The 46,047-nt window shown below is 69.0% G+C and carries 42 protein-coding genes and 5 tRNA genes (1 of these 47 cut by a window edge); 39 read left to right on the top strand and 8 right to left on the bottom strand.

The annotated features are described in order from the left end of the window. The 6 genes from rplT to ABDW61_RS13670 form a co-directional block, all read left to right on the top strand. Window positions 1-83, top strand: partial view of a 50S ribosomal protein L20 gene (rplT, locus tag ABDW61_RS13645; protein WP_058934277.1) — the 3' portion only. 274 nt of this gene lie to the left of the window's left edge; only the last 83 of its 357 coding nucleotides appear in the window; the start codon falls outside the window, past its left edge; the stop codon is at window positions 81-83. A 177-nt stretch (window positions 84-260) separates the two neighbouring features. Then, window positions 261-1,298, top strand: coding sequence for a phenylalanine--tRNA ligase subunit alpha (locus ABDW61_RS13650; RefSeq protein ID WP_343639361.1), 1,038 nt, complete (start codon window positions 261-263; stop codon window positions 1,296-1,298). A 39-nt stretch (window positions 1,299-1,337) separates the two neighbouring features. Then, a complete protein-coding gene (pheT, locus tag ABDW61_RS13655; RefSeq protein ID WP_343639362.1) occupies window positions 1,338-3,761 on the top strand; it encodes a phenylalanine--tRNA ligase subunit beta in 2,424 nt (807 codons plus the stop codon). A gap of 20 nt (window positions 3,762-3,781) precedes the next feature. Beyond that, window positions 3,782-4,147 carry an integration host factor subunit alpha gene (locus ABDW61_RS13660; protein ID WP_343639363.1) on the top strand — a complete coding sequence of 122 codons (366 nt, stop codon included), beginning with the start codon at window positions 3,782-3,784 and terminating at the stop codon, window positions 4,145-4,147. 40 nt (window positions 4,148-4,187) lie between these two features. Further along, entirely contained in the window at window positions 4,188-4,655 is a 468-nt protein-coding gene (locus ABDW61_RS13665; RefSeq protein ID WP_343639365.1) for a MerR family transcriptional regulator, read from the top strand. A gap of 34 nt (window positions 4,656-4,689) precedes the next feature. Continuing rightward, window positions 4,690-4,766, top strand: a tRNA-Pro gene (locus ABDW61_RS13670). A gap of 1 nt (window position 4,767) precedes the next feature. On the opposite strand, the gene ABDW61_RS13675 is transcribed toward ABDW61_RS13670, so the two are convergent. Continuing rightward, window positions 4,768-6,021 (bottom strand): acyltransferase family protein, encoded by a 1,254-nt coding sequence (locus ABDW61_RS13675; protein ID WP_343639366.1) that lies wholly within the window; start codon window positions 6,019-6,021, stop codon window positions 4,768-4,770. Between the two features lie 116 nt (window positions 6,022-6,137). Here ABDW61_RS13675 and ABDW61_RS13680 point away from each other — a divergent pair, with 116 nt between their 5' ends. From ABDW61_RS13680 to ABDW61_RS13700, 5 genes are all read left to right on the top strand, one after another. Beyond that, entirely contained in the window at window positions 6,138-7,076 is a 939-nt protein-coding gene (locus tag ABDW61_RS13680; protein WP_343639368.1) for a LytTR family DNA-binding domain-containing protein, read from the top strand. Between the two features lie 63 nt (window positions 7,077-7,139). Continuing rightward, window positions 7,140-8,297, top strand: a complete 1,158-nt coding sequence (locus ABDW61_RS13685) for an ABC transporter permease (RefSeq protein WP_343639369.1) — start codon at window positions 7,140-7,142, stop codon at window positions 8,295-8,297. Next, window positions 8,294-9,160 (top strand): ATP-binding cassette domain-containing protein, encoded by an 867-nt coding sequence (locus tag ABDW61_RS13690; RefSeq protein WP_343639370.1) that lies wholly within the window; start codon window positions 8,294-8,296, stop codon window positions 9,158-9,160. The genes ABDW61_RS13685 and ABDW61_RS13690 overlap by 4 nt, the downstream gene beginning before the upstream one ends. Window positions 9,161-9,220: 60 nt before the next feature. Next, window positions 9,221-10,183 (top strand): MlaD family protein, encoded by a 963-nt coding sequence (locus tag ABDW61_RS13695; protein WP_343639371.1) that lies wholly within the window; start codon window positions 9,221-9,223, stop codon window positions 10,181-10,183. Next, on the top strand, window positions 10,180-10,830 hold the full coding sequence (locus tag ABDW61_RS13700) for an ABC-type transport auxiliary lipoprotein family protein (RefSeq protein WP_343639372.1): 651 nt from the start codon (window positions 10,180-10,182) through the stop codon (window positions 10,828-10,830). Before ABDW61_RS13695 ends, ABDW61_RS13700 begins: the two co-directional genes overlap by 4 nt. 3 nt (window positions 10,831-10,833) lie before the next feature. On the opposite strand, the gene ABDW61_RS13705 is transcribed toward ABDW61_RS13700, so the two are convergent. Next, window positions 10,834-12,438 (bottom strand): helicase HerA-like C-terminal domain-containing protein, encoded by a 1,605-nt coding sequence (locus tag ABDW61_RS13705; protein WP_343639373.1) that lies wholly within the window; start codon window positions 12,436-12,438, stop codon window positions 10,834-10,836. Between the two features lie 103 nt (window positions 12,439-12,541). Here ABDW61_RS13705 and ABDW61_RS13710 point away from each other — a divergent pair, with 103 nt between their 5' ends. The 8 genes from ABDW61_RS13710 (at window position 12,542) to rng (ending at window position 19,795) form a co-directional block, all read left to right on the top strand. Then, window positions 12,542-13,267, top strand: coding sequence for a YebC/PmpR family DNA-binding transcriptional regulator (locus ABDW61_RS13710; RefSeq protein ID WP_343639375.1), 726 nt, complete (start codon window positions 12,542-12,544; stop codon window positions 13,265-13,267). Next, window positions 13,264-14,544 (top strand): phosphoribosylamine--glycine ligase, encoded by a 1,281-nt coding sequence (gene purD / locus ABDW61_RS13715; protein WP_343639376.1) that lies wholly within the window; start codon window positions 13,264-13,266, stop codon window positions 14,542-14,544. The genes ABDW61_RS13710 and purD overlap by 4 nt, the downstream gene beginning before the upstream one ends. Window positions 14,545-14,666: 122 nt before the next feature. Beyond that, on the top strand, window positions 14,667-15,602 hold the full coding sequence (gene hemF / locus ABDW61_RS13720) for an oxygen-dependent coproporphyrinogen oxidase (protein ID WP_343639378.1): 936 nt from the start codon (window positions 14,667-14,669) through the stop codon (window positions 15,600-15,602). Window positions 15,603-15,612: 10 nt separating this feature from the next. Next, the gene (gene nadD, locus ABDW61_RS13725) at window positions 15,613-16,239 is read left to right on the top strand and encodes a nicotinate-nucleotide adenylyltransferase (RefSeq protein ID WP_343639380.1); all 627 of its coding nucleotides are present in this window, start codon (window positions 15,613-15,615) and stop codon (window positions 16,237-16,239) included. Then, complete coding sequence (gene rsfS, locus ABDW61_RS13730) at window positions 16,240-17,100, top strand: ribosome silencing factor (protein ID WP_343639382.1); 861 nt, start codon at window positions 16,240-16,242, stop codon at window positions 17,098-17,100. A 4-nt stretch (window positions 17,101-17,104) separates the two neighbouring features. Then, on the top strand, window positions 17,105-17,575 hold the full coding sequence (gene rlmH, locus ABDW61_RS13735) for a 23S rRNA (pseudouridine(1915)-N(3))-methyltransferase RlmH (protein WP_343639384.1): 471 nt from the start codon (window positions 17,105-17,107) through the stop codon (window positions 17,573-17,575). A 7-nt stretch (window positions 17,576-17,582) separates the two neighbouring features. Continuing rightward, the gene (locus ABDW61_RS13740) at window positions 17,583-18,206 is read left to right on the top strand and encodes a nucleoside triphosphate pyrophosphatase (RefSeq protein WP_343639386.1); all 624 of its coding nucleotides are present in this window, start codon (window positions 17,583-17,585) and stop codon (window positions 18,204-18,206) included. A 95-nt stretch (window positions 18,207-18,301) separates the two neighbouring features. Continuing rightward, window positions 18,302-19,795 (top strand): ribonuclease G, encoded by a 1,494-nt coding sequence (gene rng, locus ABDW61_RS13745; RefSeq protein ID WP_343639388.1) that lies wholly within the window; start codon window positions 18,302-18,304, stop codon window positions 19,793-19,795. A gap of 41 nt (window positions 19,796-19,836) precedes the next feature. Here rng and ABDW61_RS13750 read toward each other — a convergent pair whose 3' ends face one another. Further along, on the bottom strand, window positions 19,837-20,433 hold the full coding sequence (locus ABDW61_RS13750) for a hypothetical protein (protein ID WP_343639390.1): 597 nt from the start codon (window positions 20,431-20,433) through the stop codon (window positions 19,837-19,839). After that, window positions 20,430-21,224 (bottom strand): tripartite tricarboxylate transporter substrate-binding protein, encoded by a 795-nt coding sequence (locus ABDW61_RS13755; RefSeq protein WP_343639392.1) that lies wholly within the window; start codon window positions 21,222-21,224, stop codon window positions 20,430-20,432. The genes ABDW61_RS13750 and ABDW61_RS13755 overlap by 4 nt, the downstream gene beginning before the upstream one ends. Before the next feature lie 243 nt (window positions 21,225-21,467). On the opposite strand from ABDW61_RS13755, the gene tolB reads away from it, so the two are divergent. The 7 genes from tolB (at window position 21,468) to ABDW61_RS13790 (ending at window position 25,796) form a co-directional block, all read left to right on the top strand. Next, the gene (tolB, locus tag ABDW61_RS13760; protein ID WP_343639394.1) at window positions 21,468-22,793 is read left to right on the top strand and encodes a Tol-Pal system beta propeller repeat protein TolB; all 1,326 of its coding nucleotides are present in this window, start codon (window positions 21,468-21,470) and stop codon (window positions 22,791-22,793) included. Window positions 22,794-23,058: 265 nt separating this feature from the next. Continuing rightward, on the top strand, window positions 23,059-23,589 hold the full coding sequence (gene pal / locus ABDW61_RS13765) for a peptidoglycan-associated lipoprotein Pal (RefSeq protein ID WP_343639396.1): 531 nt from the start codon (window positions 23,059-23,061) through the stop codon (window positions 23,587-23,589). Between the two features lie 9 nt (window positions 23,590-23,598). Then, window positions 23,599-24,408 (top strand): tol-pal system protein YbgF, encoded by an 810-nt coding sequence (ybgF, locus tag ABDW61_RS13770; protein WP_343639398.1) that lies wholly within the window; start codon window positions 23,599-23,601, stop codon window positions 24,406-24,408. 56 nt (window positions 24,409-24,464) lie between these two features. After that, window positions 24,465-25,277: a tRNA threonylcarbamoyladenosine dehydratase gene (locus ABDW61_RS13775; protein WP_343639399.1), complete on the top strand. Its 813-nt coding sequence runs from the start codon at window positions 24,465-24,467 to the stop codon at window positions 25,275-25,277. Between the two features lie 88 nt (window positions 25,278-25,365). Then, window positions 25,366-25,441 (top strand) — tRNA-Lys (locus ABDW61_RS13780). Between the two features lie 24 nt (window positions 25,442-25,465). After that, window positions 25,466-25,541 (top strand) — tRNA-Lys (locus ABDW61_RS13785). Between the two features lie 179 nt (window positions 25,542-25,720). After that, a tRNA-Lys gene (locus ABDW61_RS13790) sits at window positions 25,721-25,796 on the top strand. A 118-nt stretch (window positions 25,797-25,914) separates the two neighbouring features. On the opposite strand, the gene ABDW61_RS13795 is transcribed toward ABDW61_RS13790, so the two are convergent. Then, on the bottom strand, window positions 25,915-26,871 hold the full coding sequence (locus tag ABDW61_RS13795) for a capsular polysaccharide synthesis protein (RefSeq protein ID WP_343639401.1): 957 nt from the start codon (window positions 26,869-26,871) through the stop codon (window positions 25,915-25,917). A 275-nt stretch (window positions 26,872-27,146) separates the two neighbouring features. On the opposite strand from ABDW61_RS13795, the gene apbC reads away from it, so the two are divergent. The 12 genes from apbC to ABDW61_RS13855 all read left to right on the top strand — a co-directional run bounded on the left by apbC (window position 27,147) and on the right by ABDW61_RS13855 (window position 42,024). Beyond that, window positions 27,147-28,241, top strand: a complete 1,095-nt coding sequence (apbC, locus tag ABDW61_RS13800; RefSeq protein WP_343639430.1) for an iron-sulfur cluster carrier protein ApbC — start codon at window positions 27,147-27,149, stop codon at window positions 28,239-28,241. 308 nt (window positions 28,242-28,549) lie between these two features. Continuing rightward, a complete protein-coding gene (fdnG, locus tag ABDW61_RS13805) occupies window positions 28,550-31,618 on the top strand; it encodes a formate dehydrogenase-N subunit alpha (RefSeq protein WP_343639402.1) in 3,069 nt (1,022 codons plus the stop codon). Between the two features lie 93 nt (window positions 31,619-31,711). Beyond that, on the top strand, window positions 31,712-32,668 hold the full coding sequence (gene fdxH, locus ABDW61_RS13810; protein ID WP_343639403.1) for a formate dehydrogenase subunit beta: 957 nt from the start codon (window positions 31,712-31,714) through the stop codon (window positions 32,666-32,668). Window positions 32,669-32,686: 18 nt separating this feature from the next. Continuing rightward, window positions 32,687-33,307, top strand: a complete 621-nt coding sequence (locus tag ABDW61_RS13815) for a formate dehydrogenase subunit gamma (protein WP_343639404.1) — start codon at window positions 32,687-32,689, stop codon at window positions 33,305-33,307. Beyond that, window positions 33,304-34,392, top strand: a complete 1,089-nt coding sequence (fdhE, locus tag ABDW61_RS13820) for a formate dehydrogenase accessory protein FdhE (RefSeq protein ID WP_343639406.1) — start codon at window positions 33,304-33,306, stop codon at window positions 34,390-34,392. The genes ABDW61_RS13815 and fdhE overlap by 4 nt, the downstream gene beginning before the upstream one ends. Window positions 34,393-34,412: 20 nt before the next feature. Then, the gene (gene selA, locus ABDW61_RS13825) at window positions 34,413-35,873 is read left to right on the top strand and encodes an L-seryl-tRNA(Sec) selenium transferase (RefSeq protein ID WP_343639432.1); all 1,461 of its coding nucleotides are present in this window, start codon (window positions 34,413-34,415) and stop codon (window positions 35,871-35,873) included. Beyond that, window positions 35,870-37,927: a selenocysteine-specific translation elongation factor gene (gene selB / locus ABDW61_RS13830; protein ID WP_343639408.1), complete on the top strand. Its 2,058-nt coding sequence runs from the start codon at window positions 35,870-35,872 to the stop codon at window positions 37,925-37,927. Before selA ends, selB begins: the two co-directional genes overlap by 4 nt. A gap of 16 nt (window positions 37,928-37,943) precedes the next feature. After that, a tRNA-Sec gene (locus tag ABDW61_RS13835) sits at window positions 37,944-38,036 on the top strand. Window positions 38,037-38,063: 27 nt separating this feature from the next. Continuing rightward, window positions 38,064-38,954, top strand: a complete 891-nt coding sequence (locus tag ABDW61_RS13840) for a putative selenate ABC transporter substrate-binding protein (RefSeq protein ID WP_343639410.1) — start codon at window positions 38,064-38,066, stop codon at window positions 38,952-38,954. 15 nt (window positions 38,955-38,969) lie between these two features. Beyond that, window positions 38,970-39,785 carry an ATP-binding cassette domain-containing protein gene (locus ABDW61_RS13845; RefSeq protein WP_343639412.1) on the top strand — a complete coding sequence of 272 codons (816 nt, stop codon included), beginning with the start codon at window positions 38,970-38,972 and terminating at the stop codon, window positions 39,783-39,785. Continuing rightward, window positions 39,782-41,416 carry a phosphonate ABC transporter, permease protein PhnE gene (gene phnE, locus ABDW61_RS13850; protein WP_343639414.1) on the top strand — a complete coding sequence of 545 codons (1,635 nt, stop codon included), beginning with the start codon at window positions 39,782-39,784 and terminating at the stop codon, window positions 41,414-41,416. Before ABDW61_RS13845 ends, phnE begins: the two co-directional genes overlap by 4 nt. Before the next feature lie 11 nt (window positions 41,417-41,427). Beyond that, complete coding sequence (locus tag ABDW61_RS13855; protein ID WP_343639415.1) at window positions 41,428-42,024, top strand: nitroreductase; 597 nt, start codon at window positions 41,428-41,430, stop codon at window positions 42,022-42,024. On the opposite strand, the gene ABDW61_RS13860 is transcribed toward ABDW61_RS13855, so the two are convergent. Both ABDW61_RS13860 and ABDW61_RS13865 read right to left on the bottom strand, forming a co-directional pair. Continuing rightward, complete coding sequence (locus ABDW61_RS13860; RefSeq protein ID WP_343639416.1) at window positions 42,015-42,443, bottom strand: CBS domain-containing protein; 429 nt, start codon at window positions 42,441-42,443, stop codon at window positions 42,015-42,017. The genes ABDW61_RS13855 and ABDW61_RS13860 overlap by 10 nt on opposite strands. A 121-nt stretch (window positions 42,444-42,564) precedes the next feature. After that, window positions 42,565-43,095, bottom strand: coding sequence for an Mpo1-like protein (locus ABDW61_RS13865; RefSeq protein ID WP_343639418.1), 531 nt, complete (start codon window positions 43,093-43,095; stop codon window positions 42,565-42,567). A gap of 104 nt (window positions 43,096-43,199) precedes the next feature. Between ABDW61_RS13865 and ABDW61_RS13870 the strand changes: the two genes are divergently transcribed. Continuing rightward, entirely contained in the window at window positions 43,200-44,051 is an 852-nt protein-coding gene (locus ABDW61_RS13870; RefSeq protein WP_343639420.1) for a YceI family protein, read from the top strand. A 66-nt stretch (window positions 44,052-44,117) separates the two neighbouring features. Here ABDW61_RS13870 and ABDW61_RS13875 read toward each other — a convergent pair whose 3' ends face one another. Beyond that, window positions 44,118-45,722: a methyl-accepting chemotaxis protein gene (locus ABDW61_RS13875; RefSeq protein ID WP_343639421.1), complete on the bottom strand. Its 1,605-nt coding sequence runs from the start codon at window positions 45,720-45,722 to the stop codon at window positions 44,118-44,120. Window positions 45,723-46,047 lie beyond the last annotated feature (325 nt).

The raw sequence follows: 46,047 nt of genomic DNA on the forward strand, positions 1-46,047 counted from the left end.
GCAAGGTCCTGGCCGATCTCGCCGTCAACGATCCTGCTGGTTTTGCCAGCATCTTCGCCAAGGTGAAGGCCGCTCTGGCTTAATGCCATCGTCCGCTCGCGGGTGCTCGCCCGCGGTGGACCGGCCGCTTCGGCTTGCCGAGGCGGCCCTCTTTGAAGGCCGGCACCTGGGTGTCCGGCCTTTTTTCATTCCGGAGCGGTGGTGCGATGTTCGCCATTCGCCACCATTTCTGCCCGCCAACGACTCCCAGTCGCCCCGCGATGAACGACCTCGATCAACTGCTGCAACAGGCCACCGGCGATTTCGCCGCCGCCACGACTCCCGCTGACCTGGAGAACGCCAAGGCCCGCTTCCTGGGCAAGACCGGCCGGGTCACCGAGCTGATGAAGGGCATGGCCGCGCTGTCCGTCGAGGAGAAGAAGACCCGCGGCGCGCAGATCAACCAGCTCAAGCAGGGCATCGAAGCGGCGCTGACCGCGCGCCGGCAGGCGCTGGCCGATGCGGAACTCGAGAAGCAACTCAAGGCCGAGGCCCTGGACGTGACGCTGCCTGGCCGCCAGCGCGGCACCGGCGGCCTGCATCCGATCACGCGCGCGATGGAGCGTATCGAGGCCATCTTCGGCTCGATGGGCTTCGACGTGGCCGATGGTCCGGAGATCGAGAACGACTGGTTCAACTTCACCGCGCTGAACACGCCGGAAGATCATCCGGCGCGCTCGATGCATGACACCTTCTACATCGAAGGGGGTCACGTCTTGCGCACGCACACCAGCCCGATGCAGATCCGCTACGCGGTGCAGCACGTCAAGAAGCATCGCGCGCTGATCGACGCTGGCCAGCCGATGCCCGAGATCCGCGTGATCGCGCCGGGCCGCACCTACCGTGTGGACAGCGACGCGACGCATTCGCCGATGTTCCACCAGGTCGAGGGCCTGTGGGTCGGCGAGAACATCAGCTTCAAGGACCTCAAGTCCGTCTACGTGAACTTCATGCAGCAGTTCTTCGAGACGACGGACATGGAGATCCGTTTCCGCCCCAGCTATTTCCCGTTCACCGAGCCCAGCGCCGAGATCGACATGATGTTCGGCTCCGGCCCCCTGAAGGGCCGTTGGCTGGAGGTGTCGGGCTCGGGCCAGGTGCACCCGCAGGTGATCCGCAACATGGGCCTCGATCCCGAGCGCTACATCGGCTTCGCCTTCGGCTCGGGCATCGACCGCCTGGCCATGCTGCGCTACGGCGTGGGCGACCTGCGCCTGTTCTTCGACGGCGACCTGCGCTTCCTGTCGCAGTTCAAGTAAGCCCATCCGGTCGTCGCCTAAAGAGCAAGAGAGAAACACATGCAATTCCCTGAGAGCTGGCTGCGGGCCTTCTGCAATCCCGCGCTGAACACGCAAGAACTGGCTGAGCTGCTGACGATGTCCGGCCTGGAGGTCGAAGAGCTGCGCCCGGTGGCGCCGCCGTTTCACGGCATCGTCGTGGCGGAGATCGTCGAGGCGGCGCAGCATCCCGACGCCGACCGCCTGCGCGTGTGCAAGGTCAACGCGGGCGGCCCCGAGCTTCTGCAGATCGTCTGCGGCGCGCCGAATGCGCGCGCCGGTATCCGCGTGCCACTGGCCACGATCGGCGCCGAGCTACCCCCGGGCGAGGACGGCAAGCCCTTCAAGATCGGCAAGGGCAAGCTGCGCGGCGTCGAGAGCTTCGGCATGCTGTGCTCGGCGCGCGAACTGAAACTGTCCGAGGACCATGGCGGCCTGCTCGAACTGGCCGCGGATGCGCCCCTGGGCGAGGACATCCGCAAGCATCTGAACCTGGACGACACGCTGTTCACGCTGAAGCTGACGCCGAACCTGGCGCACGCGCTGAGCGTCTACGGCATCGCCCGTGAAGTGGCCGCGCTGACCGGCGCGCCGCTGATCGCGCCGGAGATCGCGCCCGCCGCCGTTGGCAACGACGCGAAGCTGCCGGTGCGCATCGAGGCGCCAGACCTGTGCGGCCGCTTCTCGGGCCGCGTGATCCGCAACGTCGACACGAAGGCCAAGACCCCGCAGTGGATGGTCGATCGCCTGGCCCGCTGCGGTCAGCGCCCGGTGTCGCCGCTGGTCGATATCTCGAACTACGTGATGTTCGAACTGGGCCGCCCGTCCCACATCTTCGACCTCGACAAGATCCACGGCGAGCTGATCGTGCGCTGGGGCAAGAAGGGGGAACAACTCAAGCTGCTCAACGGCAACACCATCGAGGTCGACGAGCAGGTGGGCGTGATCGCCGATCGCGAGCAGGTCGAGTCGCTGGCCGGCATCATGGGCGGCGACACCACGGCCGTCTCCGACGACACGAAGCACATCTATGTCGAGGCCGCGTTCTGGTGGCCGAAGGCGGTGATGGGGCGCTCGCGCCGCTACAACTTCTCGACCGACGCCGGCCACCGCTTCGAGCGCGGTGTCGATCCGGCCGGCACTGTCGATCACATCGAGCGCATCACGCAGTTGATCCTGGCGATCTGCGGCGGCCCGGAAACGACTTGCGGTCCGATGGACGACCAGACCACGCAGTTGCCCGAGCGCAAGCCGGTCGCGCTGCGCGTCGAGCGCGCCGCCAAGGTGATCGGCATGCCGGTCACGCAGGCCGACTGCGAAGGCGTGTTCAAGCGCCTGGGCCTGGCGTTCACGTCGGCGCCGGGCGTGATCACGGTGACGCCGCCGTCCTTCCGCTTCGACCTGCAGATCGAGGAAGACCTGATCGAGGAAGTCATCCGCGTCCTGGGCTATCCGAAGCTGCCGTCGACGCCGCCGCTGGCGCCGGTGGTCGGCAAGGTGCGCAGCGAGTCGCGCCGCGCCACGCACGCGCTGCGTCATGCAATGGCCGGCCTGGGCTACTTCGAGACCATCAACTTCAGCTTCGTCGAGGCGCGCTGGGAGCAGGAGCTCGCCGGCAACGCCAACCCGATCCAGCTGCTGAACCCGATCGCCGCGCCGCTGGCGGTCATGCGCACCTCGCTGCTGGGCTCGCTGATCCAGGTCTTGCGCCACAACCTGGCGCGCAAGGCGCCGCGCGCGCGCGTGTTCGAGATCGGCCGCGTGTTCCTGCGCGACGCCTCGGTGCAGGAAAGCGACACGACCATTGCGGGCATCGCTCAGCCGATGCGCCTGGCCGGCCTGGCCTGGGGCCCGGCGGACCAGCAGCAATGGGCGCAGAAGGATCGCGCCGTCGACTTCTTCGACGTCAAGGGCGACCTGGAAGCGCTGTTCGCGCCGCGCGCGCTGAGCTTCGAGGCCGCCGCTCATCCGGCGCTGCATCCGGGCCGCAGTGCTCGCGTGCTGCTGGACGGCGTCGAGATCGGCGTGATCGGCGAACTGCATCCGAAGTGGCGCCAAGGCTACGAACTGCCGTCGGCGCCGGTGCTGTTCGAGCTGTCGCTGGACGCGGTGCTGGCGCGCACCCTGCCGCAGGGTCAGGGCGTGCCCCGGCTGCAGGCGGTGCAACGCGATCTGGCGCTGATCGTCAATGAGCAGGTGACCTATGCCTCCCTCATGCGGGCGATCGAATCCAGCGGCGAAGCCCTGGTACGCTCTGCGCGTTTGTTCGACGTCTTCAAGCCCGCCCAGCCGACGGCGGAGCTGCAGGCGGGCGAACGCAGCCTGGCCGTGCGCCTGGAGCTGCTCGATGACGAGAACACGCTGACCGACGAACGCATCGAGCAGGCGGTGGCGAAGGTGGTGACGGCGCTGGGCGAACGCCTTGGCGCGCGCCTGCGGGGCTGAAGGGGGAGGGGAGGACATCCATGAACGATGACGATCTGAAGGAGCAGGCGCGCGTGCTGCTCGGCAGCCTGGAGACGCCCACGCTGACCAAGGCCGAGCTGGCGGAGCTGCTGTTTGACAAGCTCGGCCTGAACAAGCGCGAGTCCAAGGACATGGTCGAGGCCTTCTTCGACATCATTCATCAGAGCCTGTCCAGCGGCCGCGAGGTGAAGCTGTCGGGCTTCGGCAACTTCAACATCCGGCGCAAGGCGCCCAGACCAGGCCGCAACCCGCGCACCGGCGAAGCGATCCCCATCAAGGCGCGCAACGTCGTGACGTTTCATGCGAGTCACAAATTGAAAGAAGCCGTCCAAGGCAACACGCCTTCGACGGGGGACTTCGAGTAGAGTCTGACCCTTCCCGCCGCCGCCGGAGCCGTTGATCCCCATGGACGCCCAGCTTCCCGCCATCCCTGCCAAGCGCTACTTCACGATCGGTGAAGTGAGCGAGCTGTGCGGCGTGAAGCCGTATGTGCTGCGGTATTGGGAGCAGGAGTTCACCCAGCTCAAGCCGATGAAGCGGCGCGGCAATCGCCGCTACTACCAGCACCATGAAGTGCTGCTGATCCGCCGCATCCGCGACCTGCTCTACGACCAGGGGTTCACGATCAGCGGCGCGCGCAATCAGCTGATCGATGCGGTCCATGCGGGCGCGGCGTCGAGCGCGCAGGAATTCCGTGCCGAGGCGATTGCCGCGGCCCATCTTGATTCGTTCCGTGATCGCCGCGAAGCCGCACGCGCCTTGGCGGCGGATGTGGCCGATGGCGCGGCGCACACCAGCGTGACGCTGGAGAAGCTGACGCTGGAGCAGGTCCGGGACGAGTTGTTGTCGATTCGAGAGAGTTTGCTTGCCTGAGCGCAGAAATTGCGTATAGAATCTGAGGCTTCGTCGGGGTGTAGCGCAGCCTGGTAGCGCACTTGCATGGGGTGCAAGGGGTCGCGAGTTCGAATCCCGCCACCCCGACCATTTAATAAGAAGAACCAAGAAGCCCGGTACCGCAAGGTGCCGGGCTTTTTGCTTTGGGCCCAAGACCCATCCACGGGCGCAGCACGTCGACACGCATTGCCACCCAGGCGGCGACCAGGCAGGCCACCGCGGTGACCGCGACCAGTGTGGCGGCCTCGAGGGCCAGCGGCCACTGCAGCGGCGCGAGCAGATGGCCGGCGAGGACCGTCACCGTCTGGTGGACGATGTAGAACGGAAACACCGCGAGCGTCAGCCACCGCAACGCCCGCGAGTCCCGGCCAGCGAGCCACTGCCGTCCGAATCCGAGCGCCGCGACGATCGGCGGCCACTGTTTGCCCGCATTGAGCGCGCGCATCGCCATCAGCAGCCAGTCCGGAAAATCATCGCCGTGTCCGGCGCGCCAGCCGTCGGCGATCCCTTGCGACGCCAACTGGACGGCAACGTAGCCGGCCAGCGCGACCCAGCGCATCCGGCGCGCGGCCTCCCACGCCCCGTGGCGGTCGTCGCGAGTCCCGAACAACGCGAATCCGAGCGCGAACATCGCGCCGTAGAGCGCGTGCTGGTACCAGTCGTGGACGAGGTCATGCGTGCTGGGGAAGCGGTCGAGCAGATGCTGGCGCAGCAACGCGAACAGCAGCCAAGGCACCCACAGCAGCCGCCCGCCGGCCACGAGGCGCCGCCAGCCCGCGTGCCCGAAGCCCGCGCGCACGGCGGGCAGCGTCAACGCCGCCAGCACGATGGCGGTATAGGCCCACAGATAGGGAAGAAACCAAAGGTGGTTCCAGGTCGGCAGGACCAGACAGTCCTTGCCGCGGCAGAAGCCGTGATAGCCCTGGAAGTAGAGCTTCAGGAAGTCAAGGTAGCTGCCGCCGTAATGGAGCTTCTCGACCACTTCCAGATAGGACTGCGGTGGCACGATCACCGCCATCCCGAACAGCAGCGGCAGCAGCAGCCGCTTGCTGCGCGTGGCCAGCAGCGCGCCGGGGCGTTCCAGGCGCCCGGCCATCAACGCGGTGGCGGCGCCGGAGATCAGGAACAGCAGCGACATCCGCCAGGGGTTCAGCCATTGCATCCAGGCTTCGAGCGCCGGGAGGAGCCGCGGCGATTTCACGTGCCAGTCCCAGCTCACGTAGAACATGCCGGAGTGGTACAGGATCAGCAGCCCGAAGGCGAGCACCCGCAGCCAGTCCAGTTCGGTGAGACGGGACGCGCCGGGCGCGGCGCGGGCGTGGGAAGAGGCGGTGGTGGCATTCATGGGGCTGGAGCATCGGCGCACGCCCTCCGCCAGAGGGAGGAATGTGACGAGCCGCCCCCGCGCGGTGACGACCCGCCCCGTCCTCGGGTCGTCCCGCGCCCCTACACTGCGCCGCCATGACCGAGGACAAATGGCTGGGGATCTACCTGAAGCATCGGCGCTGGATCGAGCGCGCGGCCTGGGCCGCGTTGCTGATCGGCTCGGCCGTTGCCAACACGATCACGGTCAACCTCGACCTGCGCCGCGCGCGGCTGCCGTTCGACATCTGGGAGCCCGCTGTCTGGGAGTTCTCCAGCGCGCTGGCCTGGATGGCCCTGATCCCGCTGCTGGTGCGGGCCGCCGACACCAAGCCCTTGCGCTGGGGCCTGCTGCGCCGCCATCTGCCCTGGCACCTGCTGTTCGCGCTGGCGACCAGCCTGGCGCATGTGCTGGGCATGGTCGCGCTGCGCAAGCTCGCCTACGCGGCGCAAGGCGCCCGCTACGACTTCGGCAACTGGCCGCTGGAGCTGTTCTATGAAGCGCTGAAGGATGTCCGCAGCTACGCGTTCATCCTGCTGATCGTCGGCGCGTACCGGCTATTCGTCTGGCGCTGGCAGGGCGAGGCGAGCGTGCTGGCCGAGCCGCCGGCCCCGCTGGAGCCGCCCGCGCCATCCACGCCACCCGCGCTGGCGCCGTCCGGCGTTCCGGCGCCGGAACGGGTCGAGCCCGACCTCCCCGATTCCCCGAACCGCCCCGAGCGCCTGCTGGTAAAGAAACTTGGCAAGGAATTCCTGCTGCCGGTGGAGGAGATCGAATGGGTGCAGGCCTGCGGCAATTACGTCAACCTGCACCGCCAGCAGCATGACTATCCGCTGCGCAGCAGCCTGAGCGCTTTCGAGCAGCGGCTGGATCCGGCGGCGTTCGTGCGCGTTCACCGCGGTTACCTGGTGCGGCTGAGCCTGATCGCCACGATCGAGCCCACCGAGGCCGGCGATGCCCACCTGCGCCTGCGCGACGGCAGCCGCTTGCCGTGCAGCCGCACCTACCTGGAGCGCCTGCGACAGCGTCTTGTCTGACTGGGCGAACTCCTGCACGCCGGATTCACTGAAGCCGCCGCGCGCGGCTATGCTCTGACCCCAATGGACGCCCCCCTGGACACCCGACCCTCGGCCGATCCGTCGCCGCGCCTGCTGCGCGAATCCGGCGAGGGCGGCCGCCTGCGGGCGCGGCTGGAGGGCGACTGGACGCTGCTGGCGCTGCGCGAGCGCGTCGAGGCCCTGCGCGGCGAGCTCGGCGAGGTGCCGACCGCCAACGTGTCCTGGGACCTGAGCGCGGTGCGCCGGCTCGATCCGACCGGCGCGCTGCTGCTGTGGCAGGCCTGGGGCCGCCGCCAGCCGGACGACCTGCGCTGGCCGCCCGCGCCGCTGGCCGACATGTTCCAGGCGCTGTTCTCCCGCCTGGGCAGCAAACAGGGCAAGCCGGCGAAGCCGCCGCGCGCGCAGAACGTGCGCCAGTTCGGCCAGGGCCTGCTGAACCTGGCCGGCCACCTGCTCGACGCCACCGCGCTGCTCGGTCAGGTGGTGCGCGACCTCGGCACGCTGGCGCGCCACCCGGCGCTGATCGCGTGGAAGGACATCTCGGCCCACATCTATCGCAGCGGCGCGCAGGCGCTGGGCATCACGGCGCTGGTGGGCGTGCTGGTGGGCATCACGCTGTCCTACCTGACCGCCAAGCAGCTGCAGAGCTATGGCGCCGACATCTACGTCATCAACATCCTGGGCATCAGCGTCTGGCGCGAGCTCGGCCCGCTGCTCGCCGCGATCCTGGTCGCCGGCCGCAGCGGCTCGGCGATGACCGCGCAGCTCGGTGTGATGCGGGTGACGCAGGAGCTCGACGCGCTCTCGGTGATGGGCATCTCGCACACCATCCGGCTGGTGCTGCCCAAGATGGTGGCCTTGTCCCTGTCGCTGCCGCTGGTGATGACCTGGACCAGCAGCATGGTGCTGCTCGGCGGCATGATTGCCGCCAGAGCCACGCTCGGCCTCGAGTACGTCCAGTTCCTGCAGGGGCTGCCCGCCGCGGTGCCGGTGGCCAATCTGTGGCTGGGACTGTCGAAGTCGGCGGTGTTCGGGCTGCTGATCGCGTTCGTCGCCTGCCATTTCGGGCTGCGCATCAAGCCCAACAGCGAAAGCCTGGGGACCGGCACCACCGCGTCGGTGGTGGCGTCGATCACCGTGGTCATCATCGTCGACGCGATCTTCGCGGTGATGTTCTCCGACGTGGGGTTGAAGTCATGAGCGACTGCATCGAACCGGACCCGGCCGCGGCCGTCGAGGCCCTGGAGGTCCATCCCGGCGAGCCGGTGATCGAGGTGCGTCATGTCGGCACCGTGCTGGGTGGCGTGCGCATCCACAAGGACCTCAACCTGGAGGTCACCGCCGGTGAGGTGCTGGGCATCATCGGCGGCTCGGGCAGCGGCAAGACGACGCTGCTGCGCCTGATGCTGGGCCTGGAGCGCCCCAGCGAGGGCGAGGTCCTGATCTTCGGCCACAAGCTGGGCAAGTGCGAGGCCACCGATCTGGCGCAGGTGCGCCACCGCTGGGGCGTGCTGTTCCAGCAGGGGGCGCTGTTCTCGGCGCTGACGGTGTTCGACAACATCGCGCTGCCGCTGCGCGAGCTCAAGAGCCTGCCCAAGGATCTGATCGCGGAGCTGGTGATGACCAAGCTGCAGCAGGTCGGGCTGAAGCCGGAGGACGGCATCAAGATGCCGGCCGAGCTCTCCGGCGGCATGATCAAGCGGGTGTCGCTGGCGCGGTCGCTGATCATGGATCCGCAATTGCTGTTCCTGGACGAGCCGACGGCAGGCCTCGATCCCGCGAGCTCGAAAGGCTTCGTGCAGCTGATCGAGAGCCTCAAGCGCGAGATGGCGCTGACCGTGGTGATGGTCACGCACGACGTGGACACGCTGTTCGCGATCGCCGACCGCGTGGCGGTGCTGGCGGATCAGCACCTGATCGCGCATGGCCCGCTGGAGGTGGTGGTGAAGCAGCAGCATCCGTTCATCCGCAACTTCTTCCTCGGCCACGCGGACCGCTGCGCCGGCGACAACCTGCGCCACTACCGCGACGCGCTGCATCACCGCGACGAACTGCCGGCCTGAGCGCCGGGGCGCATCAGCGGCACACGACCAGAGCGACAAGAAAGGACTTCGAGCGAGCCCATGGAAAACAAGGCACATGCATTGGCCACCGGCCTGTTCGTGCTGCTGCTCGGCGCGGCGCTGGTGGCGGTGATCCTGTGGTTCCGCGACGACCGCGGCGACACGCAGAGCTTCACCGTCGTGACGCGCGCCGGCGTGCCCGGACTGAACGTCAAGGCGCCGGTGAAGCTGCGCGGCGTGCAGGTGGGCAAGGTGGACGCGATCCGCTTCGATCCGGCGGAGCCCAAGCAGATCCTGGTCGACATCGAGGTCGACGCCGACGCGCCGATCGCCGCCGGCACCACCGCCAAGCTCGGCTACCAGGGCATCACGGGGCTGTCGTTCATCGACCTGTACGACGGCCCCGAGCCCGGCGATCCGAAGCAGAGCGTGCTGACGACGCGGCGCATCGCGCTGGCGCCGTCCTTCTTCGACCAGTTGCAGGATGTGGGCCCCAAGCTGGCCGCGAGCGCGCTGCAGACGATGGAGCGCATCCAGCGCGTGCTCAGCGACAGCAACCAGCAGCAACTGAGTCAGACGCTGGTGCAACTGAACCAGGCCTCGGCCGGGCTCAACGAGCTGGTGCACGAGCTGCGGCCGACCGCGCAGGCGCTGCCCTCGCTGCTGAAGAACGCCGATGGACTGGTCATCGCCGGACGGCAGACGCTGGGCAACGTCGATACGCTGGCGAAGCAGGGCGGCGAGCTGGTGGAGGAATACAAGGGCAAGGCCGTGGCGATCGATCAACTCGGCGACGCGGCTGTGCAGCTGCAGCGCACGCTGCGCCGGGTGGAGCTGTCGCTGGTGGGCTCGACCGACAAGCCGCGCCAGCGCGCGGTGCTCGACGACTTGTCGCAGGCCGCTCGCGCGCTGGAGCGCGCCGCGCAACGCATCGGCGATCAGCCGCAGAGTCTGATCCTCGGCCCGAAACCCGGCGAGCCGGGGCCCGGCGAATCGGGCTTCGACGCGAGAGCGAAACAATGAACGACGACCTCCACCTCCCCCGTACCGGCAGCGTGCGGCGCGTTCTGACGATAGCCGCGCTGGCGGTCACCGCTGCGCTGGCCAGCGGCTGCGGCAGCCGCGGCCCGGCGCCCACGCAGATGGATCTCGGACCCGCCGCGGCCTGGCCGTCGCAGGTGACGCTCGCCCGGCGCGTCGACCTGCAGGCGGTGAGCGCGCCCGAAACCCTGCAGGGCACCGGCATCGTCTACCGGCTCAGCGACTCGGACCCGTACGCACGGCGCGCCTACCGCGATTCCCGCTGGGCGGCGCCGCTCCCGGTGCTGGTCGGCGCGCGGCTGAGGCAGCAGATCGCCCGCGCGCCGGTGGCACCGACAGCGGCGGGCGCGGAGCCTATGGCGCCGATTGGCGTCACGCTGGAACTGGAGGAATGCCTGCAGAACTTCAGCAGCGCGTCGCGCAGCGAAGTGCAAGTGCGCGTGATGGCGACGGCCGAGGACGGCACGCAGCGCGCTTTCGACCGCACCGAGCCTTCGGGCGCGAACGCCGAAGGCGCCGTCAAGGCGACGGCGGCGGCGGTCGATGCGCTGGGTCCGGAGATCGCGGCCTGGGCCGCGACGCTGTCGCCGCGCGACACGGCGCGGCCGCCCGGTCGCGGCCGGCGCTGACGCTCAGCGGCGCTTGGAGCCGCCGAGCAGACTGCCGAGCACGCCGCGGACGATCTCGCGTCCGACCGACGAGCCGATCGAGCGCAGCGCCGACTTGGCCGCCGTCTCCGCCAAGCCTTCGTGGCGTCCACCGCGCGGGCCGGTGCTGCCGAACAGCACGTCCTTGAGCCCGTCCAGCATGCCGCCGCCCTGATCCGGCTGTGGCGCCGGCGCGGCGCGGCCGCCGCCGGTCCGCAAGGCGTTGTCCGCCTCGTCGGCCATCGATCCGCCGCGCGCTGGTGACTGCTGCTGTTGCTGCTGTTGCTGCTGGCGCTGCTGTGCCGCGGGCGTCGCGGCGGCGCGGCCGGTGAGCTTCTCGTAGGCCGACTCGCGGTCGACCTGCTTCTCGTACACCCCCGCGACCAGCGAGCCCGCGATCAAGGCCTTGCGCTGCTCGGGCGTGATCGGGCCGATCTGGCTGCCCGGCGGCAGCACGAAGACGCGCTCGGTGATGCAGGGCCGGCCCTTCTCGTCGAGCAGGCTGACCAGCGCCTCGCCGACGCCCAGTTCGGTGATCGCCATCGCGATGTCGAGTCCCGCCTTGGGCCGCATCGTGTCGGCCGCGGCCTTGACCGCTTTCTGATCGCGCGGCGTGAACGCGCGCAGCGCGTGCTGCACCCGGTTGCCGAGCTGGCCCAGCACCGTGTCCGGAATGTCCAGCGGGTTCTGCGTCACGAAGTACACGCCGACGCCCTTGGACCGCACCAGCCGCACGACCAGCTCGATGCGCTCGACCAGCGCCGACGGCGCATCCTTGAACAGCAGATGCGCCTCGTCGAAGAAGAACACCAGCTTGGGTTTGTCCAGGTCGCCGACCTCGGGCAGCGTCTCGAACAGCTCCGACAACATCCACAGCAGGAAGGTCGCGTACAGCCGCGGCGCGGCCATCAGCTTGTCGGCGGCCAGGATGTTGATCACACCCAGGCCGTCCGTGGTCTGCATGAAATCGTGGATGTCGAGCATCGGCTCGCCGAAGAACTTGTCCCCGCCCTGGGCCTCGATCTGCAGCAGCCCGCGCTGGATCGCGCCGACGCTGGCGGCCGAGACGTTGCCGTACTGGGTGGTGAAGTCGCTGGCGTTGTCGCCCACGTGCTGCAGCATTGCGCGCAGGTCCTTCAGGTCCAGCAGCGCCAGGCCCTGGTCGTCGGCGATCTTGAACACCATCTGCAGCACGCCGGCCTGGGTCTCGTTGAGCCCCAGCATCCGCGACAGCAGCAGCGGGCCCATGTCGGAGACCGTCGCGCGCACCGGATGGCCCTGTTCGCCGAACACATCCCACAGCGTCGTCGGACACGCGATCGCGGCGGGCGGCTCGATGCCGCGCTCCTTCAGCACGGCCAGCAGCTTGGCCGACGGCGCGCCGGCCTGCGAGATGCCGGTCAGGTCGCCCTTGACGTCCGCCATGAACACCGGAACGCCCATCTGGCTGAACGATTCAGCCAGTTTCTGGAGACTGATCGTCTTGCCGGTGCCGGTCGCGCCGGTGATCAGACCGTGGCGGTTGGCCAACGCGGGGAGCAGCTGACATTCGATGTCGCCGTGGCGGGCCAGCAGGATCGGGTCGGCCATGCGCAAGTCTCCAGAGGCAAAAAGCTAAAATCGCAGTCTAACGAAGCATCAACAGCGCCGGCCCGGACTTTTTCCGGGCCGTCGTTCATAGGAGAACGAGCACATGGCAGGGCATTCCAAATGGGCCAACATCCAGCACCGCAAGGGCCGCCAGGACGAGAAGCGCGGAAAGATCTGGACCCGCCTGACGCGTGAAATCATCGTCGCGGCCCGCACCGGCGGCGGCGACATCGCGATGAATCCCCGCCTGCGTCTGGCCATCGACAAGGCCAAGGCCGCCAACATGCCGGCCGACAACATCAAGCGCAACGTCGACAAGGCCACCGGCAACCTCGACGGCGTCACCTACGAGGAAATCCGCTACGAGGGCTACGGCATCGGCGGAGCGGCCATCATCGTCGACTGCATGACCGACAACCGCGTGCGCACCGTTGCCGAGGTCCGTCACGCGTTCAGCAAGTACGGCGGCAACCTGGGCACCGAAGGCTCGGTCGCCTTCCAGTTCAAGCACTGCGGCCAGCTGGTGTTCGCGCCCGGCACCTCCGAGGACAAGGTCATGGAGGTCGCGCTCGAGGCCGGCGCCGAGGACGTGGTCACCGACGAGGACGGCGCCATCGAGGTGCTGACCGCCCCGGGCGACTACGAGACGGTGAAGCACGCGCTCGAGGCCGCGGGCCTGAAGCCCGAGATCGCCGAGGTGACGATGCGCGCCGAGAACACCATCGACCTGGCCGGCGACGATGCCGCGCGCATGCAGAAGCTGCTCGACGTCATCGAGGACCTGGACGACGTCCAGGAGGTCTATCACAACGCGAGCCTGTCCGAATGAAGGTCCTGGTCCTTGGCAATGGTGGCCGCGAGCACGCGCTGGCCTGGCGGCTGGCGCAGGGCGAGCGCGTCACGCAGGTGTTCGTGGCGCCCGGCAACGGCGGCACCGCGCGCGATCCGCTGCTGAAGAACGTCCCGATCACCGACGTGAAGGCGCTGGCCGACTTCGCCGTCGAGCAGAAGATCGCGCTGACGGTGGTCGGCCCCGAGGCCTTCCTGGCGGCGGGCGTCGTCGACGAGTTCCGCGCCCGCGGCCTGCGCATCTTCGGCCCCACCAAGGCGGCTGCGCAGCTGGAGAGCTCCAAGGCCTTCGCCAAGGAGTTCATGAAGCGCCACGGCATCCCGACCGCCGCCTACGAAACCTTCAGCGACGCCGCGCTGGCCCATGCCTACGTCGACGCGCAGGGCGCGCCCATCGTCATCAAGGCCGACGGCCTGGCGGCGGGCAAGGGCGTGGTCGTGGCGATGACGCTGGCCGAGGCGCATGAGGCGATCGACTGGATCCTGGCCGACAACAAGCTCGGCGTGGTCCACAACGAGGGCGGCGCGCGCGTCGTCATCGAGCAGTTCCTCGAAGGCGAGGAGGCCAGCTTCATCGTGCTGTGCGACGGCAAGAACGTGCTGCCGCTGGCCACCAGCCAGGACCACAAGCGGCTGCTCGACGGCGACCAGGGGCCCAACACCGGCGGCATGGGCGCGTACTCGCCGGCGCCGGTGGTGACGCCCAACGTCCACGCCAAGGCGATGCACGAGATCATCATGCCGACGATCCAGGGCATGGCCCGCGACGGCGCCCCGTTCACCGGCTTCCTGTACGCCGGCCTGATGATCGACGCGCAGGGCCAGCCGCGCACCGTCGAGTTCAACACCCGCATGGGCGACCCCGAGACGCAGCCGATCATGATGCGTCTGAAGAGCGACCTGTTCGAAGTCCTGATGCACGCCACCGACGGCACGCTCGACCAGGTGGAGCTGCAGTGGGACCGCCGCGCGGCGCTGGGCGTCGTGATGGCCGCGGGCGGCTATCCGCTGTCGCCGCGCAAGGGCGACGCGATCACCGGCCTGCCCGAGGATGCCGAGGACGCGATGGTGTTCCATGCCGGCACCGCGATGCAGGACGACAAGCTGGTCACCAGCGGCGGCCGCGTGCTGTGCGTGACCGCGCTGGGCGAGGCCGTGCGCCATGCCCAGCAACTGGCCTACCAGACCGCGCAGTCGATCCAGTTCGACGGCAAGCAGTACCGCCAGGACATCGGCCACCGCGCGATCAAACGCTGAGCTGACGTGGCCCCTTCCGCTCCCCGCCGCCGGACCGGCGCGCTGACGCCGATGGCCGGCGGCAGCGCGCGTCTGCGTCGATCACTGGCCCCTCACATTCCCGCTCAGGACGGAGATCCCCGATGAACACGCAGTTGGTGCGCGACTACCTGCTCGGCCTGCAGCAGCGGATCGTGACGACGCTGGAGCGGCTCGACGGCCAGGCCTTCATCGCCGATGCCTGGCAGCGCGAACCCGGCGGCCGCCTCGAAGGCGACGGCCTGGTGCGCCTGATCGAGAACGGCGCGGTGTTCGAGCGCGGCGGCGTGAACTTCTCGCACGTGCGCGGCCGGGTGCTGCCGCCTTCGGCGACGGCGCATCGGCCCGAGCTGGCCGGCTCCCCGTTCGAGGCCATGGGCGTCTCGCTGGTGATGCACCCGCACAACCCCTTCGTGCCGACCGTCCACATGAACGTGCGCATGTTCGCCGCGCTGCCCGCGGACCGCGACCCGGTCGTGTGGTTCGGCGGCGGCATGGACCTGACGCCGTACTACGGCTTCGAGCGCGATGCGCAGCACTTCCATCGCACCTGCCGCGCCGCGCTGGAGCCGCATGGCCAGGACCTCTACCCGCGCTTCAAGCAGTGGTGCGACGAGTACTTCCACCTGAAGCATCGCAATGAGCCGCGCGGCGTCGGCGGCATCTTCTTCGACGACTACGCCGAGGGCGGTTTCGATCAGGCCTTCGGCCTGCTGCAGTCGGTGGGCGACGCCTTCCTGCCGGCCTACGAGCCCATCGTCGAGCGCCGTCATGGGCTGGCCTATGGCGAGCGCGAGCGTGACTTCCAGGCTTACCGCCGCGGCCGCTACGTCGAGTTCAATCTCGTCTTCGACCGGGGCACGCTGTTCGGCCTGCAGTCGGGCGGGCGCACCGAATCCATCCTGATGTCGATGCCGCCGGTGGCGCGCTGGCGCTACGACTGGTCGCCGGAGGAGGGCTCGCCCGAGGCGCGGCTCTACAGCGACTTCCTCCGCCCGCGCGAGTGGGCGGACGAGGTGCCGACGCACCTCTGGTTCTGAAGGGTCCCGAGTGAGCAGCAGCCATTCGAACCGCGCGCGACAGGTCGGATGGTTCGGCGGGTCGTTCGATCCGGTCCATCGCGCGCACCTGGCGCTGGCGCGCGCGGCGCTCGAGCAGCTGCGGCTCGATGAGGTCCGCTGGGTCGTCGCCGGACAGCCCTGGCAGAAGTCGGGCCGCCGGATGGCGCCGGCCGCGGACCGCGCCGCGATGGTGCGGCTGATGGTCGACGGTGAGGGGGGCGATGCCCGCTTCGTCCTCGACGATCGCGAAATCACACGCGCCGGGCCGAGCTACACGCTCGACTCGGTGCGCGAGTATTGGCGGGAGCGCCCGGACGACGCGCTCTGGCTGATCCTCGGACAGGACCAGTTGGCCGGCTTGACGAGCTGGAACGGCTGGGAGGAACTGGTCGAGCGCATGGGGCTGGCGGTGGCCGCCCGCGCGCAGGACGAAGTGAGGGCGCCGGCGGCGCTGCTGGAACGGCCGCACCGGCTGGTCAAGCTGACGATGCCGGCGCTGCAATGGTCATCCACCGAGGTCCGCCAACTGGCGGCCGAGGGCGCTGACGTGAGGCCCGTGGTGGGCGACGAGGTGGCGGGGTATATTGCCCGGCACCGTCTCTACAGTGAGAACTGAATGGACATCAAGAAACTGGAACGTGCCATCGTCGATGGTCTGGAGGATGTGAAGGGCCAGGACATCCTGGTCTTCGACACCGAGCGCCTGTCGCCGCTGTTCGAGCGCGTGATCATCGCGTCGGGCACGAGCAACCGGCAGACCAAGGCGCTGGCCTCCAGCGTGCGCGAGACGGTCAAGAAGCGCGGCATGCAGGTCATGCGCACCGAGGGCGAGGACAACGGCGAATGGATCATCGTCGACTGCGGCGCGGCCGTGGTCCATCTGATGCAGCCGGCGATCCGCCAGTATTACCACCTCGAGGAGATCTGGGGCGGCAAGCCGGTCAAGCTCAAGCTGGGCAATACCGGCACGAAGCTGGTGAAGGCGTCCGAGCCGATGGACGAGGACGAGGACGACGCGCCCAAGGCGAAGAAGGCCGCGGCCAAGAAGCCGGCGAAGGCCAAGGCCAAGGCGGAGGACGGCGAGACCGTCGCCACCGCGTCCAAGAAGGCGCCCACGCGCGCGACGGGCACCAAGTCCGCCGCCGCCAAGACGGGCGCCAAGGCGGGCGCCAAGGCAGCGGGTGCCAAGACCGCCAAGCCGGCGGCGAAGTCCGCCGCCAAGCCCGCGGCGAAGAAGACGAGCGCGAGGTCCGCCGAGGCGACGCCCGCCGCCAAGACCGCTCGCAAGACCGCCGCCGCCAAGGCGCCGGTCGAGACGGTGAAGGTCGGCTCGAAGAAGCCGGCGACGAAGAAGGTTTCGCCCAAGGTCGCCGCTGCGGCGAAGACGGCCAGACCCGCCGCCAAGAAAGCCGGCGCCAAGCCCGCCGCAAAGAAGACGACGGTGAAGACCGGCACGAAGTCCAAGGCCAAGGCCTGACCCCGTGCGGCTGGTGCTGTGCGCGGTCGGCCAGAAGATGCCGGCCTGGGCCGATGAGGCCTATGAGGATTTCGCCAAGCGCTTCCCGCCGGAGATGCGGCTGGAGTTGAAGGCGGTGAAGGCGGAACCGCGCACCACCGGCAAGTCGACGGAGCAGTTGATGGCGGCCGAGGCTCAGCGCCTCGATGCCGCCTGCCCGAAGGGGGCGCGGCGCGTGGTGCTCGACGAGCGCGGAGAGCGAGTCACGAGCAGGCAGCTTGCGCAGCGGCTCGAGACCTGGCGCGGCGACGGCCGCGATGTCGCGATCTTCATCGGCGGCCCCGACGGCCTGGACGACAGCATCAAATCGCGTGCCGACGAGAAGCTGCGTCTCTCCGACCTGACGCTGCCGCACGCGTTCGTTCGCGTGCTGCTGGCTGAAGGCCTCTACCGCGCCTGGTCCGTGATGGAAGGGCATCCGTACCACCGCGAGTGAATCGCCCATGTCCGACACCACCGCCCCTTTCGCCTTCGTCTATCTCGCCTCGCAGAGCCCGCGCCGCCGTCAACTGCTCGAGCAGATCGGCATCCGCCATGAACTGCTGCTGCCGGGCGCCGACGAGGACGCCGAGGCGCTCGAAGCGCTGATCGACGGCGAATCGCCCGACGACTACGTGCGGCGGGTGACCGCGGCGAAACTTCATGCCGCACTGCAGCGTCGCGAGCGAAGAGGCCTGTCGCCCGCGCCGGTGCTGTGCTTGGACACCACGGTCGCGCTGGGGGACCGCATCCTCGGCAAACCCGGCGACGCCGCGCATGCGGCGGCCATGCTGGCCAGCCTGTCGGGACGCGAGCATCGCGTGCTCACCGCGGTCGCCGTCGGCCTGCCGGATGGCCGCGTGCTGAGCGCGGTCAACGTGTCGCAGGTGCGCTTCGCGGAGATCGGCCAAGCCCGGCTCGATGCCTACGTGGCCTCGGGGGAACCCATGGGCAAGGCCGGCGCCTATGCGATACAAAGTCAGGCCGCCGCCTGGATCGAGCACATCGCCGGCAGTTATTCGGGCATCATGGGCCTGCCGTTGTTCGAAACGGCGCAGTTGCTGCGGGAGGCCGGCTTCGTGGTCTGAGGCCAGCAAGGATAGACAGACACAAGGCGATCCCGAAGGCGACTCGAGCGTTGCCGCCAGCCCCGAGGCTGACGAGAGCGCTGGAGCACAAGAACATGGAAGACATCCTGATCAACTGGTCGCCGCAGGAGACGCGCGTGGCCGTGGTCGAGAACGGAGCCGTGCAGGAACTGCACATCGAGCGCACGCTGGAACGCGGCCTCGTCGGCAACGTCTATCTCGGCAAGGTGGCCCGGGTGCTGCCGGGCATGCAGTCCGCCTTCATCGACATCGGCCTGGAACGCGCGGCCTTCCTGCACGTCGCGGACCTGCACCTGAACGGCGTGAATCCGCGTGGCCACCACGGGCCGCATGGCGAGAGCGGCCAGGCGGTCCCGATCGAACGCCTGGTCTACGAGGGGCAGGCCTTGACCGTGCAGGTCATCAAGGACCCGATCGGGACCAAGGGCGCGCGGCTGTCGACGCAGATCTCGATCGCCGGCCGGCTGCTGGTGCACCTGCCGCAGGACAACCACATCGGGATCTCGCAGAAGATCGGTTCGCCCGAAGCCCGCGACGCGCTGCGTGCGCGCATGCAGACGCTGGTGTCGGCCGGCGTGCAAGACGGCAACACCGGCGGCTTCATCCTGCGGACCAACGCGGAAGAAGCGAGCGATGAGGAGCTCGGCGCCGACATCGCCTACCTGCGCAAGACCTGGGCGTCCATCCGCGACAAATCGCTGAAACTGCCGCCCGGGAGCCTGCTGTACCAGGACCTGAGCCTGGTCGAGCGCGTGCTGCGCGACCTGGCCAGCGAGCGCACGAACTCGATCCGGATCGATTCGGCGCTGCAGCACGACGTCGTGCGCCGCTTCGGCGAGACCTACATGCCGGCCGCGACCGCCAAGCTGGAGCTGTACCGTGGCGAGCGTCCGATCTTCGACCTGCACAACATCGATGCCGAGATCGCCCGCGCGCTGGCGCGGCGGGTGGACCTGAAGTCCGGGGGGTATCTGATCATCGATCAGACCGAGGCGATGACGACGATCGACGTCAACACCGGCGGCTTCGTCGGCGCGCGCAACTTCGACGACACGATCTTCAAGACCAATCTCGAGGCGGCCGGCGCGATCGCGCGTCAGCTGCGGCTGCGCAACCTGGGCGGGATCATCATCGTCGACTTCATCGACATGACGCGCGAGGAGCACAAGACCGCGGTCCTGCAGGAGTTCCGCAAGCAGTTGAACCGCGATCGCACGAAGGTGACGATCGGCGGCTTCACGCAATTGGGGCTGGTCGAGCTGACGCGCAAGCGCACGCGCGAGTCGCTGGCCCGCATGCTCTGCGAGCCGTGCCCGACTTGCGAGGCGCGCGGCCAGGTCAAGACCGCGCGCAGCATCTGCTACGAGATCATGCGGGAGATCCTGCGCGAATCCCGGCAGTTCAATCCCAAGGAGTTCCGCGTCGTGGCCGCGGCCAATGTCGTGGAAATGCTGCTCGACGAGGAGAGCCAGCATCTGGCGGGGCTTTCGGACTTCATCGGCAAGCCGATCTCGCTGACCGCCGAGCCCACCAACCAGACCGAGCATTACGACATCGTGCTGATGTGACGGGCGCCGCGCCGTGGCGCGGCGGCAGGTGGCTGGCCTGCTCAGGCGAGGTTGAGGCGCAGGCTGGCGAGCAGCCTGCGCGCCGCATCCAGGTCGTACGCGAAGGGCCAGGGCACCGTTGTCACACCTTCCTCGAACCCACCGCAAGCCAGCGCCGCGGCCTGACGCACGCACACCGCCGGCGCATGGTCGTGGATCAGTCCGGCCGCGGCGGTGGCCGCCGCGGTCGCGGCGTCCCGCATGCCCATCGGCGACAGCTCCAGGTAGGACAGCGCACGGGGCGTCAGCCGTTCATGCACCTCGACGAAGGAGAGCCGGGAGATCTCGGCCACGCGGCTGCGCTCATCGAGGTCTTCCATCGCGACGCGATGACCGAGCTGATGCAGCGTGGCCAGCAGCACCTCGCGCAGCCGGCGGCCGTGAATCAGCGCCTCCGAGGACGCCACGCGCATGCCTGGCGGGAGCGAGCCCGTGTCGACGCGGAAGCTGCGGAACATCAGCAGGCCCGCCAGCCGCGCCGCGCCGAGGATCTGCGTCTGCGCGTGGGCCAGGCCGTCATCGGTCACCACATGGACGCGGACCAGCCGGTGGAAATGCGCGGACGCCGCGACCAAGTGCTTGAAGGCGATGCCGCTCATGGGGCCTCCTTGGGAATGATTTCCCACAGTTCCGTGCCGGTCTGCGCCAAGGCGATCCGCACGCGAGGATCGTCGATCACCTGGCGCCATTCCTCGCGCAAGCGCGCGGCGAGTGCCGGCGGCAGACGCGGCGGCGCGAGCAGCGCGTTCCAGGTCGGGACGTCACGCGCCACCAGGTCCTTGAAGTCCTCTGCATCGGGCGGGTTGTCGAGCGACGTGAGCGATTGCGGGAACATCGGCTCGACCCGGCGGGCTGGGGGGGCGGCGAGCGCGCGCAGCGCGGCGGGCGAGGTCAGCGGGGACTTCAAAGGCGCCAGCCAATCGCCGAACATGCCGGGTGGGAAGACCGTGACGAAGGGGTGCAGGCCGACGCGCGCCAGCGGCGTGAAGTCCGACGCCGATGCGGTGGGCGGGGCGAAGGGGTCGTCTGGAAGGCGGGGCGGGCGCTCCAGCAATGGGCTCGACGTGAGGAGCAGCGTGCGCCCGTCAGGCGCCGCCATGACCACCTGGCGGGCCGCGACGTAGCCCTGGCGGTCGGGCAGGTTCCGGACCACGACCGGCTCGCCCGATCGCTGCGTCCACACCGCGGCCATCGCGCGGGCCACCTGGTCCGGGCCGCTGCCGGCGCTGAAGGGGGTCACCAGGGCCACGAAGGGCGTCTCCGGTACCGTCTCGGGGTTTGGGGGCGTCGCGGCCAGCGCCGCCCTGAAGAGGGCCGCGAACAGCAGCCACAGGATCGCGATCAGCCAGGGCCGGAGCCGGTCGCGCAGCCGCGATTGGGAGTCAGCCATCGGTGTCCTTCCAGCCCCCGAGACCTTCGCGGGCGAAGCAGGCATTCTGGGAATCCAGCGCAGGCGCGACCATGGCCCGAACTCGTGGATGCCGCCGGCTCCGCTGACTGATTCAGGTGGCGCGCCGACTCGCATCAGGGTGGCGCGCCGTTTGCCAGCCGCCTTGCCCTTTGTAACCTCGCCGATTCGTAACATCCTCACGGGCCTCGGGCACAATCAGGCCTCCATTCGTTCCGCAAGCCGATGAGCACCAAGACGATTGCCTCCCCCTCCGCTCTTCCTCCTCAAGGCAATGGCGCGCTGACGCGCCGCGGACTGCTCGGCGGTCTGGCTGCCGGGTTGACGCTGCCATCCTTCGCGCAGTTCCGGGTCGAGATCGCCGGTGTCGGCGCGACGCGCGTGCCGATCGCGATCAGCGATTTCGCCAATGAATCGGCCACCGGCCAGCCGCTCGCGGCCATCATCCGCGCCGACCTCGAGCGCAGCGGCCAGTTCAGCCTCGTGCCGGGCCAGTCCGGGATGTCCGAGACCTCGCAACCTCAGTTCGCCGACTGGCGCGCCCGCGCCGCCGATGCGCTGGCGGCTGGCTCCGCGGCGCGGCTGGCGGACGGCCGCTTCGACGTTCGCTACCGGCTCTGGGACGTGGTCAAGGGCACCGACCTGGGCAGCGAGAGCGTGCCGGTGGTCCCGGCCGACCTGCGTCTGGCGGCGCACAAGATCGCCGACACGATCTACCAGAAGCTCACTGGCGAGCGCGGCGTTTTCGCGACGCGGCTCGTCTACGTGAACAAGGCCGGCCCGCGCTATTCGCTGCGCGTGGCCGACGCGGACGGCGAGGGCGAGCAGACCGTGCTCAACAGTCCGGAGGCGATCATCTCGCCGGCCTGGTCGCCCGATGGCAACGAAGTGGCCTACGTCAGCTTCGAGACCCGCAAGGCGGTCGTCTGGATCCAGGACTTGCGCAGCGGCAAGCGGCGCAAGGTCGCGGACTTCCGCGGCACCAACAGCGCACCGTCGTTCTCGCCGAATGGCCAGCAACTGGTGGTCACGCTGTCGCGCGAGGGCGGCTCGCAGCTGTATCTGATCAATCGTGACGGCTCGGGCGCCAAGCGTCTGACGCAGAGCTCGGCGATCGACACCGAGGCGCGCTTCTCGCCCGATGGCGCGCAGATCTACTTCGTCAGCGACCGCGGCGGCGCGCCGCAGATCTACCGCATGCCGGCCTCGGGCGGCAACGCGGAGCGCGTGACCTTCAACGGCAACTACAACATCAGCCCGTCCATCAGCCCGGACGGCCGCACGATGGCCTACGTGACCCGCATCGGCGGCGGCACCTTCAAGCTGTGCGTGATGGACCTGGGCAGCGGGCAGGTCCAGCAGATCACCGACACCAGCGACGACGAGCGCCCCAGCTTCGCCCCCAACGGCAAGCTGATCGTCTACGCGACCCGTTCCGGCGGCCGGGACGTGCTGATGACGACGACGCTGGACGGCAAGGTCAAGGCCAAGCTCGCCACGCCGGGCGTCTCCGACATCCGCGAGCCCGCCTGGGGCCCGTTCGGCACCTGATCCGGCGTGCACCGGCTCGAGACACCTCCGCCTTTCGCAACGCCGGGCACACGGTTTGCCTACGTTGGCGTCGCGCTTCGCCCGTCCTGTGCGAAGCGTGAGCGTGACGCGTCGAGCGCTCGTTCGCGGGTGGCGGCTGGCCCCGCGAATGTGTTAGCCGATGCTTCACAATCGCTGTTTCCCGCGGCTTCACCAGCGGCGCTGTCCGGCCGCGACGTCCTGCCCGTACTCCCCCGCACGCTTTGACCCATAGGAGCGAATGTCCATGAAATTCGAAAAACTGATGCTTGGCCTGGTGGCCGCGGCCGCCCTGTCCGCTTGCAGCTCCACCAAGCTTGACGAGCCCGCGCAGGTCGAGACCAAGGAACCGGTCAAGACCGAACAGGCGCCGCAGGTCGACCCGAACGCCAACGCGCAGCGCAAGGTCGAGACCGTCGACCTGGGCGCGCAGCTGGACGCCGCCGTGTCCAACCAGCGCATCGTGTACTTCGACTTCGACAGCTTCGTCGTCAAGGACGAGTACCGCAGCCTGATCGAGAACCACGCCAAGCGTCTGAACAACAAGAAGACGCTGCAACTGAGCCTGGAAGGCCACGCCGACGAGCGCGGCGGCCGCGAGTACAACCTGGCCCTGGGCCAGAAGCGCGCCGAAGCCGTCGCCAAGTCGCTGACGCTGCTGGGCGTGTCCTCGAACCAGGTCGAGCCGGTGAGCTTCGGCAAGGAGCGCCCGGCCGACACGGGCCACAACGAAGAAGCCTGGGCCAAGAACCGTCGCGTCGAACTGCGCGACAAGTAATCCGGTGACATGAGCATGCTGCGACTCTCCCGTTCCATCCCCTTCGCGCCGGGCGCCGTGGTCAAGGCCACGATGCTGGGCGTGCTGCTGGCGCTGAGCGCCGCTGGCCCCGCGCGGGCGGCGCTGTTCGACGACGACGAGGCGCGCAAGGCGATCCTCGACCTGCGCGCCAAGATGGCTCAGAACGAGGAGGCGCAGCGTGCCCGTGTCGCGGACCTGCAGGCCCAGCTCGAGACCGCACGGCGCGGTCTGCTGGACCTGTCCGGACAGATCGACGGGCTGAAGTCCGAACTGGCCAAGCTGCGCGGCCAGAACGAGCAGCTGGCGCGCGATCTGTCCGACACCCAGCGCAAGGTGTCGGACCAGTCGGCCACCCTCGACAACCGGCTGCGCCCGCTGGAGCCGCAGAAGGTGTCGCTGGACGGCAAGGAATTCCAGGCCGATCCGGAAGAGAAGCGTCAGTTCGACGCGGCCATGGGCCTGATCCGCCGCGGCGATTTCAATGAGGCAGTCTCCGCCTTCTCGACCTTCCTGACGCGTTTCCCGGCGAGCGGTTATTCCGATTCGGTCCGCTTCTGGCTGGGCAACGCGCAGTACGGCAAGCGCGATTACAAGGGCGCGATCGCGACCTTCAAGTCCTTTGTCGCCGCCAACCCGGAGCACCCGCGCGCGGCCGAGAGCCTGCTGGCGATCGCGAACTGCCAGATCGAGCTCAAGGACACGAAGAGCGCGCGCAAGACGCTGGACGATCTGCAGAAGGCCTATCCCGGCACCGAGGCCGCGAAGGCCGCCAAGGAACGACAGGCCGGCCTGCGCTGAGCGCGGTCTGGCGGGTTCACTTTCTCGCGAGGCGCGCCTGATGGCGCGCAACCACCTTGACCCAGGACTCCGGGCACGGCCCCCTTGACCTCGAAGCGGACGCGGAGCGCCGTTTCGGCGGCTTGCGCCGTCTGCATGGTGAGCGCGACTACGCGCGGCTGCGCGCGGCACGCTTCTGCGTCGTCGGACTCGGCGGCGTGGGCTCCTGGGTGGTGGAGGCGCTCGCGCGCATGGGCGTGGCGCGGCTGGTGCTGATCGATCTCGATCATGTCGCCGAATCCAACATCAACCGCCAGGTGCAGGCGCTGGGCAGCACGCTCGGCATGGCCAAGGCGCAAGCGCTCAAGCAGCGCATCGCCGACATCCATCCCGGCTGCGAGGTCCTCACCATCGAAGACTTCGTCGACGACACCAATTGGCCGGCGCTGCTGGGCGACGTGCAGGTGGACGGCATCGTCGACGCCTGCGACCAGGTGCGTGCCAAGGCGCAGATCGCGGCTTGGGCGAGGGCGCTCCAGCTGCCGCAGATCTGCATCGGCGCCGCGGGGGGCAAGCACCGGCCGCAGGACGTCGAGATCCTGGATCTCTCCGCGACGACGCACGATCCGCTGCTCGCCAATCTGCGGCAGCGGCTGCGCAAGTTCCACGCGGCGCCGCGGCAGGGCGAGATGGGGGTGACCTGCGTCTTCTCACGCGAGCCGGTGACGCGGCCCGAGGGCGTCCAGGCCTGTGACCTCGATGGCAACCTCAATTGCCACGGCTATGGCTCGAGCGTCGCGGTCACGGCGGGCTTCGGCATGGTCGCGGCGGCGGAACTGGTGAAGAGATATTTGAAGGCACTTGCGCGAGCGCAAAAATCCGTCCTATAATCTGTGGCTCTGCTGAGGGGCAAACAACCTCAAAGCGCAGTAGCGGAGGTCGGGGCATCCCGGCCTTCACTGCTTGAAGCACGGCTTCGGGTCGTTAGCTCAGTCGGTAGAGCAGCGGACTTTTAATCCGTTGGTCGCAGGTTCGAATCCTGCACGACCCACCATTTGCTTCAGATGGTATTTCTCGGGGGCTCTTAGCTCAGTTGGTAGAGCAGCGGACTCTTAATCCGTTGGTCGTAGGTTCGAATCCTACAGGGCCCACCAACCGATCCTGATCCGATCGTCGCAGTGAAAAACTCGCCACAGGCGTGCGATTCACGGATGATGGAACGATGTCAGAGGGGAATCGGTTCTGAGAGGACTGAATATCTGACATAATCTCGGCTTCGCGAGATTCACCGATGGGTGACGCGAAACGAGTGACGCGAAACGAAAAGAATTTCGGGCTCTTAGCTCAGTTGGTAGAGCAGCGGACTCTTAATCCGTTGGTCGTAGGTTCGAATCCTACAGGGCCCACCAAAATACGCGCTGATATCGAATACGCCAGTATCGAATCAGGTCGCGAACGAAAAGGCTGCAGCAGACGCTGCAGCCTTTTTTCATTCTGACGGATGGAATCGCGGGGCAGGCGACGAATTCAAGCTTGTGGCCGGGTCGCGAGTTCTGGCAATTCGGTCGCGACCAAGCTTAGCGGGAGCGGACCTTCATGCGCGCACTGCATGCCCAGACGCTTTCGCTCAGGGCCGCGGAGCTTCACCAGCGGCGTGTCCTCGCGGCGCCCCCATCCCAGCAGGGCCAGCATCAAGCGCCAACGGCGCCAACCGGTGCGCGATTGGTAGAAGTAGGCTGAATCCTCCGCCGGCAGCAGATGGAGATTGAATGGACCGTCGCGCCGAAGCACGACGCGGGCGGCCACATGCATGATGAGGTAGTGGGGCGCGTCGATGCCGGCCAGCAGTTCATGGCGCGCGTCGCCGAGGCGATCCAGATACGTTGTTTCGCCGAGCGCCATGGCCCAGCGCAATTCGGCTTCCCAGGCGAGGATGAACGGATCCTGCGGTGGCGCCGCGAAGCACCAGTTCTCCAGATAGGGCCAAGCGCCGGCTGCGCCGGCTAGCGGATCTCCGCCGCGCAGGTGGAAGCCGGCGAATCCCCGCTTTCGCGTGGCCAGCGCCAACAGCCATTCTGGCGAGCGCGTGAGGAACAGGCTGGCGTCCAGCCACAGCCCGCCGTGTTGGCCGATCAGCGCCACCCGCAGCCAATCCGCCTGCCGATAGGCGGGCCACGTATCGAAGGCCAGTGGCAGCGGCCGATTGCCGAGCGCAGCGGGTGCCGTGTCGCGATGCAGCACGTGGACCGTGTAGCCCGGGGCGTGTCGCCGCCAGTTGGCGGCGCAGGCCGCGACGACCGGCGGCAGATCCGCCGAATGCCAGTAACTCCAGATGATGCGCGGGACCGGCCGCCGGGATTGCGGCGTGTGCGCGCGGCTGGTCCAGGCCTTGAGCGACGGCGAACGGTGAGTCCAAAGACGATGAAGGCCGCTGGCGACAGGGCTCATCAATCGCAAGAGAGCCGCGCAGATCTTGAGTTTCATGGGCGAGCATGCTCGGTGCGGCCTCGCCTGCAACGCTATGGCCTCAATCGGTTGATTCGCTCGGATTGCTGACCCATCCGAGTGGGTGACGTGCCTTATTTGGTCAAGGAGACGCGTCTTGTGGCCGTTCGCCCCGCCGCTTGGCGACTTTTCAGGCTGGGCTAGACTGCCCGGCGAAATGTCCGCTCCGAGCGTGACGCTGCCGCGCGGTGATCTGCCGCGGCCCTCCTTTTTTCGACTCCCGGGCCGTCACGGCCTGCTTCGCCGTTTTCCACATGTCCCAGATCTCAGAAGTCCAACTGCTCCAGGCCCTGCAACAGGTCGTCGATCCGAATACGGGGCGCGATTTCGTCTCGACGAAGCAATTGCGCCATCTGAAGCTGGATGGTGATGCGGTCAGTTTCGAGGTCGAAGTGGGTTACCCGGCCGCGAGCCAGATCGATGCGTTGCGGGCGGCGCTGGTCGCGGCGGCGCGGACGGTGCCGGGCGTTGCCAATGTCAGCGTCGGCATCGTCTCGAAGATCGTTGCGCACGCGGTGCAACGCGGTGTCCAGTTGCTGCCTGGCGTGAAGAACATCATCGCGGTCGCGTCAGGAAAAGGGGGCGTCGGCAAGAGCACGACGGCGGCCAACCTGGCGCTGGCCTTGTCGGCCGAGGGGGCCACGGTGGGGCTGCTCGATGCCGACATCTATGGCCCCAGCATTCCGCTGATGCTGGGCGTCCACGGCCGGCCGGAGAGCACCGATGGCCAGACGATGGAGCCGCTGGTCTCGTACGGGCTGCAGCTGATGTCGATCGGTTTCCTGGTCGAGGATGACCAGGCCATGGTGTGGCGGGGCCCGATGGCGACGCAGGCGCTGGAGCAATTGCTTCGCCAGACGCGCTGGCGCGATCTGGACTATCTGGTCATCGACATGCCGCCGGGCACGGGCGACATCCAGTTGACGTTGTCGCAGCGGGTGCCGGTGAGCGGATCGGTGATCGTGACGACGCCGCAGGACATCGCGCTGATCGATGCGAAGAAGGGTCTGAAGATGTTCGAGAAGGTCGGCGTGCCGATCCTGGGCATTGTCGAGAACATGGCCATCCATATCTGCGGCAACTGTGGTCATGCCGAGCACATTTTCGGCAGTGGTGGAGGCCAACGCATGGCGGACCAGTATGGGCAGGAATTGCTGGGCTCGTTGCCGCTGGCGCTGTCGATCCGTGAGCAGGCCGACAGTGGCAAGCCCACGGTCGTTGCCGAACCGGACGGCCCGCACGCGCAGGCCTACAAGCAGATCGCTCGCAAGGTCGCGGTGAAGCTTGCCGGCCAAGCGAAGGACTACTCGTCGAAGTTCCCGACGATCACCGTCTCCAAGAACACCTGACCGCCCCGTCCGCCTCTCAAGGGCCGTTGCCGTGCTGCGCTGCAACGAGAGCCCCGCGAGCGGGTGCCCCTCGAAGCGAACCCTGACCGAAGGGAAGACTGTGAGCGCAGAGGGGCACCCGCTCGCGGGGCTCATCGCGCTGCTCTGCGCCTGAACGCTGCCGTGCGCCCACCGTTCCATCGCGTGATGAGAGGGTGACTCCTGATTGGACAAAGTGCTGGCTTTGTGCCGAAATGCCGAGACGGGCCGCGTGACGGTCGTGCGTTTCACCCAGGTCGGCAACGGCGCCGAACCCAGGAGGGCACAAGATGGACATGAACCGGAGGCATTTCTTCCGGGTGAGCGGGGCGGCCGTGATGGGCTCGAGCCTTGTCGCGTTGGGGTTCTCTCCGACTGCGGCTCTGGCTGAGACGCGCCAGTTCAAGCTTGCCCGGGCGACGGAGACCCGCAACACCTGTCCCTACTGCTCGGTGGGTTGCGGGATCATCATGTATGCGCTGGGCGACAAGGCGAAGAACGTCACTGCCGACATTGTGCATATCGAGGGTGATCCGGATCATCCGGTGAATCGTGGCACCTTGTGTCCGAAGGGGGCGGGTCTGCTGGATTTCGTGCACAGCCCCAACCGGTTGAAGTATCCGGAGATCCGTGAGGCGGGTGCCAAGGCGTGGAGGCGAGTGAGCTGGGACGAGGCGATGGATCGTTTCGTCAAGCTGCTCAAGGCGGACCGTGATGCCAACTTCATTGCGAAGAATGGTGACGGCAAGACGGTGAACCGCTGGCTCTCGACCGGCATGATCTGCGCTTCCGCGTCTTCGAATGAGTCGGGCTACATCACCCACAAGGCGATGCGTTCGACGGGGATGCTGGCGTTCGACAACCAGGCGCGCGTCTGACACGGACCGACGGTGGCCAGTCTGGCCCCGACGTTCGGCCGCGGCGCGATGACCAACCATTGGGTGGACATCAAGAACGCCGATCTCGTGCTGATCATGGGTGGCAATGCTGCCGAGGCGCATCCTTGCGGTTTCAAGTGGGTGATCGAGGCCAAGCATCACAACAAGGCCCGGCTGATCGTGGTCGATCCGCGCTTCACGCGGTCGGCGGCGATGAGCGATTACTACGCGCCGATTCGCGCGGGGTCTGACATCGCGTTCCTGGGTGGTGTCATCAACTACCTGCTGAGCAACGACAAGATCCAGAAGGAATACGTCCGCCATTACACGAACGCGCCCTTCCTCATCAATGAGGGCTACAAGTTCGAGGATGGTTTGTTTTCGGGCTACGACGAGGCCAAGCGCGCGTACAACAACGCGTCCTGGGCCTATGAGATGGACGAGAAGGGCTTCGCGAAGGTGGACATGACGATGCAGCACCCGCGCTGCGTGCTCAACGTCATGAAGCAGCATTTTTCGCGCTACACGCCGGAGAAGGTCAGCGAGATCTGCGGCACGCCCAAGGACAGGTTCCTGGAGATCTGCAAGCAGATCGCCGCGACCTCGGTCCCGGGCAAGGTGATGACGGTGATGTATGCGCTGGGCTGGACGCAGCACAGCCAGGGCTCGCAGATCATCCGCACCGGCGCGCTGATGCAGCTGCTGCTGGGCAACATCGGGCAGCCTGGCGGCGGCATGAACGCGCTGCGCGGCCACAGCAACATCCAGGGTCTGACTGACCTGGGGCTGCTGTCGACCTCGCTGACCGGCTACATGACGCTGCCCAAGGACTCGGAGCAGGACCTCGAGACCTACTACAAGACCAAGGCGCTCAAGCCGCTGCGTCCCAACCAGATGAGCTTCTGGCAGAACTATCCGAAGTTCTTCGTCAGCCAGCAGAAGTCGTGGTGGGGCAAGGCCGCGACCAAGGAGAACGACTGGGCCTTCCACTATCTGCCCAAGTGGGACAAGGGCTATGACGTGCTGCAGGCCTTCGAGCTGATGCATCAGGGCAAGGTCAACGGCTACATCTGCCAGGGCTTCAACCCGGTGGGCAGCTTCCCCAACAAGAAAAAGGTGGTGGAGAGCCTGTCGAAGCTGAAGTTTCTCGCGATCATCGACCCGCTCAACACCGAGACCGCCGAGTTCTGGAAGAACTACGGCGAGCACAACGACGTGAAGAGCGAGGAGATCCAGACGGTGGTGTTCCGCTTCCCGAGCACCTGCTTCGCGGAGGAGGAGGGCTCGCTGACCAACTCGGGCCGCTGGCTGCAGTGGCACTGGAAGGGCGCCGAGCCGCCGGGCGAGGCCAAGGGCGACGCCGAGATCATCGCGGAGATCTTCCTGCGCCTGCGCGCCGCGTATCAGAAGGATGGCGGCGCCTTCCCGGATCCGATCGTCAACCTGAGCTGGCCGTACAAGATTCCGAACAGCCCCTCGGCCGAGGAACTGGCGATGGAATACAACGGCAAGGCGCTGGCCGACGTCACCGATCCGAAGGATGCGACGAAGGTGCTGGCCAAGGCGGGCGAGCAGCTCTCGGGCTTTGGTCTGCTGCGCGACGACGGCAGCACCGCCAGCGGCTGCTGGATCTATGCCGGCGCCTGGACGCAGGCGGGCAACCAGATGGCGCGGCGCGACAACAGCGACCCGTGGGGCATCGGCCAGACGCTGAACTGGGCCTGGGCCTGGCCGGCCAACCGGCGCGTGCTCTACAACGCGGCCTCCTGCGATCCGACCGGCAAGCCCTGGAATCCGAAGCGGCGCCTGGTGAGTTTCACCGACAAGTGGGGCGGCTCGGACGTGCCGGACATCCGTCCGGACGCCAATCCGAACGACGAGGACGCGGTGCGGCCCTTCATCATGACCGCCGAAGGCGTGGCGCGGCTGTTCGCGCCCAGCGGCATGGTGGACGGCCCGCTGCCGGAGCACTACGAGCCCTTCGAGTCGCCGCTGACGGCCAACCCGCTGCACCCGAACAACCCCAAGGCGATGAACAACCCCGCCGGCCGGGTCTTCAAGGGCGATCGGGAGCAATTCGGCAAGCCGGACAAGTTCCCTTACGTGGCCACGAGCTACCGGCTCACCGAGCACTTCCACTACTGGACCAAGAACGTGCGCACCAGCGCCGTGATCCAGCCGCAGCAGTTCGTGGAGATCGGGGAGGAACTCGCGAAGGAGAAGGGCATCGCCAATGGCGATCAGGTGAAGGTCAGTTCCAACCGCGGCTACATCAAGGCGGTGGCGGTGGTGACCAAGCGCGTGGCGTCGCTGGATGTCGGCGGCAAGCGGGTCCACACGGTGGGTCTGCCCAATCACTGGGGCTTCGTCGGCGTGGCCAAGCCCGGTTATCTGGTGAACACGCTGACCCCCTTCGTGGGGGATGCGAACACCCAGACGCCGGAGTTCAAGAGCTTCACCGTCAACATCGAGAAGGCTTGACCATGAGCCCCCACGTTCACCTTCGTTCACGGCCCCCCGAGGGGGCGCGGGTCCGCCCTGAGGCGGCCCGGTGGCTGACCTGAGGAGCGCGTCATGTCTTCATTGCAATCCCTGGACATCGCCAAGCGCTCCGCCACCACCCTGCCCAGTCCGGACGCGCGTCGGCATGTGGAGGAGGTGGCCAAGCTGATCGACGTCTCGTCGTGCATCGGCTGCAAAGCCTGCCAGGTCGCCTGCATGCAGTGGAACGACCTGCGCGACGAAGTCGGCGAGACCCACGGCACCTACGACAACCCGCGCGACCTGACGCCGCAGTCGTGGACGGTGATGCGCTTCTCCGAGGTGGAGGTCGTCGAGAACAAGCTCGAATGGCTGATCCGCAAGGACGGCTGCATGCACTGCGCCGACCCTGGCTGCCTGAAGAGCTGCCCGGCGCCGGGCGCGATCGTCAAGTACGAGAACGGCATCGTCGACTTCATCTCCGAGCACTGCATCGGCTGCGGCAACTGCGTGACGGGCTGTCCCTTCGACGTGCCGCGCATCAGCAAGGCCGACCACAAGGCCTACAAGTGCAGCCTGTGCTCGGACCGCGTCGGCGTGGGGCTGGAGCCGGCCTGCGTGAAGGCCTGCCCGACCGGCGCGATCCGCTTCGGCTCGAAGGAGGACATGCACGAGTTCGCCGCCGAGCGCATCGTCGACCTGAAGGAGCGCGGCTTCCAGAATGCTGGCGTCTATGACCCGCAAGGGGTGGGCGGCACCCACGTGATGTACGTGCTGCAGCACGCCGACCAGCCCGAGCTCTATCACGGCCTGCCCAAGGATCCTCACATCAGCCCGCTGGTCTCGCTGTGGAAGGGCGCGGCCAAGCCGCTGGCGGTGGCGGCGATGATCGGCGCGGCGGTCGCGGGCTTCTTCCACTACATGAAGGTCGGGCCGCAGAAGACCGCGCATGACGAGCCGGATCCCGAGGAGGAACTGGCCTACGAGCGCGCCAGGCATGGCGAGCCGCCGCGCGATGCGTCCGTGCCGCCCGCGGGCGGCGGCCTCTGATCGCACCGGGAGATCGACATGTTGCTGCAACGCTATCGCGACGGTCAGCGGCTCAACCACTGGCTCGTCGTGCTGCTGTTCCTGTGCGCCGGACTCTCGGGCCTGGCCTTCTTCCACCCCAGCCTGTTCTTCCTGAGCCACCTGTTCGGCGGCGGGCCCTGGACGCGCATCCTGCATCCCTACATGGGCCTGGGCATGGTGCTGGCCTTCGTCTTCCTGGCGGCGCAGATGTGGCGGGACAACCTCTGGACCGATGCCGACCGGCAATGGATGCGCCAGAGCGGCGACATGATCTTCGGCGGCCACAAGGCGGGCACGCAGCCGGCGCACAAGTACAACGCCGGGCAGAAGATCGTGTTCTGGATCATGGTGGTGTCGCTGCTGATCCTGCTGGTGACCGGCTTCATGTTCTGGCATGCCTGGTTCCCCGACGGCAACATCGTGATGCGGCGCGTCGCGGTCGTGCTGCACGCGGCGGCGGCGGCGATCCTGATCCTGACGATCATCATCCATGTCTACGCCGCGATCTGGGTCAAGGGCTCGTTCCGGGCGATGACCCGTGGCACAGTCACCGACACCTGGGCCGCGCACCATCACCCGCTGTGGCACAAGGAAGCGAAGGAGCGTCCCCCCGCATGACGTCGAGCCCCTCCAGCACCGGCACCGCCTCCGCGGGCGCCGAGCCCCCCGTCCATCCGGTCCGGGTGATGAGCCCGGAGGAGATCGCGGTCAACGCCGGCCCGCGCGCCGCGCCGGTGCGTCTGCCGGAGCCCGGCCTCTTCGCCGAGCGGGCGCTGCGGCTGCGGCAGCTCGCCGATGGCCATGCGATGCGGGACTACCTGCTGTTCGCCGCCGCACTGGCGCAGGCGCAGCATGAGTTGCTGAAGCAGCCGCGCGCGTTGAAGCTGCCCGATGAGACGGCGGTCGCCAGCGCGATGGTCGGCGGGCTGCCGCCGGTGGACGCGCTGCGCCATCCGCGCGAGGCGGTCTGGCGCGAGGAGCTGCGCGCGCTGCTGGACGCGATCGGCCGGAGTTCGATTCCGGAGCCCGCGCAGGCGCTGGTGGCGCAGCTTGGCGGGGCGGAGGACGCCTGGCTCGAGCAGCAGGCCGGCGCCTTGCTCGCCGGCGGGGCGCCGGGCCTGGATCCGGCGGCGGCGCCGCTGATCGCCGCCGCGCTGCAGGTCCACTGGACGCGGCTGGTGACGCAGCTGCAGCTGCGCTACGACCGCAGCGACCAAGGCGAGAACCTGCCGCCTTTCGGCATGATCGACGACCCGACGGTGTGCCCCTGCTGCGGCTCGCGGCCGGTGGCCTCGATCACGCGCGTCGCGGCGGAGCAGTCGGGCCAGCGCTTCCTGGCCTGCTCGCTGTGCGGCGCCCAATGGCATTACGTGCGCATCAAGTGCACGCACTGCCAGGGCACCAAGGGCATCAGCTTCCAGCATCTGGTCGATGCCGGCGGGAAGAAGGCCGAGGCGGTCGCGGCCGAGTGCTGCGAAAGCTGCGGCCACTATCTCAAGCAGGTCCATATGGAGAAGGACCTGCAGGTCGAGCCGCTGGCCGACGACCTGGCCACGCTGACGCTGGACCTGCTGGTCGGCGAACTGGGCCTGGTGCGGCAGGGCTTCAATCCGCTGCTGGTCCTGGGTGAGCCCGAGGCCGCGCGCGACAGCGGGCCGCCCGGCGGCGTCGCCGCGTCTCCGCCCGATCCCGGAGGACGCTGAGCATGAAGCCCGAGGCATCCATGGTTCATGGTCCGACGGCAGGCTCCCCGGTCTCTCCACCGGTTCCCGCTGCCCCGAAGGATCTGCCCTCCGTCGACCGGCTGCTGCGCGACGCGGCGGTCACGCATCTGATGGCGCGGCATGGCCACGCCTTTGTCGCGGCGCAGGCGCGCCGGCTGCTGGAGGAATGGCGGCAGCGCGCGCTCGACGGCGCGCTCGCCGCCTGGGAGCTGCAGCGCCTGCCGGCCGAACTCGACCGCCGCTGCGCCGAGCGCCTGGCGCCGCGCATGCGCCGCGTGATCAACCTGACCGGCACCGTGCTGCACACCAACCTGGGCCGCGCGCTGCTCGCCGACGAGGCGCTCAAGCAGGTGCTGGCCTGCATGGTCTCGCCCAACAACCTGGAATTCGACCTCGCGCGCGGCGAGCGCGGCGACCGCGACAGCCTGGTCGAGGACCTGCTGTGCGAGATCACCGGGGCGCAGGCCGCGACCGTGGTCAACAACAACGCCGCCGCAGTGCTGCTGGGCATTGCCGCGCTGGCCGGCGGCAAGGAGGCGATCGTGTCGCGCGGCGAGCTGGTGGAGATCGGCGGCGCCTTCCGCATGCCCGACGTGATGGCGGCGGCGGGCGCGAAGCTGGTCGAGGTCGGCACCACCAACCGCACCCATGCGCGCGACTACCAATCCGCGATCGGTCCGGACACCGCGTTGCTGCTGAAGGTCCATACCAGCAACTATGCGATCCAGGGCTTCACCTCGGCGGTGAGCGAGGCCGAGCTCGCGCCCATCGCCCGGGCCGCCGGCGTGCCGCTGATGACGGACCTGGGCAGCGGCTCGCTGGTGGACCTGGCGCAATGGGGGCTGCCGGCCGAGCCGCTGCCGCAGGCGATGCTGGCCGATGGCTGCGATGTCGTGACCTTCAGCGGCGACAAGCTGCTCGGCGGGCCGCAGGCCGGTCTGATCGTCGGCCGCAAGGACCTGGTGCAGCGCATCCGCAAGTTCCCGATGAAGCGGGCGCTGCGTTTGTCCAAGCTGCCGCTGGCGGCGCTGGAGGCGACGCTGCGCCTGTACCTGCAACCCGATCGATTGACGCGCGACCTGCCGACGCTGCGGCTGCTGACGCGGCCGGTCGAGCAGATCCAGGCGCAGGCCGAGCGCGTGCAAGCGCGGGTCGAGGACGCGGTGGCGCCGCGTTTCGCGGTGCGGGTCAGCGCGATGCGCGGGCAGATCGGCTCGGGCTCGCTGCCGGTGGAGACGCTGCCGTCGGCGGGACTGGTGCTGACGCCGCGCCTGCCCGGCAAGCGCGGGCTCGGGCGGGCGCTGGACGACCTGATGACGGCGCTGCGCGCGCTGCCGCTGCCGGTCATCGCGCGGGTGCAGGCCGATGAGCTCTGGATGGACCTGCGCTGCCTGGACGAGACGCGCGAGGAAGCCGAGTTCATCGAGCAGCTCGCGCAGCTGAAGGAGGCGCTCGCGTGATCGTCGGAACGGCCGGCCACATCGACCATGGCAAGACGACGCTGGTGAAGGCGCTCACCGGCGTCGACACCGATCGCCTGCCCGAGGAGAAGCGGCGCGGCATCAGCATCGCGCTCGGCTATGCGTATCTGGACGCGGCGGCGGATGCCGCGGCCGGTAAGCGCGCCGCGCGCATCGGCTTCGTCGACGTGCCGGGCCATGAACGGCTGGTGCACACGATGTTGTCCGGCGCGACCGGCATCGATCACGCGCTTCTGCTGGTCGCCGCCGACGACGGCGTGATGCCGCAGACGCGCGAGCATCTGGCGCTGCTGTCGCTGCTGGGCATCGCGGGCGGCACGGTGGCGCTGACGAAATGCGATCGCGCCGATGCGCTCACGCGTGCGCAACGGCATGAGGAGATCCGCGCGCTGGTCGCCGGCACGCCGCTCGAAGGCGCGCCCGTCTTCGACGTCGCCGCGACGTCGGGCGAGGGTGTGCGCGAGCTGCGTGATCACCTGCTCGCCCAGGCGCGCGCGCTGCCGCCGCGCGAGGTGGCGGGGCAGGGCTTCCGGCTCGCGGTCGATCGGGTGTTCAGCCTCGCTGGCGTGGGCACGGTCTGCACGGGCACCGCGCAGGCGGGCGAGGTCGCGATCGGCGACGAGTTGCTGCTGTTGCCGCCCGCGCCCGGCCAGGCGCCGCGCCGCGGCCGCGTGCGCAGCCTGCATGCGCAGAACGCCGCCGCCGAGCGCGCGGCGGCGGGACAACGCGTCGCCATCGGCCTGGCCGGTCTGGAGAAGGACGAGGTCGAGCGCGGCCAATGGCTGGCCGCGCCGGATGTCGCGCTGTGGACCGAGCGCCTCGATGCGCGCGTGCGGCTGTGGCCCGAGGAGGCCAAGGCGCTGCGCAGCGGCACGGCGGTGCATGTGCATGTCGGCGCGGAGCAGGTGACGGGGTCGATCGCCGTGCTGGGCGGGGCGGACGGCGGCGTCCTCGACGCGATCGAGCCGGGCGCCGAGGCCTTCGTCCAGTTGGTGTTGCATCGCCGGATCGGCGCGTGGGCCGGCGACCGCGTCGTGCTGCGCGATGCGTCGGCGACGCGCGCGCTGGCGGGCGGCACGGTGCTGGACCCGCAGGCACCGGCGCGCTACCGGCGCACGGCGCAGCGCCTGGCCGAGCTGGCCGCGCTGACGGCGCCGGCGCCAGCGTTGCGGCTGGCCGGCCTGCTGGACCGGGCGCCGATGGGCGTCGATCTGGCGCGTTTCGCGGCGGGGCAGGGCGTGGCGATGCACGGGCGCGCGGCGCTGGTGGAGGCGGCAGGCGGCCTCGCCGATGCCGGCGCCAGTGCCAGTGCCAGTGCCAGTGCCAAGGAAACGAGCGCGGCCATCGCCGTGGTGGCTGGCGTGGACGGCCCTGGTTGGGCGCTGGGCGCGGCGCGCGTGGCGCAATGGCAGTACACCGCGCTGGAACGCCTGCAGCGCTACCACCAGGAGTGGCCGGACGAGCTCGGCCCCGACCTGGCGCGCTGGCGCCGCCTGGCCGCTCCGCGCATGTCCGAGCCGCTGTGGCGCGCGCTGGTGCGGCGGATGGCCGCGGCGGGGCGGGTCAAGATCACCGGCGCGGCGGCGCATCTGCCGGCGCATGGGGCGCAGCTGTCGGCGCTGGACGAGCGTCTGGCGCAGACGCTGCTGCCGGCGCTGCTGACGGCTGGCTTCGAGGGCGCCTGGGCGCGCGACCTGGCGCGCGCGTCCGGCGAGCCCGAGGCCCTGGTGCGCACCACGCTGGCGCGGCTGTCGCAGCGGGGCGAACTGTTCCAGGTCGTGAAGGACCTCTACTATGCGCCCCCGGCCGTCCAGGCCTTGGCCCGGATCGCGCGAGAATCCGCCGCCGCGGGCGATCTCCGGGCCGCGGACTTCCGCGATCGCAGCGGCCTGGGCCGCAAGCGCGCGATCCAGGTCCTGGAGTTCTTCGACAAGGTCGGTCTGCTGCGGCGCGTCGGGGACGCGCACAAGCTGCGGGCCGACTGCCGCCTGTTCATCGACGACGCGGACGGCGACGCCGCCCGAGCCGCATGAACCGGCCACGTTCACGGGAAGGAAAACGATCCTGGTGGATCGGCCGGACTTCAAATCCGGTGGATGGCGCCACGCGCCGTCGGGTGGGTTCGACTCCCATTTCCTTCCGCCCTTTCCTCATCACCGGAGCCTTCCGATGTCCAGCCTCTTCCGCCATGTCAGCCGTGCGCTGCAGGGCATCGCCGCCGCCACGCTGATCGCCGCGGGCGCCACGGGTGCCGCGCAGGCGCAGACGGCGCCGCAGATCCTGCGCGTGACCGCCATTCCCGACGAGTCGCCGACCGAGCTCGCGCGCAAATTCGCGCCGCTGGGCAAGTACCTGGAGAAGGAACTGGGCGTCAAGGTCGAGTGGACGCCCGTCACCGACTACGCCGCCGCTGTCGAGGCCGTCGTCAACAGGAAGGTCGAGCTGGCCTGGTTCGGCGGCTTCACCTTCGTGCAGGCCAACGTCCGCTCGGGCGGGAAGATCGTGCCGCTGGTCCAGCGCGAGGAGGACGAGAAATTCCGCTCCGTCTTCATCACCGATGCCAAGTCCGGCATCCACAAGCTCGAGGACCTCAAGGGCCGCACGCTCAGCTTCGGCTCGGCCTCGTCGACCTCGGGGCACCTGATGCCGCGCTCCTTCCTGCTGGCCGCGAAGATCAACCCCGAGTCGGACCTCAAGCGCGTGTCCTTCTCCGGCGCCCACGACGCGACGGTCGCGGCCGTGGCCTCGGGCAAGGTCGACGCGGGCGCGCTGAACATCTCCGTGTGGGAGAAGCTGGTGGCCGAGAAGAAGGTCGACACCAGCGACGTGAAGGTCTTCTTCACGACGCCGGCCTACTACGACTACAACTGGAGCGTGCATGCCGACCTGCCCGCCGCGCTGAAGGACAAGCTCAAGGCCGCGTTCCTGAAGCTGAGCCCGTCGACGCCGGAGGGCAAGGAGATCCTCGAGCTGCAGCGCGCGACGAAGTTCGTGCCGACCCGGCCCGAGAACTACGCGGGCATCAAGGCCGCGGCCGAGAACGCCGGCCTGCTGAAATGAGCTGAGCCCGTCGCGATGCCCTTGCTGGAGTTGAACGGCCTGCATCTGCGGGCCGGCGCGCGCACGCTGGTCGAGCCGCTGTCGCTCAGGATCGAGACCGGCGAGCAGGTCGCGTTGATCGGCGCCTCGGGCGCCGGCAAGACCTCGCTGCTGCACGCATTCGCGCTGGCGCTGCGGCCGGCCGCGGGCACGCTGCGGCTGGCCAGGCGGGAGGCGTGGACGCTGTCCTCGCGCGAGCGCCATGGGCTGCGCCGCGAGTTGATGCTGGCGCCGCAGCATCCGCCGCTGCCGCCGCGTCAGCGCGTCGCGACTGCGGTGCTGGCAGGACGGTTGCCTGGCGCGTCCATGGCCGAGAGCCTGCGCATGCTGTTCAGCCCCAGCGCGGCGCAAGCGCGGCTTGCGTTCGAGGCGCTCGAACGGCTGGAGCTCGGCGGCCGGCTCTGGTCCCGGGTGGATCAGCTCTCCGGCGGCGAGCGTCAGCGCGTCGCGCTGGCGCGGCTGCTGGTGTCCAAGGCGGGACTGTGGCTCGCCGACGAGCCGCTGTCCGCGCTGGACCCGCAGCGCGCGCAGCGGGTGCTGGTGGTGCTGCAGGACGCGGCCCGCACGCAGGGGCGCACGCTGGTCTGCAGCCTGCATCAGGTCGATCTGGCCTGCCGCGCGTTCCCGCGCGTGATTGCGCTGCGCGAAGGCCGGCTCGTCTACGACGGCCCGCCGCAGGCGCTCGGCGTCCGCGAGCTGGACGAGATCTACGCCGATCTCTTGAATGAAACGCCGCCGCCTGGCGACGACGCGCCGGAGCGGGCCGCGCCGCCGCAGGCGATGTGCCGATGAGCGCGACGGCCGCGGAGCCCTGGCGGCGCGATCCCGCCAGCCTTGGCCGAGTGGCGCTCGCCGCGGCGGTGCTGGCACTGCTGTGGCCGCTGCTCGTGTGGTGGGAGTTCCGTCCCTGGGAACTGCTGGATGCGCGCAGCCTGCGCGCGACCTCGCGCTTCGCCGCGCAGTTCCTGACGCCGCGCGTGGACCTGGAGTTCCTGGCCATGCTCGCCGCCGACACCTGGCGCACCGTGGCGATGGCGACGGCGGGTCTGGTGCTCGCCTGGGTCATCGCGGTGCCGCTGGCGCTGCTGGCGACGGCGCGGCTGTCGGTCTCGGCGGTGGCGGGCCGCATGGGGGCGGTGCCCGCCGCGCTGCGGTGGGCCGTGCGGCTGGTGCTGATCGTGCTGCGTTCGGTGCCGGAGCTGGTCTGGGCGCTGATGCTGGTGCGCGTGATCGGCCTGGGACCCGGCGCCGGCGTGCTGGCCATCGCGCTGTCCTATGGCGGCATGCTGGGCAAGGTCTACGCGGAGATCCTCGAAAGCGCCGATGCCGCGCCCACGCAGGCGCTGCTGCGCGGGGGCGCGGGACGCTTGCAGGCGCTGCTGTTCGGCACGCTGCCGGGCTGCGCCGACGAGCTGGTCAGCTACACCGTCTACCGCTGGGAATGCGCGATCCGCTCGTCGGTGGTGCTGGGCTTCGTCGGCGCGGGCGGACTGGGCCAGCAGCTGGACAACGCGACCAAGATGTTCGCGGGGTCCGAGGTCGCCACCATCCTGCTGATCTTCATCGCGCTGGTGGCGCTGGCGGACCGCCTCAGCGCCTGGCTGCGGCCCGCGCGCGCGGCGGGGCAGGGCGTCGAGCCGCAGGGACTGCCCGGCCGTCCACCGGCGCGCTGGGGCGTGCGCGTCCTGCTCGCGGGGCTGCTGGCGCTGGGGGTGGCGAGCTTCGTGTCGCTGCCGCTGCGCTGGGGCGAGTTGCTGGGCTGGGAGGCGCTCGCGCAGATGGGGCGCTTCCTCGCGGAGTTCTTCCCGCCGCAGGGGGCGCCGGATGTCCTCGCCCGCGTCGGGCAAGGGGCGCTGGAGACGCTGGCGATGTCGGCGCTGGGCAGCGGGCTGGCGGCCATCGCGGGGCTGGCGATCGCGCTGCTGGCCAGCCGCCCGCCCGGCGCGCTGCGATGGGCGTCGCGGCTGCTGCTCAACGCGCTGCGCAGCGTGCCGGAACTGGTGTGGGCGTCGATCCTGCTGGTCGCCGCGGGACTGGGGCCGATGCCAGGCACGCTCGCGCTGGCGCTGCACACGACCGGGGTGCTCGGGCGGCTGATGGCCGAGGCGCTCGAGAATGCCCCGCCGCAAACCGCCCAGGCGCTGCGCTGGGCGGGCGCGTCGCGCTGGCAGGTGTTCGCGTTCGCGACGCTGCCGCAGGCGGCGCCGCAATTGCTCAGCTACACGCTGTATCGATGGGAGAACAACATCCGCGCGGCGACGGTGCTGGGCGTGGTCGGCGCGGGCGGGCTGGGGCAGATGCTGATGCTGCATCTGAGTCTGTTCCAGATGCGCGAGACTTGCACCGTGCTGCTGGCGATGCTGGCGCTGGTGATGCTGGTCGACGCCTGTTCCTATGCGGCACGGCGGCGGCTGAATCGATGAAGGAGTCCGCGATGAACGAGGAAGGTCTGAGGCTGCTGTTGTCGCGGGTGTCCGTCGGTCCCAAGCATCTGGCGGAGCCGGCGCCGGATGAGAATCAGCTGCGGCTGATGGTGGAGGCGGCGCTGCATGCGCCCGATCACGCGGGGCTGGTGCCGTTCCGGTTCAAGGTCGTGCGCGGGGAGGCGCGCCAGGCGATGGCGGCGCTGTATGCCGAGGCGGCGCGCCGCGCCGGCAAGGACGCGGACGGCATCGCGATGGACGAGGAACGCGCGCTGCGGCCGCCCGTGACCGTGGCGGTGGTGGCGAGGATCGCGGCGGATCAGCCGCAGGTGCCCGAGCAGGAGCAATGGGCCTGCGTCGGCGGGGCGCTGACGAACTTCCTGAACGCGGCGCATGCGCTGGGGTTCGGAGGAAAGATGCTCAGCGGGGCGAAGGCGCGGGATCCGGGATTGATCGCTGCGTTCTGTGAGCCGGGAGAGACGCTGCTGGGATGGATCGCGCTGGGCACGCCGGTGAAGTCGGACAAGCCGCCCAAGCCGCGCGCGCCGAAAGGCGGCGCGGCCGAGGCGCTCCAGCACTGGGGGAAGACCACGGGCGGCTATCCGTAGATGTAGCTCTGCAGCTGCGCGATCGTCAGTTCGTCGTCCGCGATGATGTTGTCCATCAGGTCCCGGATCGAGAGCATCCCCACGACCGTCGAGCCTTCCACCACCGGCAGGTGCCGGATCTTGCGCTGGCTCATCAGGCTCATGCATTCGCGGCAGTCGGTGCTGGGCTTGACGACGAACACATTCGGCGTCATGACGTCCTTGACCTGCGTGTGCCGCGAATCGCGCCCTTGCAGCGCGATCTTGCGCGTGTAGTCGCGCTCCGAGAAGATGCCCAGCAGGCGATCCCCTTCCATCACCAGCAGGGCGCCGACATCGTGCTGCGCCAGCAGGTGCAGCGCATCGAACACCGTGGCCTCCGGCGCGACGCGCCAGACGCTCGGGCCGCGGTTCTTCAGCAGTTCGGACACCGGTTTCATGGGGCCTCCTGGCGACATCTGACGGAACTCGGACGTCCAAGATAAGCGCGATGGCGGCGCGCCGCAAGCCCCCGCAAGACCCGACCCCCATCAGGGGGCCAAGTCCCCGGGACCCGGGGGATCAGGCGGGGTGGGTGAGGTCGCGCAGATGGGTGGGGCCGGCGCGGCGTTCGATCTCGGCCAGCAGATCGCGGCCCCAGCCCATCGCGAACAGCGCCTCGCCGACCACGAACATCGGACCGACCAGCAGCCCGATCAGGTCGTCGACGAACGCGGGCTTGCGGCCCTCGTAGTAGTGGCCGACGAACTGGATCACCCAGCCGACCAGGAAGCTGCCCAGGCCCCAGGCCAGCCAGCCGCCGAAGGAGCCGGCCGCCAGCGGGTGCGCCAGCGCCATCAGCACCGCGTTGACCAGCGCCGTGGACAGTCCCAGCACGAAGTTGCCGCGCGTGAGATACCAGATCGTCGCCGCGCCCCAGACCAGCCAGGCGGCCGAGACCGTCCAGTCGGCCACGTGGAATTGCGCCCGCGCCAGCAGCACGCCGACGGCGAAGACGATGAGCGGAATGCCGACGAAATGCGTGGCGATGTTGCGGCGGTCGCGGTGATAGGCGGCGTACTGCGCCATCAGGTCGGTGGCTTGGCGTGCCATGGCGGTCTCCGTGCGGAATGTCGATCGTGAATGTCGCAATGCTAGTGCGACCAGCCTCTTTGTGCCGTTCAGAATGCAGGTCTGACCACTCCGGATACACCCTTATGCAAGTGTTGACGCGGGCAAGCGAGGTGCCTTCCCGGCGCGCGGCCAGCCCCACGACGGGCTCGGCGAGCCGTTGGACCTCGGCCCCGGCCCTCGGCGCGATCGTCCTGGCACTGGCCGGATGTAGCAGCGCGCCGCCGGCGCCTCCGGCAACGAGCGCTGCGGCCAGGCCCGGTGGCGGCACGGTGGAAACGAGCGCGAACGCGAACGATGAGGCGGCGTCCGCCTGTGCCGGCTGGCTCGCCGCGCAGCAGCGCGGGGAGGGGCGGCTCTACCGCGTCGACGCGGCCGCTTCGCAGGTCCGGATCCATGTCTTCCGGGCCGGACGGCTGGCCAAGGCCGGCCACAACCACGTGCTGGGCGTCGAGCGCCTGGAGGGCCAGGTTTTCGTGCCCGCGCAGGGCATCGCCGGCGCGGGGCTGGAACTCGGTTTCCGGCTCGCGGACCTGGCGATCGACAAGCCCGAATGGCGCGCCGCGCTCGGACCGGAGTTCGCCAGCGTGCCCTCCGCGTCGGACATCGCCGGCACGCGGGCCAACCTGCTGAGGACGGTCGATGGGGAGCGTTTCCCGGCGATCACGATGCGCAGCACGGCGGTCGCGGGCGCGTTTCCAGTGCTGGCGGTGAAGCTGGCCGTGCGGTGGCATGGCCAGTCCCGGGAGTTCGACGTGCCGGTGCGGGTGGCCCGCCCGGCGGGGGAGGCGGCGCTGCGGGCGCAGGGCGCGCTGGTCCTGCGCCAAAGCGATTTCGGCATCGCGCCCTTGTCGATCCTGGGCGGGCTGCTGGCCGTGCAGGACGAACTGACGGTGGAGGTGGACGTGGCGGCCCGGCCGGCGGACACCTGCGGCTGACGCCGGGGAGTATTGGCCTGAGCGGCCGGGGCAGCCGGGGCCCCGGACGGCGGACTGGTCAGCGGCTCAGTTCAGCTTGAAGCTGGCGACGGCTTCCACCAGTTGCGCCGACTGGTCCTTGAGCGACTCGGCCGCGGCGGCCGATTCCTCGACCAGCGCGGCGTTCTGCTGCGTCATCTGATCGAGCTGGCGCACCGCCTGGCCGATCTCGCCCAGCGTCAGCGACTGCGAGGCGCTGGAGGCCGAGATCTCGCCAATGATGCGGGTCACGCGCTCGACGCTGTCGACGATCTCGCGCATCGTGCTGCCGGTCTCGCCGACCAGGCGCGAGCCGCCGTCGACGCGCTCGACCGAGGCCGAGATCAGGGTCTTGATCTCCTTGGCCGCCTCGGCGCTGCGCTGGGCCAGCGAGCGCACCTCGCCGGCCACCACCGCGAAGCCGCGGCCCTGCTCGCCGGCGCGGGCCGCTTCGACCGCGGCGTTCAGCGCCAGGATGTTGGTCTGGAAGGCGATGCCGTCGATGACGCCGATGATGTCGGCGATCTTGTTGGACGACTGCTGGATCTCGTTCATCGTGGCGACCACCTGCTCGACCATCTGGCCGCCGCGGCCGGCGACCTGCGAGGCGGTCTGCGCCAGCGAGTCGGCCTCGCGCGCCGACTCGGCGTTGAGCCGCACGCCGTCGCTGAGCTGGGCCATCGCGGCGCCGGTCTGCTCGAGGCTGCTGGCGGCCTGCTCGGTGCGGTTGGACAGGTCGGCGTTGCCGGTGGCGATCTCGGTGGAGGCGTGGCGGACCTGGTCCGCCGCGGAGCGCACGCCGGAGATCGTGTCGGCCAGGCGGCGCTGCATCTCCTGCAGCGAGCGGCGCAGCGCGGCGACCTCGTCGATGCCTTCGACCTCGGCGGCGCGGCGGCTCAGGTCGCCCTCGGCGATGGCCTGGCTCAGCGACTGGGCCTGGGCCAGCGGCTCGGTGACCGAGCGCGTGATCACCAGCGCGATGCCCACGCCCAGCGCGATCGCCGCCACCATGAGGCCGATGACCAGGTCACGGGTGCTCTCGGCCTCGGACTGGGCTTCCTTGCGCGCGGCCTGCAGCAGGTCGCGGTTGTGCTCGGCGAAGCGGTCGATCGCGGCCAGGTAGTCGTTCATCGCCGGGATCAGCTGCGACGCGGCCAGCGGCTTGACGTCGTTGCCGGCCTTCTTCTCCTTGACCACGGCCTCGCGGGCGTCCTGGTATTTCTTGCGGGCCGCGCCGATCTCGTCGATCAGGCGGTTGCCTTCCTTCTCGGTGACGTTCTCGTCGAGTTCCTTCTGGATCTTGTCGATGCGGGCCGACAGTTCCTTGGAGCGGGCCGTGAAGGCGTTGACGAAGCTTTCGTCGTCGACGACGAGCTGCACGATGCGGCGCTGGATGTTGCCCTCGGTCAGCCCGGCCCACTGGCGGGAGAGCTCGAGCGTGTGCATGTCGACCTCGACCAGGCGTTCGATGCGCTGGTGCAGCATGGAGACGCGCACCACGCCCACCGCCGAGGCCACGGCCATCAGCACGATCACCAGCGCGAAGCCGGCCAGCACGCGGCTGCGCAGCCGCCAACGATTCAAGTTCAGCATCTTGGAGTCCTTCTTCTGCGGACGGTGCGCCATCGCGTCGAGGCCGTCCCGTGTGTTCAACGTCCGCGATGCTGCCTCGATCGTGTGGCGCTTGATCGAGGGAAATGCGGGGTGGGCTGTGAACTACGGCGCGGAAGGCCCGGGCGCGGTGGGCCATGTCGGATTTTTGCCTCGCCATGGGGCGCAGACCGCCCCGCGAACGAGCGACGCGGTCGGGGAGCAGCCTTCGCTGCAGGCATGAACTCCCTCGCCCCCCGAGAGTGTATGGACCGGGGACATAGGTAACAGGTGTGCCAGGACATGGGTAACAGGTCCAATCCAGGTTAGTCAGCCTGGCACAAGTCGATCGTGCGCACTTTGTGATGGCAGAAGTAGACGTCGAAGC

Origin of the sequence: Roseateles sp. (genome assembly GCF_039595595.1) — a bacterium.
Lineage (GTDB): Bacteria > Pseudomonadota > Gammaproteobacteria > Burkholderiales > Burkholderiaceae_C > Roseateles.

Coding starts and splice junctions, on each gene's coding strand:
- ABDW61_RS13690 (WP_343639370.1), top strand. CDS start 8,294: ATGAGCGACTGCATCGAACCGGACCCGGCCGCGGCCGTCGAGGCCCTG.
- ABDW61_RS13865 (WP_343639418.1), bottom strand. CDS start 43,095: ATGGCACGCCAAGCCACCGACCTGATGGCGCAGTACGCCGCCTATCAC.
- ABDW61_RS13710 (WP_343639375.1), top strand. CDS start 12,542: ATGGCAGGGCATTCCAAATGGGCCAACATCCAGCACCGCAAGGGCCGC.
- ABDW61_RS13815 (WP_343639404.1), top strand. CDS start 32,687: ATGTTGCTGCAACGCTATCGCGACGGTCAGCGGCTCAACCACTGGCTC.
- purD (WP_343639376.1), top strand. CDS start 13,264: ATGAAGGTCCTGGTCCTTGGCAATGGTGGCCGCGAGCACGCGCTGGCC.
- ABDW61_RS13740 (WP_343639386.1), top strand. CDS start 17,583: ATGTCCGACACCACCGCCCCTTTCGCCTTCGTCTATCTCGCCTCGCAG.
- ABDW61_RS13750 (WP_343639390.1), bottom strand. CDS start 20,433: ATGAGCGGCATCGCCTTCAAGCACTTGGTCGCGGCGTCCGCGCATTTC.
- hemF (WP_343639378.1), top strand. CDS start 14,667: ATGAACACGCAGTTGGTGCGCGACTACCTGCTCGGCCTGCAGCAGCGG.
- ABDW61_RS13755 (WP_343639392.1), bottom strand. CDS start 21,224: ATGGCTGACTCCCAATCGCGGCTGCGCGACCGGCTCCGGCCCTGGCTG.
- ABDW61_RS13675 (WP_343639366.1), bottom strand. CDS start 6,021: ATGAATGCCACCACCGCCTCTTCCCACGCCCGCGCCGCGCCCGGCGCG.
- ABDW61_RS13700 (WP_343639372.1), top strand. CDS start 10,180: ATGAACGACGACCTCCACCTCCCCCGTACCGGCAGCGTGCGGCGCGTT.
- ABDW61_RS13685 (WP_343639369.1), top strand. CDS start 7,140: ATGGACGCCCCCCTGGACACCCGACCCTCGGCCGATCCGTCGCCGCGC.
- apbC (WP_343639430.1), top strand. CDS start 27,147: ATGTCCCAGATCTCAGAAGTCCAACTGCTCCAGGCCCTGCAACAGGTC.
- fdxH (WP_343639403.1), top strand. CDS start 31,712: ATGTCTTCATTGCAATCCCTGGACATCGCCAAGCGCTCCGCCACCACC.
- rsfS (WP_343639382.1), top strand. CDS start 16,240: ATGGACATCAAGAAACTGGAACGTGCCATCGTCGATGGTCTGGAGGAT.
- ABDW61_RS13860 (WP_343639416.1), bottom strand. CDS start 42,443: ATGAAACCGGTGTCCGAACTGCTGAAGAACCGCGGCCCGAGCGTCTGG.
- fdhE (WP_343639406.1), top strand. CDS start 33,304: ATGACGTCGAGCCCCTCCAGCACCGGCACCGCCTCCGCGGGCGCCGAG.
- rng (WP_343639388.1), top strand. CDS start 18,302: ATGGAAGACATCCTGATCAACTGGTCGCCGCAGGAGACGCGCGTGGCC.
- phnE (WP_343639414.1), top strand. CDS start 39,782: ATGAGCGCGACGGCCGCGGAGCCCTGGCGGCGCGATCCCGCCAGCCTT.
- ABDW61_RS13660 (WP_343639363.1), top strand. CDS start 3,782: ATGAACGATGACGATCTGAAGGAGCAGGCGCGCGTGCTGCTCGGCAGC.
- ABDW61_RS13840 (WP_343639410.1), top strand. CDS start 38,064: ATGTCCAGCCTCTTCCGCCATGTCAGCCGTGCGCTGCAGGGCATCGCC.
- ABDW61_RS13695 (WP_343639371.1), top strand. CDS start 9,221: ATGGAAAACAAGGCACATGCATTGGCCACCGGCCTGTTCGTGCTGCTG.
- ABDW61_RS13650 (WP_343639361.1), top strand. CDS start 261: ATGAACGACCTCGATCAACTGCTGCAACAGGCCACCGGCGATTTCGCC.
- ABDW61_RS13845 (WP_343639412.1), top strand. CDS start 38,970: ATGCCCTTGCTGGAGTTGAACGGCCTGCATCTGCGGGCCGGCGCGCGC.
- ABDW61_RS13680 (WP_343639368.1), top strand. CDS start 6,138: ATGACCGAGGACAAATGGCTGGGGATCTACCTGAAGCATCGGCGCTGG.
- tolB (WP_343639394.1), top strand. CDS start 21,468: ATGAGCACCAAGACGATTGCCTCCCCCTCCGCTCTTCCTCCTCAAGGC.
- ABDW61_RS13855 (WP_343639415.1), top strand. CDS start 41,428: ATGAACGAGGAAGGTCTGAGGCTGCTGTTGTCGCGGGTGTCCGTCGGT.
- selA (WP_343639432.1), top strand. CDS start 34,413: ATGGTTCATGGTCCGACGGCAGGCTCCCCGGTCTCTCCACCGGTTCCC.
- ABDW61_RS13705 (WP_343639373.1), bottom strand. CDS start 12,438: ATGGCCGACCCGATCCTGCTGGCCCGCCACGGCGACATCGAATGTCAG.
- ybgF (WP_343639398.1), top strand. CDS start 23,599: ATGAGCATGCTGCGACTCTCCCGTTCCATCCCCTTCGCGCCGGGCGCC.
- ABDW61_RS13795 (WP_343639401.1), bottom strand. CDS start 26,871: ATGAAACTCAAGATCTGCGCGGCTCTCTTGCGATTGATGAGCCCTGTC.
- ABDW61_RS13870 (WP_343639420.1), top strand. CDS start 43,200: ATGCAAGTGTTGACGCGGGCAAGCGAGGTGCCTTCCCGGCGCGCGGCC.
- pheT (WP_343639362.1), top strand. CDS start 1,338: ATGCAATTCCCTGAGAGCTGGCTGCGGGCCTTCTGCAATCCCGCGCTG.
- pal (WP_343639396.1), top strand. CDS start 23,059: ATGAAATTCGAAAAACTGATGCTTGGCCTGGTGGCCGCGGCCGCCCTG.
- ABDW61_RS13665 (WP_343639365.1), top strand. CDS start 4,188: ATGGACGCCCAGCTTCCCGCCATCCCTGCCAAGCGCTACTTCACGATC.